Source organism: Enterobacter sp. ZOR0014, assembly GCF_000798855.1.
In the GTDB taxonomy this organism is placed as follows: Bacteria; Pseudomonadota; Gammaproteobacteria; order Enterobacterales; family Enterobacteriaceae; genus Enterobacter; species Enterobacter kobei.
The window spans coordinates 1-47,873 of sequence record NZ_JTLF01000107.1 but is presented as its reverse complement, the minus strand read 5'-3'; the positions used below and the strand labels follow the sequence as shown (position 1 = coordinate 47,873).

General features: G+C 54.4%; 44 protein-coding genes and 1 tRNA gene. 6 read left to right on the top strand and 39 right to left on the bottom strand.

Annotated elements, in window-relative coordinates; translation table 11 throughout:
• Positions 1 to 40 precede the first annotated feature (40 nt).
• The 15 genes from hisP to pdxB form a co-directional block, all read right to left on the bottom strand.
• Positions 41 to 814, bottom strand: a complete 774-nt coding sequence (gene hisP / locus L977_RS05260) for a histidine ABC transporter ATP-binding protein HisP (RefSeq protein ID WP_014884660.1) — start codon at positions 812 to 814, stop codon at positions 41 to 43.
• Positions 815 to 822: 8 nt separating this feature from the next.
• On the bottom strand, positions 823 to 1,539 hold the full coding sequence (locus tag L977_RS05255; RefSeq protein ID WP_008502590.1) for an ABC transporter permease: 717 nt from the start codon (positions 1,537 to 1,539) through the stop codon (positions 823 to 825).
• Positions 1,536 to 2,222 (bottom strand): histidine ABC transporter permease HisQ, encoded by a 687-nt coding sequence (locus tag L977_RS05250; protein ID WP_014884661.1) that lies wholly within the window; start codon positions 2,220 to 2,222, stop codon positions 1,536 to 1,538. Before L977_RS05250 ends, L977_RS05255 begins: the two co-directional genes overlap by 4 nt.
• Positions 2,223 to 2,310: 88 nt before the next feature.
• Positions 2,311 to 3,093, bottom strand: a complete 783-nt coding sequence (hisJ, locus tag L977_RS05245) for a histidine ABC transporter substrate-binding protein HisJ (protein WP_008502592.1) — start codon at positions 3,091 to 3,093, stop codon at positions 2,311 to 2,313.
• A gap of 226 nt (positions 3,094 to 3,319) precedes the next feature.
• Entirely contained in the window at positions 3,320 to 4,102 is a 783-nt protein-coding gene (gene argT / locus L977_RS05240; RefSeq protein ID WP_014884662.1) for a lysine/arginine/ornithine ABC transporter substrate-binding protein ArgT, read from the bottom strand.
• Positions 4,103 to 4,392: 290 nt separating this feature from the next.
• Positions 4,393 to 4,962 carry a UbiX family flavin prenyltransferase gene (locus tag L977_RS05235; RefSeq protein WP_014884663.1) on the bottom strand — a complete coding sequence of 190 codons (570 nt, stop codon included), beginning with the start codon at positions 4,960 to 4,962 and terminating at the stop codon, positions 4,393 to 4,395.
• Positions 4,963 to 5,051: 89 nt separating this feature from the next.
• Positions 5,052 to 6,569: an amidophosphoribosyltransferase gene (purF, locus tag L977_RS05230; RefSeq protein WP_014884664.1), complete on the bottom strand. Its 1,518-nt coding sequence runs from the start codon at positions 6,567 to 6,569 to the stop codon at positions 5,052 to 5,054.
• Between the two features lie 33 nt (positions 6,570 to 6,602).
• The gene (gene cvpA / locus L977_RS05225; protein WP_000262116.1) at positions 6,603 to 7,091 is read right to left on the bottom strand and encodes a colicin V production protein; all 489 of its coding nucleotides are present in this window, start codon (positions 7,089 to 7,091) and stop codon (positions 6,603 to 6,605) included.
• A 219-nt stretch (positions 7,092 to 7,310) separates the two neighbouring features.
• Positions 7,311 to 7,997, bottom strand: a complete 687-nt coding sequence (dedD, locus tag L977_RS05220) for a cell division protein DedD (RefSeq protein WP_014884665.1) — start codon at positions 7,995 to 7,997, stop codon at positions 7,311 to 7,313.
• Positions 7,987 to 9,255: a bifunctional tetrahydrofolate synthase/dihydrofolate synthase gene (gene folC, locus L977_RS05215; protein ID WP_047625130.1), complete on the bottom strand. Its 1,269-nt coding sequence runs from the start codon at positions 9,253 to 9,255 to the stop codon at positions 7,987 to 7,989. Before folC ends, dedD begins: the two co-directional genes overlap by 11 nt.
• 70 nt (positions 9,256 to 9,325) lie before the next feature.
• Positions 9,326 to 10,231, bottom strand: coding sequence for an acetyl-CoA carboxylase, carboxyltransferase subunit beta (gene accD / locus L977_RS05210; protein ID WP_014884667.1), 906 nt, complete (start codon positions 10,229 to 10,231; stop codon positions 9,326 to 9,328).
• 154 nt (positions 10,232 to 10,385) lie between these two features.
• Positions 10,386 to 11,045, bottom strand: coding sequence for a DedA family protein (locus L977_RS05205; RefSeq protein ID WP_014884668.1), 660 nt, complete (start codon positions 11,043 to 11,045; stop codon positions 10,386 to 10,388).
• A 27-nt stretch (positions 11,046 to 11,072) separates the two neighbouring features.
• The gene (truA, locus tag L977_RS05200; protein ID WP_014884669.1) at positions 11,073 to 11,885 is read right to left on the bottom strand and encodes a tRNA pseudouridine(38-40) synthase TruA; all 813 of its coding nucleotides are present in this window, start codon (positions 11,883 to 11,885) and stop codon (positions 11,073 to 11,075) included.
• Complete coding sequence (locus tag L977_RS05195) at positions 11,885 to 12,898, bottom strand: aspartate-semialdehyde dehydrogenase (RefSeq protein ID WP_023330985.1); 1,014 nt, start codon at positions 12,896 to 12,898, stop codon at positions 11,885 to 11,887. Before L977_RS05195 ends, truA begins: the two co-directional genes overlap by 1 nt.
• Before the next feature lie 67 nt (positions 12,899 to 12,965).
• Positions 12,966 to 14,102 carry a 4-phosphoerythronate dehydrogenase PdxB gene (gene pdxB, locus L977_RS05190; protein ID WP_023338578.1) on the bottom strand — a complete coding sequence of 379 codons (1,137 nt, stop codon included), beginning with the start codon at positions 14,100 to 14,102 and terminating at the stop codon, positions 12,966 to 12,968.
• A gap of 113 nt (positions 14,103 to 14,215) precedes the next feature.
• Here pdxB and flk point away from each other — a divergent pair, with 113 nt between their 5' ends.
• Positions 14,216 to 15,220: a flagella biosynthesis regulator Flk gene (gene flk, locus L977_RS05185; RefSeq protein WP_014884672.1), complete on the top strand. Its 1,005-nt coding sequence runs from the start codon at positions 14,216 to 14,218 to the stop codon at positions 15,218 to 15,220.
• Between the two features lie 84 nt (positions 15,221 to 15,304).
• Here the strand turns inward: flk and L977_RS05180 are convergent, their stop codons facing one another.
• Together L977_RS05180 and fabB are read right to left on the bottom strand one after the other, a co-directional pair.
• A complete protein-coding gene (locus L977_RS05180) occupies positions 15,305 to 16,483 on the bottom strand; it encodes an MFS transporter (RefSeq protein WP_047625123.1) in 1,179 nt (392 codons plus the stop codon).
• A 68-nt stretch (positions 16,484 to 16,551) separates the two neighbouring features.
• Entirely contained in the window at positions 16,552 to 17,769 is a 1,218-nt protein-coding gene (gene fabB, locus L977_RS05175; RefSeq protein WP_014884674.1) for a beta-ketoacyl-ACP synthase I, read from the bottom strand.
• 158 nt (positions 17,770 to 17,927) lie between these two features.
• Between fabB and mnmC the strand changes: the two genes are divergently transcribed.
• The gene (gene mnmC, locus L977_RS05170) at positions 17,928 to 19,925 is read left to right on the top strand and encodes a bifunctional tRNA (5-methylaminomethyl-2-thiouridine)(34)-methyltransferase MnmD/FAD-dependent 5-carboxymethylaminomethyl-2-thiouridine(34) oxidoreductase MnmC (RefSeq protein WP_047625120.1); all 1,998 of its coding nucleotides are present in this window, start codon (positions 17,928 to 17,930) and stop codon (positions 19,923 to 19,925) included.
• 90 nt (positions 19,926 to 20,015) lie between these two features.
• Here mnmC and L977_RS05165 read toward each other — a convergent pair whose 3' ends face one another.
• The 6 genes from L977_RS05165 to prmB are packed head-to-tail and all read right to left on the bottom strand — an operon-like array spanning position 20,016 to position 24,564.
• On the bottom strand, positions 20,016 to 20,291 hold the full coding sequence (locus L977_RS05165) for a YfcL family protein (RefSeq protein WP_047625117.1): 276 nt from the start codon (positions 20,289 to 20,291) through the stop codon (positions 20,016 to 20,018).
• Positions 20,292 to 20,304: 13 nt separating this feature from the next.
• Complete coding sequence (locus L977_RS05160) at positions 20,305 to 20,850, bottom strand: elongation factor P hydroxylase (RefSeq protein ID WP_014884677.1); 546 nt, start codon at positions 20,848 to 20,850, stop codon at positions 20,305 to 20,307.
• Positions 20,850 to 21,659: a sulfite exporter TauE/SafE family protein gene (locus tag L977_RS05155; RefSeq protein WP_047625114.1), complete on the bottom strand. Its 810-nt coding sequence runs from the start codon at positions 21,657 to 21,659 to the stop codon at positions 20,850 to 20,852. The genes L977_RS05160 and L977_RS05155 overlap by 1 nt, the downstream gene beginning before the upstream one ends.
• Positions 21,659 to 22,483 carry a penicillin-insensitive murein endopeptidase gene (gene mepA / locus L977_RS05150; RefSeq protein ID WP_014884679.1) on the bottom strand — a complete coding sequence of 275 codons (825 nt, stop codon included), beginning with the start codon at positions 22,481 to 22,483 and terminating at the stop codon, positions 21,659 to 21,661. Before mepA ends, L977_RS05155 begins: the two co-directional genes overlap by 1 nt.
• A 2-nt stretch (positions 22,484 to 22,485) precedes the next feature.
• Positions 22,486 to 23,571, bottom strand: a complete 1,086-nt coding sequence (aroC, locus tag L977_RS05145) for a chorismate synthase (protein WP_014884680.1) — start codon at positions 23,569 to 23,571, stop codon at positions 22,486 to 22,488.
• A gap of 60 nt (positions 23,572 to 23,631) precedes the next feature.
• Positions 23,632 to 24,564, bottom strand: a complete 933-nt coding sequence (gene prmB, locus L977_RS05140; RefSeq protein ID WP_014884681.1) for a 50S ribosomal protein L3 N(5)-glutamine methyltransferase — start codon at positions 24,562 to 24,564, stop codon at positions 23,632 to 23,634.
• Positions 24,565 to 24,709: 145 nt separating this feature from the next.
• Between prmB and smrB the strand changes: the two genes are divergently transcribed.
• The gene (smrB, locus tag L977_RS05135) at positions 24,710 to 25,261 is read left to right on the top strand and encodes an endonuclease SmrB (protein ID WP_014884682.1); all 552 of its coding nucleotides are present in this window, start codon (positions 24,710 to 24,712) and stop codon (positions 25,259 to 25,261) included.
• 47 nt (positions 25,262 to 25,308) lie between these two features.
• Here the strand turns inward: smrB and sixA are convergent, their stop codons facing one another.
• The 4 genes from sixA to L977_RS05115 all read right to left on the bottom strand — a co-directional run bounded on the left by sixA (position 25,309) and on the right by L977_RS05115 (position 29,982).
• Positions 25,309 to 25,794, bottom strand: coding sequence for a phosphohistidine phosphatase SixA (sixA, locus tag L977_RS05130; RefSeq protein WP_014884683.1), 486 nt, complete (start codon positions 25,792 to 25,794; stop codon positions 25,309 to 25,311).
• Positions 25,795 to 26,003: 209 nt separating this feature from the next.
• The gene (gene fadJ, locus L977_RS05125) at positions 26,004 to 28,151 is read right to left on the bottom strand and encodes a fatty acid oxidation complex subunit alpha FadJ (protein ID WP_047625111.1); all 2,148 of its coding nucleotides are present in this window, start codon (positions 28,149 to 28,151) and stop codon (positions 26,004 to 26,006) included.
• Positions 28,151 to 29,461, bottom strand: a complete 1,311-nt coding sequence (gene fadI / locus L977_RS05120) for an acetyl-CoA C-acyltransferase FadI (RefSeq protein WP_023330992.1) — start codon at positions 29,459 to 29,461, stop codon at positions 28,151 to 28,153. The genes fadJ and fadI overlap by 1 nt, the downstream gene beginning before the upstream one ends.
• 236 nt (positions 29,462 to 29,697) lie before the next feature.
• A complete protein-coding gene (locus L977_RS05115; RefSeq protein ID WP_014884686.1) occupies positions 29,698 to 29,982 on the bottom strand; it encodes a YfcZ/YiiS family protein in 285 nt (94 codons plus the stop codon).
• A 372-nt stretch (positions 29,983 to 30,354) separates the two neighbouring features.
• Between L977_RS05115 and fadL the strand changes: the two genes are divergently transcribed.
• Positions 30,355 to 31,638, top strand: coding sequence for a long-chain fatty acid transporter FadL (gene fadL / locus L977_RS05110; protein WP_014884687.1), 1,284 nt, complete (start codon positions 30,355 to 30,357; stop codon positions 31,636 to 31,638).
• Between the two features lie 44 nt (positions 31,639 to 31,682).
• Here the strand turns inward: fadL and mlaA are convergent, their stop codons facing one another.
• Positions 31,683 to 32,435 carry a phospholipid-binding lipoprotein MlaA gene (gene mlaA, locus L977_RS05105; RefSeq protein ID WP_023338584.1) on the bottom strand — a complete coding sequence of 251 codons (753 nt, stop codon included), beginning with the start codon at positions 32,433 to 32,435 and terminating at the stop codon, positions 31,683 to 31,685.
• Between the two features lie 315 nt (positions 32,436 to 32,750).
• Between mlaA and L977_RS05100 the strand changes: the two genes are divergently transcribed.
• Together L977_RS05100 and L977_RS05095 are read left to right on the top strand one after the other, a co-directional pair.
• Positions 32,751 to 33,686, top strand: a complete 936-nt coding sequence (locus L977_RS05100) for a formate/nitrite transporter family protein (RefSeq protein ID WP_047625108.1) — start codon at positions 32,751 to 32,753, stop codon at positions 33,684 to 33,686.
• 68 nt (positions 33,687 to 33,754) lie between these two features.
• Positions 33,755 to 33,826 (top strand) — tRNA-Arg (locus L977_RS05095).
• Between the two features lie 44 nt (positions 33,827 to 33,870).
• Here L977_RS05095 and L977_RS05090 read toward each other — a convergent pair.
• The 11 genes from L977_RS05090 to L977_RS05040 form a co-directional block, all read right to left on the bottom strand.
• Positions 33,871 to 35,190 carry a VasL domain-containing protein gene (locus tag L977_RS05090; RefSeq protein ID WP_047625105.1) on the bottom strand — a complete coding sequence of 440 codons (1,320 nt, stop codon included), beginning with the start codon at positions 35,188 to 35,190 and terminating at the stop codon, positions 33,871 to 33,873.
• 96 nt (positions 35,191 to 35,286) lie between these two features.
• Entirely contained in the window at positions 35,287 to 35,757 is a 471-nt protein-coding gene (locus tag L977_RS05085; protein WP_047625104.1) for a hypothetical protein, read from the bottom strand.
• Between the two features lie 14 nt (positions 35,758 to 35,771).
• Positions 35,772 to 36,227 carry a type VI secretion system baseplate subunit TssE gene (tssE, locus tag L977_RS05080; RefSeq protein ID WP_047625101.1) on the bottom strand — a complete coding sequence of 152 codons (456 nt, stop codon included), beginning with the start codon at positions 36,225 to 36,227 and terminating at the stop codon, positions 35,772 to 35,774.
• The gene (gene tssJ, locus L977_RS05075) at positions 36,227 to 36,772 is read right to left on the bottom strand and encodes a type VI secretion system lipoprotein TssJ (RefSeq protein ID WP_047625099.1); all 546 of its coding nucleotides are present in this window, start codon (positions 36,770 to 36,772) and stop codon (positions 36,227 to 36,229) included. The genes tssE and tssJ overlap by 1 nt, the downstream gene beginning before the upstream one ends.
• Positions 36,750 to 37,835, bottom strand: a complete 1,086-nt coding sequence (gene tssG, locus L977_RS05070; protein ID WP_047625096.1) for a type VI secretion system baseplate subunit TssG — start codon at positions 37,833 to 37,835, stop codon at positions 36,750 to 36,752. The genes tssJ and tssG overlap by 23 nt, the downstream gene beginning before the upstream one ends.
• Entirely contained in the window at positions 37,799 to 39,553 is a 1,755-nt protein-coding gene (gene tssF / locus L977_RS05065) for a type VI secretion system baseplate subunit TssF (protein ID WP_047625093.1), read from the bottom strand. Before tssF ends, tssG begins: the two co-directional genes overlap by 37 nt.
• A gap of 40 nt (positions 39,554 to 39,593) precedes the next feature.
• The gene (gene tssA / locus L977_RS05060) at positions 39,594 to 41,192 is read right to left on the bottom strand and encodes a type VI secretion system protein TssA (RefSeq protein WP_047625090.1); all 1,599 of its coding nucleotides are present in this window, start codon (positions 41,190 to 41,192) and stop codon (positions 39,594 to 39,596) included.
• Entirely contained in the window at positions 41,192 to 44,557 is a 3,366-nt protein-coding gene (locus L977_RS05055) for an ImcF-related family protein (protein WP_197061793.1), read from the bottom strand. Before L977_RS05055 ends, tssA begins: the two co-directional genes overlap by 1 nt.
• 61 nt (positions 44,558 to 44,618) lie before the next feature.
• Complete coding sequence (locus L977_RS05050; RefSeq protein WP_156118159.1) at positions 44,619 to 45,863, bottom strand: hypothetical protein; 1,245 nt, start codon at positions 45,861 to 45,863, stop codon at positions 44,619 to 44,621.
• Complete coding sequence (locus tag L977_RS05045; protein ID WP_047625082.1) at positions 45,847 to 46,752, bottom strand: DUF4123 domain-containing protein; 906 nt, start codon at positions 46,750 to 46,752, stop codon at positions 45,847 to 45,849. The genes L977_RS05050 and L977_RS05045 overlap by 17 nt, the downstream gene beginning before the upstream one ends.
• Positions 46,753 to 47,443: 691 nt before the next feature.
• On the bottom strand, positions 47,444 to 47,873 hold a 430-nt coding region (locus L977_RS05040), incomplete at its 5' end, for a hypothetical protein (protein ID WP_047625080.1).

Genomic DNA, 47,873 nt, shown 5'->3' with positions numbered 1-47,873 from the left:
TCACCCCAACCCTCTCCCACGGGGAGAGGGAAAAACCCCGTTATTTCAGGGAGCCTTTCAGGAACTGCTGCAGACGCGGGCTTTGCGGATTCGCTAAGACGTCGTCCGGATGGCCCTGCTCTTCAATTTTGCCCTGATGCAGGAAGATGACGTGGTTAGAAACGTTACGGGCAAAGCCCATCTCGTGCGTCACCACCACCATCGTTTTGCCCTCTTCGGCCAGCTTCTGCATGATGCGCAGCACTTCGCCAACGAGTTCAGGATCCAGCGCTGAAGTCGGTTCATCGAACAGCAGCACTTCGGGTTCCATCGCCAGCGCGCGGGCGATGGAGACACGTTGCTGCTGACCGCCGGAGAGGTGCACCGGGTATTTCATCTGCTGACGCTCGTCGATACCCACTTTCGCCAGGTATTTCACCGCGCGCTCGCGGGCTTCCTGTTTGCTCAGGCCCAGCACCTGAATCGGCGCTTCCATCACGTTCTCCAGCACCGTCATGTGGCTCCAGAGGTTGAAGTGCTGGAACACCATGGTCAGACGCGTGCGCAGCAGACGCAGCTGATTCTTATCCGCCACCTTCAGCTGGCCGTCTTTATCGCGTATCAGATTAATATTCTGCCCGCTCACCACAATCGAGCCTTCACTCGGTTTTTCGAGGAAGTTAATGCAGCGCAGGAAGGTACTTTTACCCGAGCCGGATGAGCCGATGATACTGATTACGTCGCCTGCATTCGCCTGCAGCGACACCCCTTTCAGCACTTCATGTTCGCCGTAGCGTTTGTGCAAATCAATAACGTTTAATTTGTTCTCAGCCATCATCTTTCTCAGTGCGTCGAAGAAGGTTTTATATGCTGCAACCAGCGTTTTTCAGCCTTGCGGAACAGGCTAATCAAGACATAAGAGATAATTAAATAGAGCACCGCCGCAATGCCAAACGCGGTAAACGGCTGATAGGTCGCGGAGTTAATATCGCGCGCGATTTTGAGCAGATCCGGCACCGTCGCGGTAAAGGCAAGCGCAGTGGAGTGCAGCATCAGAATCACTTCGTTGCTGTACGCAGGCAGCGCAATACGCAGCGCCGATGGCAGAATAATGCAGCGGTAAAGTTTTACTGACGAAAAGCCATACGCCCGCGCCGCTTCAATCTCACCATAAGGCACGGAACGAATAGCCCCGGCGAAGATCTCGGTGGTATAGGCACAGGTGTTGAGCGTCAACGCCAGCACCGTACAGTTCAGGCCGCTACGGAAGAACGCATTTAGCATTTCCGTGCCTTTTACGATTTCCAGCGTGTACATGCCTGAATAGAAGACCAGCAGCTGCACGTACAGCGGCGTACCGCGAAAGACATAGGTAAACAGCCAGATGGGGAACTGAATAAATTTATTGTTCGACACGCGGCCAATGGCGAGAAACACCGCCAGAATGCCGCCCATCACCACGGACGAAATCAGCAGCCACAGCGTGATCGCCACGCCGGTAAAGCGATAGCCATCTGTCCACAGCAGGGATTTCCAGTATTCCTGAATAATCTCAATCACAGGTCAGCCCTCTTCACACCCACGGAGTAGCGACGCTCAAGCAGAAGCAGCACACCATTGGAGACGGTCGTAAAGACCAGATAGATCACGCCACAAACCACCGCAAAGTAGAAGGGCTCCCAGGTGCTTTTACCCGCCAGCTGAGTGGCTTTGACCACATCTTCCAGACCGAGCAAAGAGACCAGCGCCGTCGCTTTGAGGATAACCTGCCAGTTGTTACCAATGCCCGGCAGCGCATAGCGCATCATGGCCGGGAACATGATCCGGCGAAACGTTTGTGAAGAGGTAAAACCAAATGCGGTTGCCGCCTCAATGTGACCTTTCGGCACGGCCATATAAGCACCGCGGAAGGTTTCGGTGAAGTAGGCACCGTAGATAAAACCGAGGGTAATAATACCGGCCACCATCGGGTCGATATCAATTTGTCCCAGTCCCATCGCATCCGTTACGCTGTTTAACGCAATCTGCAGACCATAAAAGATGAGCAGCATCAGCACCAGATCGGGTACGCCGCGAATGAGCGTGGTATAGCCTTCAAAAATGAGCGCCAGCGGTTTGTTAGCCGAAAGCTTCGCCCCTGCGCCCGCCAGACCTATCAGCACCGCCAGCACCACGGAGCTGATAGCCAGCTCAAGGGTGACAAGCGCGCCCTGTAAAATGACGCCAGAAAATCCGTACAGCATACCGCGAGCCCTGTCGTATCGTGAGTGGTGAAACCGTGTCTTTTCCCCTCCCGCATCGGGAGGGGCCGCACGTTATTTGACGGAGCGATTAGCCGCCGTACACATTGAAATCAAAGTACTTTTTCGCCAGCTTGTCATAGGTACCGTCAGCGCGCATTTCCGCAAACGCTTTGTTCAGCGCTTCGCGCAGTTCGTTGTCTTCTTTGCGCAGGCCCATACCGGTACCCACACCAAACAACTTCACATCCTTAATGGACGGACCGCCGAACTTGTAATCTTTGCCCACCGGCGTTTTCAGGAAGCCTTCGCTTGCCGCGACTTCATCCTGGAATGCCGCATCAATACGGCCGGCCGTCAGGTCTGCGTAAATATTTTCCTGGCCCTGATAGGAGACAATTTCGATCCCCTTCGGCGCCCAGTGTTCGTTACCGTAGGTTTCCTGGGTGGTGCCCTGCAGCACGCCCACGCGTTTGCCCTTCAGCGACTCAAGCGTTGGCTGAATATCAGAAGACTTCGCCACTACCAGACGTGAATCGGCCGCGTAGAGTTTGTCGGTGAAGGCAATCTCCTGCTGGCGTTTTTCAGTGATGGAGAGCGAGGACATAATTACGTCGATTTTTTTTGCTTTCAGGGATGGGATAAGCGCGTCCAGCGGGTTCTCAACGTAGGTACATTGCGCTTTGATGCGTTTGCACAGCTCATTGGCCAGATCGATGTCAAAACCCACCAGCTCACCCTTTGAATTCTTCGATTCAAACGGCGCATAGGTTGGATCGGTACCAATACGGATTTTCTGCGGAATGGCTGCGAATGCCGCGGTGGCGCTGGAAAAGGCCAGCACCAGAGATAGTGACAACACGAGTTTTTTCATATTTGTCCTCAACAAACTGTCTTCATACGGGATTTTTACGACGACGGGGTGGTGCTAATGTGCCATTAATCCCCACCTTCAGGCAAAGATTAATGCCTTCGGGCCGGGATATTTTGCATTATAAATGCGTAAGTATGCACAAAGCGATCCAATATAGTGCATTTAACGCACCATACTGGAACACCCCTTCGCCTGATGCCTCTTTTCAGTGCATCACCGTCAGGTCTCAGTCACCGTAGACGTTGAAGTCGAAGTATTTCTTCGCCAGTTTGTCGTAAGTACCGTCTTTACGCAGCTCTGTAAACGCTTTGTCAAAGGCGGCTTTCAGCTCGGTATCATCCTTACGCAGGCCAATACCGGTGCCGTCACCAAAGTATTTTTTGTCTTTCACGGACGGGCCTGCAAAAGCGTAGTCTTTCCCGGCTGGCTGCTTCAGGAAGCCTTCGCTCGCGGCGACTTCATCCTGGAATGCAGCATCCAGACGGCCCGCCGACAGGTCAGAGTAAATCAGATCCTGATTCTGATAGGCAACCACGTCGACACCCTTCTCGCGCCAGTTGGCATTGGCATAACCTTCCTGCGTTGACCCCTGGAGCACGCCAACATGCTTGCCTTTCAGCGAGTCGATGGTCGGCTGGATCGGGGAGCCTTTAGCAGCAATCAGACGTGAATCAGCGGCGTAGAGCTTGTCAGAGAAGGCAATCTCCTGCTGACGTTTTTCGGTGATAGAGAGAGAAGAGATAATGGCGTCGATTTTCTTGGCTTTCAGCGACGGAATTAATGCGTCAAAGTCGCTGCCCACCCATGTGCATTTTACCTGCATGCGTTTGCACATTTCATTTCCCAGATCGATATCAAACCCCACGAAATCGCCTTTCGCATCCTTGGAAGAGAATGGCGCGTAGGTTGCGTCTGTACCGATACGAACCGTCTGTGGAAGCGCCGCATAGCTACCTGCCGCCGCACTTAACCCCACCAGCAAAGACAGAGCCAGAACCGTCTTCTTCATACATTTACCCTCAAGTACCGTGATTTTATTATGTATTGTGTTGTGTGTTGTGTTGCAGGCTTCTCTTGCAGGTCTTATGCCACATTGCCGTCTGGTCAAAACTTCGACGTTAAATATGTTAATAAAACGTTGCGATATTGCCTTAATGGTGAAAGATAGCAGGTCTGCCGAACGAACCGGAGAGAGAAAAAGGGAAAAAACGAATTAAATGTCGAGGATATGATCGCCGTTGCATAATTGCCCTGAAACAGGGCAACGTCTCTTTTCATGCACAGCATGTGTGCACAGAATCAGGCTCCCTGCCAGCGGGTGAAGAGATCTTCCGGCAGGTCGATATCAAACTGATCCAGCACGCGGTTGACGGTCTGGTTGATCACATCATCCAGCGACTGCGGGCGATGATAAAACGCCGGTACCGGCGGCATGATCACGGCGCCCAGCTCGGCGGCCTGGGTCATCAGGCGCAAATGCCCCAGATGTAGCGGCGTTTCCCGCACGCAAAGCACCAGCGGGCGACGTTCCTTCAGCACGACATCCGCCGCGCGCGTCACCAGCGTGTCGGTATAGCTGTTCACAATGCCGGAGAGCGTTTTAATTGAACAGGGCAGGATCACCATGCCAGCGGTTTTAAACGAGCCTGAGGAGATGCTGGCGGCGATATCGCGCGCGTCGTGCACGACGTCGGCCAGTGCCTGAACATCACGCAGGGAGAGATCGGTTTCAAGGGAGAGGGTTTGTCGCGCCGCCTGGCTCATCACCAGATGGGTTTCGACTTCCGCTACGTCGCGCAAAACCTGCAGCAGACGTACGCCGTAAATGGCGCCACTGGCACCGCTGAGCCCAACAATGAGTCGTTTCATGATTTTCGCCCTTACTGATTTCAGGGCAGACTGTGCAGGATTTCGCGGGGAGTTGCAAGTGAGGGCGAGCGCCCTCACCTGCAGAGAGATTAACCTTCGTTGTGCATCTCTAAACTTTCGAGATCGTTTTGCAGCTGAACGGCTTTCGCATCGTCGTTGCGCAGCGAATCAAGATAGTCAAGGTACTGCTGGTCGACGTCTTTCGTCACATAGACGCCGTTAAACACGGAGCACTCGAACTGCTGAATCTCCGGGTTCTCGGCGCGCACCGCGTCGATAAGATCGTTCAGATCCTGGAAAATCAGGCCATCGGCGCCGATAATCTGACGAATTTCGTCCACTTCGCGACCGTGCGCAATCAGCTCATTGGCGGTTGGCATATCGATGCCGTACACGTTCGGGAAGCGAATTTCCGGTGCGGCAGACGCCAGATACACTTTCTTCGCCCCCGCTTCGCGCGCCATCTCAATAATTTGCTCAGAGGTGGTACCACGCACAATGGAGTCATCCACCAGCAGAACGTTCTTATCACGGAATTCGGCGCGGTTGGCGTTCAGTTTACGACGTACGGACTTACGGCGCAGGTGCTGGCCCGGCATGATGAAGGTGCGGCCAACGTAGCGGTTCTTCACGAAGCCCTGACGGTAAGGTTTATCCAGAATACGGGCAATTTCCAGAGCGATATCGCAGGAGGTTTCCGGGATAGGAATAACCACGTCGATGTCGAGATCGTCCCATTCGCGAGCAATCTTCTCGCCGAGCTTCGTGCCCATATTTACGCGCGCGCTGTAGACGGAAATCTTGTCGATGAAGGAGTCCGGGCGGGCGAAATAGACGTATTCAAACAGGCACGGGTTGCTGACCGGGTTGTCGGCACACTGACGGGTAAACAGCTGGCCCTTCTCGGTGATATACACCGCTTCGCCCGGCGCAACGTCACGCAGGAATTCGAAGCCCAGGGTATCCAGCGCCACGCTCTCAGAGGCAACCATATATTCGGTACGGCCATCGCCAAGGTCGCGCTTGCCCAGCACCAGCGGACGAATGCCGTTTGGATCGCGGAAGGCAACCATACCGTGACCGATAATCATCGCCACGCAGGCGTATGCACCGCGGATCTGGCGGTTGGTCGCAGCAATGGCAGCAAAGATATTGTCTGCTTCCAGCGGGTAGTGACGGAAGTTATCCAGCTCGCTGGCGAACACGTTGAGCAGGATTTCAGAATCAGAGGTGGTGTTAATGTGGCGACGTTTCTCTTCGAACAGCTTTTTACGCAGCTCATGGGCGTTGGTCAGGTTGCCGTTATGGGCAAGGGTGATGCCATACGGTGAGTTGACGTAGAAAGGCTGTGCCTCAGAGGCGCTGGAACTGCCAGCAGTAGGATAACGAACGTGACCGATCCCCATATTACCTTGCAGACGCTGCATATGGCGGGCTTCAAACACATCGTTTACCAGGCCATTCGCCTTACGTAAACGGAAGCAGTTGTTTGCATCAATGGTGATGATACCCGCAGCATCCTGCCCACGGTGCTGAAGCACCGTTAACGCGTCATAAATCGACTGGTTTACCGGCATGAAACCGGCGATACCGACAATACCGCACATTCGTCTTTTCCTCGTTAAGCCACATCTCAGGGTTTATGCCCTGGGCAAAAAACTCGACGAGCTTTGCAGATAGTCAAAGAACCATCTGATGATGAAGCTGAACTCAGGAATGAGCTGCGATTTCTGCCAGTCTTCACTTTTGGAGAACCCGGTGAAGGTATCCAGGAAGAACAGGATGGCGGCCACAATCAGCACACCTCGCAACGCCCCGAAACAGATCCCGAGTACCCTGTCCGTTCCTGACAGACCGGTTTTCTCGACCAGCTGACCTATCACGTAATTGACGATAGCACCAACAATCAGCGTCGCGATAAACAGCACCGCGATGGCGATTCCATTTCGGACCAGTTCATCTTCAAAGCCCGTGAACCAGACAGACAGGTAAGTGTAGTAATGACTGGCAACAAAGAAAGCACAACCCCAAGTCACCAGCGATAACGCTTCACGAACAAAGCCACGGATCAGGCTAACCAGACAGGAAAAACCAATCACCGCAATGATGGCGTAATCAATCCAGACCATATGTGTCCCACGATTTAACGCCCTGTCATCCAGTTCGGGGCGAATTCTAACAGAAAAAGAAAACGTTTGCGTAGGGATTTCCTTCCCGCGCGTAAATAAAAAAGGCGCTGAAAAAATAATCAACGCCACGGTCCTTTTGACATCTCTGTGGACGTCTTCTCCCCCTCACCCCGGCCCTCTCCCTTGAGGGGCGAGGGTTAGGGTGAGGGGGAGATCTTATCAGTTCGCGCTATAGTTCATCACCACACCGCTCAGACCGGAGATCTGCTTCAGCTCACCCAGCGAGCCTTTCAGCTTATCTTTAGACGCTTCCGGCCCCACAAGGATACGGGTAATTTTACCCTGCACCGGCGTGGAAGGTGAAGTGTAAACACGATAGCCCGCGCTGCGCAGTTTACCCACGACCTCGTTAACTTTATCGGCGTTTTTCAACGCGCCCAGTTGCACAACATAGGCTTTGCCGGTCGGGGCTGCGTCTTGCTTCGCTGGCGGAGGGGTTTCTGACGCAGCAGCCAGTTGCTCTGCCGCTTTATCACGCGGTGGCTTCGGCTGCGGTTTCTCTACCGGCTTCGGTTTTTCAACAGGCTTAGGCTTCTCTACCGGTACCGGATCAATCTCGATGTTGTTATTCGCCGCCAGACGCGACGGGTCGAGCGACGGCGCAGCGGCATCGCCCGCGCGAACTTCTTCAGCCGCCCCTTCCGGCGGCTGGGCAGGCAGCGCCTGTGTCGCCGCAGGCAGCATATCCGGTTCATCACGGTCGCCCGGTTTCGGCACCAGCGGAATGGCTGCAAACTCGTCCTGATAATGCTTTTTCTGCCCGTCGAGCAGCCCGGGAAGAATAATCACCCCGAGCGCGACCAGCACAATGGTTCCTGTTAAACGGTTCTGAAACTTACTCGCCACCGGTTCTCCCCGCGTCCATCACTTCCATGACATGTGCCACCGTGTGGAAAGAGCCACACACCAGCACGGTATCTTCTGGTTTAGCATCCGCCATCGCGGCATGCCAGGCCTGAGCCACGCTACTATAGATTGCGCCTTTGCCGAGATGTTCCATCAACTGCTCGGCCGTCGCACCACGCGGCCCCTCAAGAGGAGCACAATACCAGCTATCGACCACACTCTCCATGCAGGCCAGCGTGCCACCGATATCTTTATCATGAAGCATACCGATAACCGCCAGCACGCGCCCGGTTTTTGGTAACGATTTGAGACGTCCTGCGAGGTACGCCGCTGCGTGTGGGTTGTGCGCCACGTCCAGGATCAGGCGCGGTGACTCACTCACAATCTGAAAACGTCCCGGCAGCAGCGCATTCTGAATGCCGTCGCGGATCGCCTGATCGCTGACCGCTAATCCGCTGGCGCGCAATGCCGCCAGCGCGGTTGCCGCGTTAGGCTGTGGCACCTGCGGCAGCGGCAGGTTGTCCAGCATTCCCTGCGCATCGCTAAAGCGCCAGCCGTTATCCTGAACCTCATATTGCCAGTCAACGCCACGGCGCAGCAACAGAGCGCCCTTCTCCTGGGCCACGTCAGCAATAGTGTGCGGCATATCCGGCTCACCGACCACGGCGGGTTTATTCGCCCGGAAAATTCCGGCCTTCTCGCGACCAATGCTTTCCCGATCCGGCCCCAGCCAGTCGATATGGTCCAGCGCGATACTGGTGACCACCGCCACGTCCGCATCCACCATATTGGTGGCATCAAGCCGCCCGCCAAGACCCACTTCCAGAATCACCACATCCAGCAGCGCCTGTTTGAACAGCCACAATGCCGAAAGCGTGCCGTACTCGAAATAGGTTAACGAGATATCACCTCGCGCGGCTTCGATTTCCGCGAACGACGCCGTATGCGCCGATTCCGGCAGCTCGCTGTTCTGCACGCGAACCCGCTCAGTGTAACGTACCAGGTGTGGTGAGCTGTAAACGCCAACCTTGTAACCCGCCGCCATCAGGACGGATTCCAGCGTACGGCAGGTAGTGCCTTTACCGTTGGTGCCTGCGACGGTGAAAACGAAAGGCGCAGGTTTCAGCACGCCCAGACGCGCGGCAACCTGGCTTACGCGCTCAAGCCCCATATCAATGGTTTTACTGTGCAGGTTTTCCAGATAAGAAAGCCACGCGGCCAGGGGCGACGTGGCTTGAGGAATGCTTTTATTTTCCATGATGCCCGGTTGTCATTAGCAGGTTATAAAGCAAAAGGGCAGCGCCATCTGGCCCTGCCCTTTTCAGTTATCAGGCCTCGGGTTCCTGATCCGGTACCACCACGCCTTCGCGCGGCTCATCCGGGTTTGGCGCGGGCAGATTCATCAGCTTCGCCAGAACGCTTGCCAGTTTCAGGCGCATTTCCGGACGGCGGACGATCATATCGATGGCGCCTTTCTCAATGAGGAACTCACTGCGCTGGAAGCCCGGCGGCAGTTTTTCACGAACGGTTTGCTCAATGACGCGAGGACCAGCGAAACCGATCAGTGCTTTTGGCTCAGCAATGTTCAGATCGCCAAGCATCGCGAAGCTTGCAGAGACGCCACCCATGGTTGGGTCGGTCAGCACGGAAATGTAAGGCAGACCGCGTTCCTGCATTTTCGCGAGCGCCGCAGAGGTTTTCGCCATCTGCATCAGAGACATCAGCGCTTCCTGCATACGTGCTCCGCCAGAGGCAGAGAAGCAGATCAGCGGGCAGTTATCTTCCAGCGCTTGCTCAACGGCACGCACAAAACGTGCGCCCACGACAGAGCCCATTGAGCCACCCATAAAGGAGAACTCAAACGCCGCGGCGACAACCGGCATTTCATGTAGGGTGCCTTTCATGACGATCAGCGCGTCTTTCTCGCCAGTCTCTTTCTGTGCAGAGGCCAGACGATCTTTGTATTTTTTGGAATCGCGGAACTTCAGCACATCTTTTGGCTCAAGCTCGCTGCCCAGTTCTACCAGTGAACCTTCGTCCAGCAGGCTATGCAGGCGGTTACGCGCCGACATACGCATATGGTGGTCACACTTCGGACACACTTCAAGATTGCGTTCCAGCTCTGCACGGTACAGAACCTGGCCGCAGCTATCACACTTCGTCCATACCCCTTCAGGAATGCTCGCTTTGCGCGTTGGGGTAATGTTGCTTTTAATTCGTTCAATCCAGCTCATTGATAACCTTTCTGCCTGAACCTGGTCGTATGCCAGTTTTGCTATAAGAGGCGAATAATGCCATTTTTGCCTCCAACAGACCATGAATGTTGCACATTAAAACATAACAGCCCGAAACTTTGGATAAAAAAGTGGTCGAACCGCCAGCGTGCATTTACTTCGCTTGCTTTGCCGCCGCGCGTTTGTGACGAATAATCTCAATAACGCCAGGCAGTACGGAAAGCACAATAATCGCTACAATCAGTAACTTAAGGTTTTCCTGAACCACCGGCAAGTCGCCAAACAGGTAGCCTGCATAGGTAAACAACAGCACCCACAGCAGCGCGCCCACGACGTTATACATCGCAAAATGACGATAGGACATATGCCCCATTCCCGCCACAAACGGTGCAAATGTGCGCACAATAGGCACAAAACGCGCAAGGATAATGGTTTTTCCGCCATGACGTTCATAAAACGCATGGGTTTTATCTAAATAGCTGCGACGGAAAATTTTCGAATCAGGATTGCTGAACAAGCGCTCACCGAACACCCGGCCAATGGTATAGTTGACGGCATCCCCGATAATTGCGGCAATCACCATCAACACCACCATCAGATGCACGTTCAAGTCATTGGTCGGTAGGGCCGATAACGCACCCGCAACAAACAGCAGGGAGTCCCCCGGCAGGAAGGGGGTAACGACCAGACCGGTTTCACAGAACAGAATGAGGAACAGGATGGCATAAACCCAGACGCCATACTGCGCGACCAGTTCCGCCAGGTGAACATCAATATGCAGAATGAAATCAATCAGAAAACGTATTACGTCCATATTGTCTAAGCCTTAATTGCACCTTGTTTAGTCCGCTAAAAACAGCGGGCCCATTGGCGGTTTTGGCAGGTCAAACCGATCCGGATAGTCTACCGCAACCAGATACAGTCCTTCTGCTTTCGCCGTGGCTGCCGCAAGCGTTCTGTCCTTCGCTGCCAGCAGGTCTGCAATCCAGCTCTCCGGCTGGTGTCCGGCACCCACTTCCATCAGGCTGCCTACAATATTCCGCACCATATGATGTACAAAGGCATTGGCTTTGATATCCACCACCACATACGCGCCAAAACGGCTGACGTTTATGTGCATAACGTTACGCCACGGCGTACGGGACTGACATTGCACCGCACGAAACGACGTAAAGTCATTTTCACCAATCAGACACTGCGCCGCACGATGCATGCGTTCAGCATCGAGCGGTTCATAAAAATGCGTTACGCCCTGGCTTAGCACCGCCGGACGCAGACGCTGGTTGTAGATGACATAGCGGTAGCGACGCGCCGTCGCGCTGAAGCGCGCGTGAAAATCATCCGGCACAGCTTTCACCCAACGCACCGCAATGTCACCAGGTAAATTCGCATTTACACCCAGCGTCCAGGCGGCATCTTTGCGCACGGCAGTGGTTTCAAAGTGGACCACCTGCCCGGTACCGTGAACACCCGCATCCGTACGGCCTGCGCACAGAACGTTAATCGGCTCGTTTGCCACCTGAGAGAGCGCTTTCTCCAGCTTTTCCTGGACGCTACGCACCTCATTCTGACGCTGCCAGCCATAATATTTACTGCCATCGTACTCGATACCGAGGGCAATTTTATGAACCGGCTTTTGTTCCACTTCTGACATCAGTACAGGTACTCCTGCACCAGTTTCTCAGCAATTTTGACCGCCATCAGCGCGCCGCCAAAACGAACGTTGTCCGCAACGGACCAGAATTGAACCTGCTCCGGCATACCGTAATCGTTCCGCACGCAACCGACTGAAAGATGGGCGCTACCGGTGGCGTCACCGACCTGCGTCGGAAACTCGCTCTCTTCGGAAAGTACGATATCTTCACCGCGGCCAAACGCATCGCGCGCTTCTTCCGCCGCCAGCGGGCGCAGGGCTTCAAAACCTACCATCTGCGCGTGACCGTAGAATACCGGCGACTGCACGACGTTTGCGGAGATCATCAGCCCCTCATCCTGCAGAATTTTGCGCGCTTCGTCGACGATACGGCGCTCTTCGCGCACGGAACCTTCACGATCCGGCAGCAGTGGCAGCATGTTGAACGCCAGTTGGCGACCGAAGAAATCATCCTCATCAATCGGGATACCGTTCAGCAGCTTCGCGCTCTGCCCGGCCAGCGCATCGACGGCCTTTTTGCCATTTGCGGAGGCAGACAGCAGGCTGGTGACGGTGATACGCGACAGGCCACCGTCGTCAATCAGCGGTTTCAGCGCGGTCAGCAGCTGGCTGGTCAGACTGTTCGGTACCGCGATGATATTACGGTTACGGTAGTCAGCCAGGACATACGGGTTGACGTCCGGCACCACCAGCGGCACGTCCGGCTCCATGGCGAACAGACCGCTTAGGTCGATCACCAGGCAACCTGAATTGGTCGCCTCTTCGATGTAAGACGCCGTGGCTTCAGCACCTGCGGCGAAAAATGCCAGCTGCGCCTGGGTCCAGTCAAACGCAGCCGCATCCTGGACCATGACGGATTTACCGTTAAAGCGCAGATGCTCACCCGCGCTATCGGTACGCGCCAGCGCATAGATATCGCCCACCGGGAACTGACGCTCAGCAAGGGTTTCGAGCAGGGCTTCGCCCACGGCACCGGTGGCACCTAAAATGGCAATGTTCCAGCCTTCAGACATGGTGGTTTACTCCAGAAATAAAAAAGCGTCCCTGCCGGAGTATCCGACAGGGAGCATTAAGAAGACATTAATGCGCCGGGTGATGAACGGCGTTAAAACCCAGTTTTTTCAGCAGCGTCGCGGCCGTTGCGTCGTCGCACATCACATACAGGGACGACCACTCGCGGCGCTCAACATAGTTCTTACGCAGCTTGTCAAATTCACCCGGGATCCCCGCCACTTTACGCAGCAGCGCATCATCGCGGCGCACATCATACACCAAATGCACCAGCCTTTTCAGCGTTGCCTGATCGAGCGGGCCGTGCAGGGTAATGCGGCCAAATTCAGGTGCGGGAAGTAAGGTATCCAGCGCCACCTGCTGCGGATGGCCAATAAACGTGCTGTAGGCTTCAAACACCTGCGTTGTGCCGCGGGCTTTGCCTTCAAGCGTATAGCCCGCGATATGCGCAGTGGCTACGTCCACCTTGTTAAGCAGTTCAACGTTAAGATCCGGCTCCGGCTCCCAGACGTCCAGCACAACGCGGAGGTCTTGTCCTTCATTCAGACATTTCAGCAGCGCGGCGTTGTCCACCACCGGGCCACGGCAGGCATTTATCAGAATAGTGCCAGCCTTCAGACGACGGATCAGTGCTTCATCGGCAAGATGCAGGGACGTATAGGGGCCCTCTTTAAACAGCGGCGTGTGAAACGTCAGCACATCACACTGTTCAACCAGCTCATCCAGCGAGCGGAAATCCCCTTCGTCACCGTTGTCTTTACGCGGTGGGTCGCACAGCAGCGTGCGAATACCTAACGCCTCCAGGCGCTTTTGCAGGCGTCCACCCACGTTACCCACCCCGACGATCCCCACGGTGCGGTCTTTCAGCACAAAACCGTCGCGCTCGGCCAGCATCAGCAAAGAGGAGAAGACATATTCCACGACGGCAATAGCATTACAGCCGGGCGCGGCGGAAAAGCCGATCCCCGCCTGCTTCAGCCATTGGTCATCCACATGATCGGTCCCTGCCGTTGCGGTTCCGACAAACTTAATCGCTTTTCCGGCGAGCAACGACGCATTTACTTTGGTCACCGAGCGCACCATCAGCGCGTCTGCGTCATCCAGTTCGTTGACCGGGATCGGGCGACCAGGGACAGCCTTAACGTTACCCAGGCGGCTAAACAGCTCACGGGCATAAGGCATATTTTCATCAACGAGGATTTTCACGTCTGAGTACCTGTTTGAGAGGAAGTAAACCTGCCAAGTGTGCCATAATCTGGCCGCCAGGCATATACGTCTGCCAGGTTTACGCTGAGTTTTGACTTTAAGGATTTTTGACGATGCAGCCCATTTCAGGTACGCCGCCACGCCCTCCGGGTGAAGGCCCTGTCACGCCAAACGTTGCCGGTGAACAACCGCTATCCACGCAACAGCGCACCGTGCTGGAGCGACTGATCACGCGCCTGATTGCGCTGACTTCACAGCAAAACGCGGAAGTCTGGGCCGGAGTAAAGCATGATTTAGGCGTAAGGAATGACGCACCGCTGCAGTCGCGACATTTCCCTGCTGCCGAGCAAAATCTCAACCAGCGTATTACGACCGCACAGCAGAACCACACCACGCGGCAGATTGTCACGCAACTGACCGAGCTGCTCGGCCAGGGAAATAACCGTCAGGCGGTCAGCGACTTTATCCGCCAGCAGTATGGCCAGACGGCCCTGAGCCAGCTGACGCCAGACCAGCTTAAAACCGTGCTGACGCTGTTGCAGAACAATCAGCTGTCGATCCCACAGCCGCAGCTGCGGCCAGCGACCGAGCGTTCGCTGCTGCCTGCTGAGCACAACACGCTGAATCAAATGGTGACCAAACTGGCCGCCGCCACCGGCGAGTCAACAAAGCTTATCTGGCAATCCATGCTCGAACTGTCCGGCGTAAAGGCGGGCGAGTTGATCCCGGCCAAACAGTTTCCCCATCTGGTGACCTGGCTACAGGCGCGCCAGACGCTCAGCACCCAGAGCGCCCCTACCCTGCATACCGTTCAGGCTGCGCTTAAACAGCCGCTGGAACCGCACGAATTCGAGGCGATTCGGGATTACGCCCAGCAGAACTGGCAGGCGACACCGCAAACGGTACTGACCACCGCGCAGGTGCAGGATGTGCTCAATCAGATCTTCGTGCGCCGCGCCGAGCGGGAAGGCGGCGTACCGGAGGCAAGAAACATTCAGCCGATCTACAGCCCGCTTTTTGCGCCCGTTGTGGAGACGTTCAGAACGCTTTCTGCCCGTCCGGGATTGTTGTTTATTGCGTTACTGATTGCACTGGCGATTTTCTGGCTGGTTGCTTAACACTGCCGGGTGGCGGCTTCGCCTTACCCGGCCTAAGGCCAGTGCGGTTGTAGGCCCGGTAAGCGAAGCGCCACCGGGCAAAAACTACGACCGGCGAAACGCCACCAGCGTCACCACGATCCCCACGACCGCAGAAATGGCACCGGCCAGGAAGACGGACGGGTAGCCAAACGAGGTGGCCAGCAGTCCGGCCAGCGGTCCGGTTACTCCGTATGAGATATCCTGAAACGCCGCATAGCCACCGAGTGCTGTGCCACGCACCTGCGGGGCCACACGCTTCACGACTTCCACACCCAGCGCCGGGAAAATCAACGAGCAACCGCAGCCGGTGAGTGCTGCGCCAATCAGCGCGACAGAGGCGACCGGTGCGTACCACAGCAGCAGCAGGCCAACGGTCTCAATCATCAGCGACGCCACCGCCACCTTCACGCCACCAAAGCGATCCGGCATCCAGCCGAAGAACACGCGCATCAGCACAAACGCCCCGCCAAACGCGGTGAGCGTAAATCCGGCCATCGCCCAGCCGCGGCTCATAAAGTAGAGCGAGACGAACGTGCCAATCACCGCAAAACCTACGCCCTGCAGCGCCAGGCCCAGACCCGGCTGCCAGATTTGGCCGATCACGCTCCACAGGGAAGGGCGCTCCCCTTTGTGAGCGGGCACCTTACGTACCGAGCCGTTAAAAGCCCACGCCAGCAGCGGCAACACCATGGTGGTGGCTGCCAGCGCCGCAAAGCCAAACTGGCTATTGATCAGCAGTCCCAGCGGTGCGCCAGCGGCCAGCGCGCCATAGATAGCCATGCCGTTCCAGGACATCACTTTGCCCGAACGAGCAGGCCCCACCAGACCCATTCCCCAGGTCAGGGTGCCGGTCAGCAGCTGGCTTTCACCAAAGCCAAGGATTAAACGTCCCAGCACCAGCAGCGCAAATTTATACCCTGCGTCTACCGGCAAAAGCGCGGCTAACAGCCATGCCCCGCCCGCCAGACCACAGGCAAACATCCCCTGTAACGCCGAGCGTTTTGCACCGTGCTGATCTGCCAGCCGTCCGGCGTACCCGCGGGTTAACACCGTGGCTAAAAACTGAATGCCCACGGCAATGCCGACCATAGTGTTGCCATAGCCGAGTTCCTGATGAACGAACAGTGGGATCACCGGCAGCGGCAGGCCAACGGTCATGTAGGTCAGAAATACCGCAAAGGCGATTCGGAAAAGGGAAAGGTTACCGGAAGGGGCGCTCTTCTCTGGGATAACAGCCTTCATGCATAACTCCGTGTTGAGGCATAAAAAAAGGGAACCTTCCGGTTCCCTTCTACTATACATTCAAACGCTTATGCTTTGTACTTACGCATTACCAGCGTCGCGTTCGTGCCGCCGAAACCGAAGCTGTTAGACATGACGGTGGTCAGTGTCGCTTCCGTTGGTTTCGTCACGATGTTCAGGCCAGCAGCCTGCTCGTCCATCTCATCAATGTTGATGCTTGGGGCGATAAAGCCGTTTTCCAGCATCAGCAGAGAGTAGATCGCTTCCTGCACGCCCGCAGCACCCAGAGAGTGACCGGTCATAGCTTTGGTGGCAGAAATTGCCGGGCTGTTGTCGCCGAAGACTTCGCGGATTGCACCCAGCTCTTTCACGTCGCCTACCGGAGTAGAGGTACCGTGAGAGTTCAGGTAGTCGATTGGCGTATCAACGCCGTGCATCGCCATCTTCATGCAGCGCACCGCACCTTCACCGGATGGCGCAACCATGTCGGCGCCATCAGACGTTGCGCCGTAGCCCACGATCTCAGCGTAGATATGCGCACCACGTGCCAGCGCGTGCTCCAGCTCTTCAACCACAACCATACCGCCGCCGCCTGCGATGATGAAGCCATCACGGTGCGCGTCGTAAGTACGGGACGCTTTTTCCGGGGTTTCGTTGTACTTGGTGGACAGAGCGCCCATCGCGTCGAACTCACAGGCCATTTCCCAGCCCAGCTCTTCGCCGCCGCCAGCAAAGACGATGTCCTGTTTACCCAGCTGGATCTGCTCAACCGCGTTACCGATGCAGTGTGCGGACGTCGCACACGCGGAACTGATGGAGTAGTTCACACCGTGGATTTTGAACGGAGTGGCCAGGCATGCGGAAACCGCAGAGCCCATGGCTTTGGTGACCACGTACGGACCTACCGCTTTCAGACCACGCGGGCTACGCATTGCGTCAGCACCGAATACCTGCGCTTTAGATGAGCCGCCGGAACCAGCGATAAGACCTACGCGGGGATTGTTCTGGTAAACTTCCGCGCTCAGACCTGCATCTGCAATCGCTTCCTGCATGGAGAGATAAGCATAAATAGAGGCATCGTTCATGAAACGAACCACTTTGCGGTCAATCAAACCGGTGGTGTCCAGTTTGACGTTACCCCATACGTGGCTACGCATACCTGAATCTTTAAACTCTTCAGAGAAAGTGATCCCGGAGCGTCCTTCACGCAGAGATGCCAGGACTTCCTGCTGGTTATTACCGATGCTGGAAACAATGCCCAGGCCAGTAATCACTGCACGTTTCATTCAATACCTCTGTAAGTCGCACTATAGTAAGTTTCGAGTCGCACAATAGCGTACACTTGTACGCCGAACAAGTCCGATCAGACATTTTCTGCGGAAATTTGCACCGATGGACTCACATCGTTAAGATCGTGCCACTGCCTGTCAGACGAGTAACTTACGTGAAACAAAACGCTATACAACCCGCCAACCTCGAATTCAACGCTGAGGGTACACCTGTTTCCCGAGATTTTGATGACGTCTATTTTTCTAATGATAACGGACTCGAAGAAACTCGCTATGTTTTCCTCGACGGAAACCAGCTCAGCACCCGCTTCCCGGAGCATCCGCGGAGCCTGTTTGTGGTCGCGGAAAGCGGATTCGGCACCGGGCTCAATTTTCTGACCCTCTGGCAGGCGTTTGACCAGTTTCACGCTGCCCACCCTGAGGCTACGCTACAAAGATTACATTTCATCAGTTTCGAAAAATTCCCGCTTACCGCGCCCGATCTGCGCCTGGCCCATCAACGCTGGCCGGAGCTGGCAACCTGGGCTGAACAGCTTCAGGCACAATGGCCGCCTCACATTGGGGGATGCCACCGTCTGATTCTGGACGGCGGACGCGTGACGCTGGATTTGTGGCTGGGCGACATCAACGACCTTACCGATAAGCTTGATGATGCGATGAATCAGACGGTGGACGCGTGGTTCCTGGACGGTTTTGCGCCTGCCAAAAACCCGGATATGTGGAGCCAGCATCTGTTTACCGCGATGGCGCGACTGGCGCGTCCGGGCGCAACGCTCGCCACCTTCACCTCAGCAGGCTTTGTTCGCCGCGGCTTGCAGGAAGCGGGCTTTACTATGCAGAAAACCAAAGGTTTTGGCCGCAAGCGCGACATGCTGGTCGGCAGGATGGAGCAGACGCTGGACATCCCCGCCAGTGCCCCCTGGTTTGCGCGCAGCGCCGGCGCGTCACGGGAAGTGGCGATAGCAGGCGGAGGGATCGCCAGCGCCCTGCTGTCTCTTGCGCTTATCCACCGTGGCTGGCAGGTGACGCTTTATTGTGCTGACGATGCGCCAGCAGGTGGGGCCTCCGGCAACCGCCAGGGGGCGCTCTATCCCCTTTTAAGCGCGCACGATCCGGCACTGTTCCAGTTTTTCCCGGCGGCCTTTACCTTCGCCCGTCGCCTGTATGATGCCCTGCCGGTGACGTTCGATCATGAATGGTGCGGCGTGACGCAGCTCGGCTGGGATGAGAGAAGTCAGCAAAAAATCGCGCAGATGCTGTCCCTGGGACTGCCGGAAGACATTGCGCGGGCGGTAAGCGCGCAAGAGGCCGCCGACACCACCGGCGTTGAAACCGGCTGCGAGGGCATTCAGTATCCGCTCGGCGGCTGGCTGTGCCCGGCTGAACTGACCGCTGCAGCGATTGACCTTGCGCAGTCACGCGGGCTGACGGTCTACTATGCCCGCAAGGTTGAATCGCTGTCCCGAACAGAACGCTGGAATTTGCGTTTTGCTGATGGCAAAGAGGCAAGCCATGCCAGCGTTGTGCTGGCGAACGGACATAGCATCAACCAGTTTCTCCAGACAGAATCCGTGCCGGTTTATCCGGTCGGCGGCCAGGTGAGTCATATCCCTACTACGTCCGAACTGGGCAAACTGCGTCAGGTACTGTGCTATGACGGCTATCTGACGCCACAAAATCCGTCTAATGGTCATCACTGCATCGGGGCGAGCTATCATCGTGGCGAAGCGGATATGCGCTACAGCGAGGCGGATCAGCAGCAAAACCGCCAGCGCCTGATTGACTGCTTCCCGGATGCAGCGTGGGCGAAAGAGGTTGACGTCAGCGAAGGCGCTGCCCGCTGTGGCGTGCGCTGCGCAACGCGCGATCATCTGCCGATGATGGGGAATGTGCCGAACTATGAGGCAACGCTTGAAGCCTATCACGACCTTGCAAACCACCAGGAAACGGCGGTAGCTGCACCGGTTTATCCCGAACTGTTTATGCTGGGTGGGCTGGGTTCGCGTGGATTGTGTTCTGCACCTCTACTGGCTGAAGCCTTAGCCGCACAAATGAGCAACGAGCCGCTACCGCTGGACAGAACAACGCTTGCAGGGCTGAACCCGAATCGGTTGTGGGTGCGGAAACTGCTGAAGGGGAAGAAGGTTAAGTAGGGTGCAGTCTGATCCCCTAGCCCTCTCCCTCTGGGGAGGGGATATTCGTAGGCCCGGTAAGCGCAGCGCCACCGGGCGAAATACGATGACTTAGCGTTTAGCCTGCTGGAACAAAGTGTCCCACATGCCCAGCACCAGAGACTGGTCGCGCGGGGACAGTTCACCCGCCTGAATCGCCTTTTCCAGGCTGCGGGAGACTTCATCATGCACTGCTTCGGCAGAATGATCGTCTCCTGCCTCCAGCTCGGCAACAGCCAGCGTCAGGTGACCACGCAGATAACCGCTGGCGAACAGCTCATCATCACTGGCGTGTTCCACCATGTCATCAATTAACGCCAGAATGCGTGATTCAAATTCTGCGATCATCTTTTTTCCTCAGTTAAAGATCTTCCGGCCAGGGGAAGCATTCCGCCGTGATCACCGGCGTGTGGTAATAATTCTGTAAAGCCTCGATCAGGCGGGCCGGACGTTCCGGGATGCCTTTCTCAAGATATTCCATCACCTGTGCATGCACGCGGCGCTGGAAGACGATACGGTCTGGCTCGAAGTCGCCTTCGAGGTTGTCACAGCTGACGTTGAACGGGAAACCCGCCGCGACACAGAATAGCCATTCCAGCGCCTGCGGTTTCACTTCCACATCTTCAAACTGGCCCTGGGTTGCGGCGTCGCGTCCGTCCGGACAGTACCAGTAGCCGAAGTCCACCAGCTCGCGACGCGCTTTCCCCGCAATGCACCAGTGCGAAATTTCATGCAGCGCACTGGCGTAAAAGCCGTGCGCAAAGACGATCCGGTTGTACGGCACTTCGGCATCAGCAGGAAGATAGATCGGTTCGTCGTCGCCTTTAATCAGACGGGTATTAAAATCATCAGCAAAGCAGCCGTTAAAAATCTCAATCAGCTGTTCGTAGTTATGCGTACTGTTCATTAGTTCATCCCCAACCAGTGGAGGATCTCCTGTCCATGGCTGTCATAAAGAAGCTTTGCGCTCATGACCGCCGAAACGATGACGATCATCGGGCGAATCAGCTTCTGTCCTTTGCTTAATACCAGGCGCGAGCCCACGCGCGCGCCCAGGAACTGCCCTGCCATCATGACAAAACCGGTTGCCCAGATGACCTTGCCGCCAATGATAAACAGCAACAGGCCACCAAGGTTAGAGGTCGCATTAAGCACTTTGGCATGGGCGGTAGATTTAGCGAGGTTAAACCCGGCCAGCGTCACAAACGCCAGCGCGTAAAACGAGCCTGCGCCCGGACCAAAGAAGCCGTCGTAAAAACCGACGCAGCCCCCGGCTATCAGGGCAAACGGCAAGCCATGCAAGCGACGCTGACGGTCTTCTTCACCGAGCTTTGGCATCAGCAGGAAGTAGAGACCGATGCAGATAACCAGAATCGGCAGGATCTGGCGCAAAATATCGGACTGTACGTGCTGCACCAGCAGCGCGCCCGACGTCGAGCCGATAAAGGTCATCAGAATATTGAGCTTCTGATCGGCGAGGCTCACCACCTTGCGGCGGATAAAATAGAGCGATGCCGAAAGCGAGCCGCCGCAGGCCTGAAGTTTGTTGGTGGCCAGTGCCTGAGCGGGGCTCATGCCCGCCGCCAGCAGTGCGGGTACCGTTAACAACCCGCCGCCGCCAGCAAGCGCATCAATAAACCCGGCTAACATGGCAACAAAAAACAGCACCAGCAGCAGCAGCGGGGACACCATAAACAGATCGACGAAATTATCCATTAAAGTACATGCTCATCCAGTAGCGCCTGGCAGGAAGGCGGCAACGGAGGCGGTGTCTTCTTCTCAGGCTTAGAGGTTCCAGGTTTTGCCGGTTCAAACCAGCTCTGCAGCTCCGCACCGCAGCCATCGCCTGGCGGAGGTAACGGCTGATCTTCACATTCCAGGCTGTTTGCCGGGCAACGCAAACGAACGTGCATGTGCGCACGATGCTGGAACCACGGGCGCACTTTGCGCAGCCAGTCGCGGTCAGTTCCGGCATCCAGGCAGAGCTGTTGTTTGATGGCCGGATTCACAAAGATCCGCGTGACGTCATTATCTTCTGCTGCCAGCTTGATCATGCTGGACACATCCCGCGTCCACAGGGAGGGCACCACGCGCTTACCGTCACTCGCCACCAGATCCAGCGCCTGCGGTTTCAGCAGTTGCGCGGACGTCCAGCGTGTTTTCGGTAGCTGCAGGAAGATATCGACATCCAGTCCGGTCTGGTGGCTGGCGTGCCCGCCGTTAAAGCGCCCGCCCGCAGGCATGCCCATATCGCCAATCAGCATCGTCCCCAGCCCCAGGTTATGTACCTGGTTTCCCAGTCGCTGAATAAACAGCACCAGGTCAGGGTGACCGAAGTAACGGCGCTGGTCGGTACGCATCACCTGATAAGTATCCGATTGCAGCGGAAGTGCCTGCGCGCCGACGATACAGCCGTTCGAAAAGGCGCCGATAGACTGCGCGCTGCCCGCCACCGGATGGGTGATCTTTTGCCACGGCGTGGCGGCCAGACTGGCTCCACTGGCGAGCAGCGCCAGCAGAGCAATTGCGGTTTTTTTCATGGTTACCAGCGTGGAATGGTGGTCGTTACATCCGCATTCTGCGCGCGCTGACGCAGGAAGTGATCCATCAGCACGATCGCCAGCATCGCTTCTGCGATCGGCACCGCACGGATCCCCACGCAAGGATCGTGACGTCCTTTGGTGATCATCTCAACTTCTTCGCCAGAGCGGTTAATCGTGTGGCCCGGCACGGTAATGCTGGAGGTTGGCTTCAGGGCAATATTCGCAACAATCTGCTGCCCGCTGCTGATCCCGCCGAGGATGCCACCCGCATGGTTGCTCTGGAAGCCCGCTTTCGTGATTTCGTCGCGGTTCTGGCTGCCGCGAAGCTGAACCACGTCAAACCCGTCGCCAATCTCTACGCCCTTCACCGCGTTGATGCTCATCAGCGCGTGCGCAATGTCAGCGTCGAGACGGTCAAACACCGGCTCGCCCCAGCCTGGCGGCACGCCGTCGGCCACCACGGTGACCTTCGCCCCAATGGAGTCACCCTCTTTTTTCAGGCCACGCATCAGCTCGTCCAGCGCATCCAGCTTGTCGGCATCGGCGCAGAAGAACGGGTTTTGCTCAACCTGGTCCCAGTCTTTAATGGCCAGCGGAATATCGCCCATCTGGGTCAGACAGCCGCGAATGACGATGCCAAATTTCTGCTGCAGGTATTTTTTGGCAATGGCACCCGCCGCCACGCGCATCGCGGTTTCACGCGCGGAAGAGCGTCCGCCGCCGCGATAGTCGCGGAAACCGTACTTTTGCTCGTAGGTATAGTCAGCGTGGCCCGGACGGAATACGTCTTTAATAGCGCCGTAGTCCTGAGAACGCTGGTCGGTGTTTTCGATCAGCAGACCAATGCTGGTCCCGGTGGTGCGGCCTTCAAAGACGCCAGAGAGAATTTTGACCTGATCCGGCTCGCGACGCTGCGTGGTGTAGCGAGAGGTGCCCGGACGACGGCGGTCAAGGTCGTGCTGCAAATCAGCTTCAGTCAGTTCGATGCCGGGCGGTACGCCGTCAACGATACAACCTAAAGCCAGCCCGTGCGACTCACCAAAGGTGGTCACGCGGAATATCTGTCCAATACTGTTTCCTGCCATCACGGCTCCGATGTTGTTGTTTGTGTTTGAGCGTTGTGAAACGGGCCGAAGCCCGCTGGATTAATCTTTATAGATACTGAAGTATTCGCGCGCATCGAGCAGCTGCGCTTTGGTCAGCATAAAGACGCCGTCACCGCCGTTATCGAACTCAAGCCAGGTGAACGGCACATCCGGGTACTGCTCTATCAGATGTACCATGCTGTTGCCCACTTCACAAATCAGAACACCGTCGTCGGTCAGGTAATCCGGCGCGCAGGCCAGAATGCGACGAGTCAGCTTCAGGCCGTCAGTGCCTGACGCCAGACCCAGCTCCGGCTCATGACGGTATTCATTTGGCAGATCGGACATGTCTTCCGCGTCGACGTACGGCGGGTTAGTGACGATCAGGTCGTACTGCAGCGTCGGCAGGTCGCGGAACAGATCCGAGCGGATTGGCGTAACGTGATGGATCAGGCCGTGCTCTTCAATGTTGTGCTCGGTGACGGCCAGCGCGTCGGTAGAGATATCGACGGCGTCCACTTCCGCTTCCGGGAAGGCATAGGCGCAGGCAATCGCGATGCAGCCGCTGCCGGTGCACATATCCAGAATGTGCTGCGGCTGATGGTGAATCAGGCCTTCAAAGTGGTTGTTGATCAGCTCACCAATCGGTGAACGCGGCACCAGCACGCGCTCATCAACATAGAATTCGTGGCCGCAGAACCAGGCTTTGTTGGTCAGGTAGGCGACCGGAATGCGTTCGTTGACGCGGCGGATCACCCGCTCAACAATGCGGTGTTTTTCACTGGAGGTCAGGCGCGCGGTGCGCATGTCTTCCGGAATATCCAGCGGCAGATAAAGAGACGGCAGCACCAGCTGAACGGCCTCATCCCACGGGTTATCGGTACCATGACCGTACCAGATGTTGGCGGCGCTGAAGCGGCTAACCGACCAGCGCAACATGTCCTGTATGGTATGCAGCTCGTTTACTGCTTCATCGACAAATATTTTATCCACTCTTTCCTCCAGGGCATGCTCGCATAATTTTCGGCGGCTAGTTTGCCATGAAGACGGCGATAAATCAGCAATGACGCGTCGCGCTTGAGGTTAAAAAATGCGTTTAGTCGGGTACACTATCGGAAATACGAGATGAGAATGACGAATGAAAAAGAAAACATCGCTCAGCGAGGAGGATCAGGCTCTCTTCCGCCAGCTGATGACCGGGACGCGTAAAATCACGCAGGACACCATTGTCCATCGCCCGCAGCGTAAAAAAATCAGCGACGTTCCGGTCAAACGACTGCTGCAGGAGCAGGCGGATAACAGCCACTATTTTTCAGATGAGTTTCAACCGCTGCTGAATACGCAGGGCGCGGTGAAATACGTGCGCGAGGACGTCAGCCACTTTGAACTGAAAAAATTACGTCGCGGAGATTATTCACCGGAGCTGTTTCTCGATCTGCACGGGTTAACGCAGATGCAGGCGAAACAGGAGCTGGGGGCACTGATCGCCGCCTGTCGCCGCGAACACGTGTTTTGCGCCTGCGTGATGCACGGCCATGGGAAACATATACTTAAGCAGCAAACGCCGCTGTGGCTGGCTCAGCATCCACATGTGATGGCGTTTCATCAGGCACCCAAAGAGTACGGCGGAGATGCCGCATTGCTGGTGTTGATAGAAGTTGAGGAGTGGCAACCGCCTGAGTTGCCCTGACAGCATGGCGGGAAGCACATTTGCACCCCGCCCTGTCGCACGTCACGTCAGATAGCTTTTGCCATCTTCAGGTTGCACGGACTCATTTGCCAGTTAAAGACCCCTTTGCCGGTTTCGTCGAGGGTGACGTTGGCAATGGCGGATGTGGTGAACATTGGCGGCGTTTCGCCCGGGCACAACTCAGATACCAGATAGCCAACCAGTGGCAGGTGGGAAATGACCAGTGCGGAAGCGACACCTTCATTGCACAGTGCCTGAAGGTAGGCGCTGACAAGGCCGACATCACCGCATGGCGTCAGTTCAGGAAGAACATCGACACTGGATGGCAGGTTCATACACTCCCCTACCACGTCCAGCGTCTGTTCTGCACGCAGGAACGGACTCACCAGAACGCGTTCGATATCCACTTTTTGGCCTTTAAGCCAGGTTGCCATCAGACGAGATTCGTCGCAACCACAGACTGTTAAAGGACGTACTGAGTCACTGGCGGCATCGAGTGCCGCGTCGCCGTGACGCATGATAAAAACTTGCATATTGCACCGCTTTTGTTAACCAGAATCACCGGCGTTGACTACCCGCGATAAATGCTCTGAGGTAGAAAACCCGATGGCCGGGCATTGTGCCTGATCCATTCGGTGAATGAAACGCTGTTTTTTACCTCAATGGCGTAAGTATAGTCAATCTCTGTTTACAAAATCGCCAGAACAGGTTCATTCACGTCGGGATTTACCCTTCTTTGACCTCAGCTTACGAGGACAGTTTCCCTTGCAGGCCAAAATGTCTGGCCCCGTTCCGCCATCTGCAATAATTCGTCACACGGTGTAAACCGCGGGCCATATTGCGTTGCCAGACGTTGCAAAATAGCCACCACTTCACCCGCGCCGAGTGTATCCATGTAACGGAACGGGCCGCCAAGGAACGGCGGGAAACCAATACCAAATACGGCGCCGATGTCGCCATCCCGTGCGCTCTTGATCACCTGCTCACCAAAGCAGCGTGCCGCTTCATTGAGCATCATCATCACACAACGTTCAGCACACTGAACGGCGGAGAGTCTCCCCTGACCTGAGGTCGGGATAAGCCCATAAACAGAAGGGTCGACCTGTTTCTTGCTTTTACGCCCTTTCGCGCCGTAAAGATAGAAACCGCGTTCATTTTTTCTGCCTTTGCGATCGTCCTTCAAAATTGCAGAAACAATATTTGCAGGCGGCGCAAAACGATCGCCATAAGCGGCTTCCAGTACAGGTATAATTTTAGTGCCGGTGTCTATTCCCACCTCATCCAAAAGTTGGATAGGACCAACGGGGAAGCCAAACTTTACCAGTGCCTCATCGACGTGCTCAATCTTCTCCCCTTCCGTCAGCAGCCGCATCGCTTCGTTGATGTACGGCGCCAGAATACGGTTGACGTAGAAGCCGGCTTTGTCCGCAACCACGATGGGGGTTTTGCCCTGTTTTTTCGCCAGCTTCACCACGGTAGCGATAGTTTGCGGGCTGGTTGTACCGTGAGGGATCACCTCCACCAGCGGCATTTTTTCTACCGGGCTGAAAAAGTGCAGACCAATCACCTGCTCAGGACGCGCGGCTTTCGCTGCGATATCGCCGATGGGTAATGACGACGTATTCGAGGCAAAAATGGTATGCGGCGCGCAATGCTGTTCAACGTCCGCCACCATCTGCTGCTTGAGCGCCAGATCTTCAAATACGGCTTCAATCACCAGATCGCGGTGCGCAAAACCGCTGTAGTCCGTCGTGCCGGAGATCATCGCCAGGGTTTTATCACGCTCGCTTGCCTTGATATGGCGGCGCTTGACCTTTTGATCAAGGTTCTGCCAGCTGTACTGCAGCGCGTGGTTGATTCCCTTAGGGTTAATGTCTTTGATGCGTACCGGCAGTTTCCCTTTACTTGCGGTAACGAAAGAAATGCCGCCGCCCATCAGTCCCCCCCCGAGCACGCCAATTGCACGCAGCGGAGCAGGCTCGGCCTCACTGCCCGGATCTTTTTTCACCTCTGTGCTGGCGAAGAAGATGCTGCGCAGCGCCCGTGACTGCGGCGTCATCGCCAGCTCGCCAAAGGCTTTGGCTTCAGCGGCATAGCCGCTACTGCTTCCCTGAGATAACCCGGTTTCAATCACCTCCAGGATTCGTTTCGCCGCCGGGTAGTTGCCTTTGGTTTTTTGTTCGGTCTTTTTGCCCACCATGTTGAACAGGATCGTCCTTCCCAGAGGACCCGCCAGCACACGCTCTCGCACCGGAAGAGGACGTTTTGGCTGGCGACCTTTCAGCGCCAGTTCTACAGCAGCTTCCAGTAAAATCGCGTGGGGAACGACATCGTCAACCAGACCGGCTTTCAGCGCCTGACGGGCGCGCAGCTGCTTGCCGGTGAGAATCATTTCCAGCGCGGTGCTAACCCCTACCAGGCGCGGCAGACGCTGCGTGCCACCTGAACCAGGAAGGAGACCTAATTGCACTTCCGGCAGGCCCAGAACGGTTTTCGCATCGTCAGTACAAATGCGGCTGTGGCAGGCCAGCGCCAGCTCCAGTCCCCCCCCCAAACAAGCACCGTGGATCGCGGCAATCACCGGGATCGGCAGCGCGTTGATCTCGGCCATCACCTGCTGCCCCTGACGCGCAAGATCTTCCGCTTCCTGCGCGCTTTGCGCCCGGGCGATCATGTTAATGTCGGCCCCGGCAATAAAGTTGTCCGGCTTGGCCGAGATAAACACCAGACCGCGAATGGCCTTGTTTTCGCGGATCTGCCTGAGCATCGCGCGAACCTGAGTGCCAAACTCCGCCTTTAGGGTATTCATTTTTTCGTCAGGCACATCAATGGCGATCACGGCGACGTTATCGAGGCGAACCGTCAGGTTAAATGCAGATGTCATTTCCATTATTCAGCCTCCAGAACCATTGCAGCACCCAGGCCACCCGCCGCACAGGCGGTCACCAAGCCAAACCCGCCACCGCGGCGACGTAGCTCGTGTAATGTCTGAGTAATCATCCTCGCCCCTGTCGCCGCAAACGGATGACCATAGGCAATCGAACCACCCAGCACGTTGAATTTGCTTTGATCCACTTCACCCGTGGCATGGGCGCGCCCCAGCACATCACGTGCAAAACGCTCGCTTGCCAGCAGCTGTACGTTTGCCAGGGTTTGTGCGGCGAAGGCTTCGTGCATATCAATCAGGGTTAAATCAGCCAGCGACAGCCCTGCGCGATCCAGCGCCAGCGGCGTGGACCAGGCCGGACCTAACAACATGTCCTGCCAGACATCAATGGCGGTGAAGGCATAGCTGCGCAAATAGCCCAGAGGGGTGATGCCCAGCTCTTTCGCGCGGGATTCGGTCATCAGGATCACGGCGGCTGCCCCATCCGTCAACGGTGTACTGTTGGCCGCAGTCACGGTGCCATGTTTACGGTCGAACGCCGGACGCAGTTTGGCGTAATCCGCCAGCGTCGAGGTACCGCGGATATTGTTGTCTTCAACCAGTGGTTCCCGATAAGGAGGCGTATAGGCGGTCATCACCTCGTCGGTGAGCTTGCCCTCTGACCAGGCTTTCGCCGCCAGCTGATGTGAACGATGCGCCAGCGCGTCCTGCTGCTCACGGGTAATGCCATAGGTTTTCGCCATCTGTTCCGCGGTATCGCCCATGCGCAGGCCGGTAGAATATTCAGCGACAGCAGGGGGTACAGGCATCAGGTCGCGCAGACGTAAACGCGAGAAGAGTTTGAGCTTCTGGCCGGTCGTGCGGGCTTTGTTTGCATCCACCAGAATACGGGCCAGCTTTTTACTGACGCCAATAGGCAGTACCGAAGAGGAATCAGCGCCTCCGGCGATCCCGGCGCGAATGGTGCCCGCCATGAGGCTTTCCGCCACGTTAGCCACCGCCTGGAAACTGGTCGCGCAGGCGCGGCTGACGCTATAGGCATCCGTATGAACGCTCATCCCGGTGCCGAGGACAATTTCTCGCGCAATATTGGGAGCTTCAGGCATCTGAACCACCTGGCCGAAAACCAGCTGTTCAATGACCTCAGGCGGAATTTCGCTGCGAGCCAGCATCTCCCCCACCACCATTTTCCCCAGATCGACAGCCGGTATGCCATGAAACGCCGTTGCCTGACGCGCAAACGGCGTACGCAAACCACTGACAATGGCAATGCGATCGCCCTGACGGGTAATAAGCGGTAATGCCTGACTCATAACACTCCCCTGTAAAAAATTGACGCAAACGTTAAGTGGTCTGACCTGATAATAGTCTTAACCATTTTTTTACATTCAGCCAATTGGGGAAACGAAAAAGTGCGAGGTAAGACACAGAGAAGAAAAAGAAAATGCCCCGAGGTAAAAGCAAAACGGTAACCCGTAGGTTACCGTTTTTAGTGTTTGCACCCTCTCCCGTGGGAGAGGGTCGGGGTGAGGGCACCAGCCCGCAGGAATTAACGCAGGCCCAGCTGGAAAATCAGCGTTTCTGCTTCGCACGCAAACACGAAGTCAATATCCAGCTTCACGCCGCCGTCCACCTCGGTGAAGGTAGATTTGATTTCGCACGGATCGGATTCAACATCACGCGCACGCTTGCTCAGCGCGGACAGGGTTTCTTCCGCTTCAGCGCGGTTGGTGAACACACGGCTGTAAGACGCTGTGCAATCGGAGTTGTCCATGATGGTGCCAACATCCATACAGCAGCAAACCGGGGTTTCATCAGCACTGCATTTACTCATAGCTCAATTTCCTCTGTATTCGCGCAGCGCGCGAGATAAACACGATGCTGCTATTTTACGCCCCGGCGCAGGCTCTCTCCAGCCGTTAATGGCGCAAAATCGGATAAGTGACCAATATCACACTAAAAAATGATCTAAAACAAAAACCACCCTTTTGACTGAGTCGCGATGGTCACATTTTTGCCAACCAGATCTCGTTTCATGAAACATGTTTGAAAATATTAATAAACAAACTTGCAACATCCCAGCTGGTCAGACCTATACTCTGGCCACTGGTCTGATTTGTCTGTCAAACCTCAGACCCTACACTTCGCGCTCCTGTTACGGTATGTAACAATTATTGAATAAAAATAACTCAATGAGGTTATGGTCATGAGCCAGAAAACCCTGTTCAACAAGACTGCGCTGGCAGTCGCAGTGGCAATCGTCTCCACTTCCGCCTGGTCAGCGGGCTTTCAGTTAAACGAATTTTCTTCCTCTGGCCTTGGCCGCGCGTATTCTGGGGAAGGTGCAATTGCTGATGATGCAGGTAACGCCAGCCGTAACCCTGCACTGATCATGATGTTCGATCGCCCGACCTTCTCTGCGGGTGCGGTATATATCGATCCTGATGTCAACATTTCTGGCAAGTCGCCTTACACAGGTGCGAGCCTGAAAGCGGACAATATTGCCCCGACCGCATGGGTACCCAACCTGCACTTCGTTGCACCTATTAATGAGCAATTTGGCTGGGGGGCGTCCGTCACGTCCAACTACGGCCTTGCAACTGAATTCAATAACAACTATCCGGCAGGTGAATACGGCGGTAAAACCGATCTGACGACGCTGAACCTGAACCTGAGCGGTGCTTATCGTCTGAACGACAGCTGGAGCTTTGGTCTGGGCTTTGATGCCGTCTACGCTGATGCAAAAATTGAGCGTTACTCCGGCGAGCAGACTGCCAGCCTGCCGAAAAACAGCAATAAAATTGCCAGCCTGAAAGGTGATGAGTGGGGCTATGGCTGGAACGCCGGTATCCTGTATGAGCTGGACAAAAACAACCGTTGGGGCCTGACCTATCGTTCCGAAGTGAAAATTGACTTCGACGGCGATTACAAGAGCGGCATCCTGGCGCCAGTCAACAACCTGGTTCCAGGCGCGGGTACCACCATTCCATGGGGCACCTCAAACCAGACAGTTCCAGGTTCACTGTCGCTGCATTTACCAGAAATGTGGGAAGTCTCCGGTTACAACCGCGTGGCACCACAATGGGCTATTCACTATAGCCTGGCCTACACCAGCTGGAGCCAGTTCCAGGAGCTGAAAGCAACCGGCAACAATGGTCAAACGCTGTTCTATAAGGATGAAAGCTTCCACGACGCCTATCGTATTGCGTTGGGTACCACCTACTACTACGATAAAAACTGGACTTTCCGCTCCGGTATCGCATTTGACGACAGCCCGGTTCCGGCAGACAAACGTTCCATTTCCATTCCGGATCAGGACCGCTTCTGGTTAAGTGCTGGTGCGACATATGCGTTCAACGAGAATGCGTCCATCGATGCGGGCGTATCTTATATGCACGGTCAGAAAGTGACGTTCCAGGAAGGTCCGTACGAGTTTACCTCTGAAGGTAAAGCCTGGCTGTTCGGTACGAACTTTAACTACGCGTTCTAAGCGCACTGAAATCGAAAAAGGTGAGCATCGCTCACCTTTTTTATTTATTCCGAATCGATATCTTTGAGTTCGTTTTCGATAGCCTTCGCGTTTGGATTCTCCTCCGGCTTCAGCTTGCCACCGTTGGCAATAAAATCGTGATTCTGGAAGTATGCTTCGCGCACCATAATGTAAGGATCGGAAGACTGGCGCAGCAGACCGTCTGAGTCGAGCAATTGCGCACGGGTTTCAATCCCTTCCACCGTCCATTTACCAATCGACAGCGGCCAGGTCAGCCACGACAGGACTGGATACAGCGTATCGACCATATCGCCACCATCATCACGCACGGTGAAGCTGCCATAGAACGGCAGGTGGACATACGGACCATAACCTACGCCATAATGCCCCAGGGTGCTGCCGAAGCGGTGCGGTTGTTCACGCTGCAGTTTCGGGTTCGCCATGCCAGCGACATCAATAAAGCCGCCCATCCCCAGCAGGGAGTTCAGGAAGAAGCGAGTAAAGTGCACCATCCCCTGATACGGGTCGCCCTGCAGGAAGTAGTTCACCATAACCGCGGGCTCTTCGAGGTTGCTGGTAAAGTTGCTTAGCCCGTTACGCGCAGGCTGTGGAACATAATCGCGCCATGCCACTGCCACCGGCCGAACCACATACGGATCCAGCACGTTGTAGTTGAAGCTATACATTGAGCGGTTAAATCCTTCGAGAGGATCGGAGCGTCCCGTTTGCTCCCCGGAGCTGGCGCAGCCCACAAGCATCGTCATGCCCAGCGCAAGCGCCGACAGCCGAAGTTTCATAAATATCTCCCTGTTCAGTATGGCTATCGTTGATTGCCATCCGTAACGAAGCATCTGGCGCTCCGTCTGTAAACGTGCAAGTGATTGTAACAGCACGTTTACCGATGTCTATGAGCACAAGCACGGGCAATAAACACCGTGGCTCTGATCTCAGCATAGCCTGGCTTTTGGAATTCGTTTCGCTGGCAATTTTATAATGCCTTTGAAAGAGATGTCTCACCTTTGTTGTCATTGCCGCCAATTTAAGAGCATCCCCACAGGCATCCTGATAAAAGCCGCTACGCTTAAAAGAAAGATCAACCTCCGGGAGCCGTTATGAAAGAAGTGGGTGAAGACAAAATTGCAGAGAGCAAAGAGGATATTGAAATTGAGAGCGAGGAGAAAGCGCGCGGCGAGAAGATAGAAGTTGATGAAGATCGCCTCCCCTCCCGCGCGATGGCAATTCACGAACATATACGCCAGGATGGCGAAAAGGAGATGGAGCGCGATGCCATGGCCCTCTTCTGGTCAGCCATCGCTGCGGGACTGTCAATGGGCGCGTCACTGCTCGCAAAAGGGATATTTCATGTTCAACTTGAGGGTGTCCCCGGCGGTTTTTTACTGGAGAACCTCGGCTATACCTTCGGCTTTATTATTGTCATCATGGCCCGCCAGCAGCTGTTTACTGAAAACACGGTGACTGCCGTTCTGCCAGTGATGCAAAATCCAACCCTCGGCAATTTCGGTTTATTGTTGCGTTTGTGGGGCGTGGTCCTGCTGGGTAACATTATCGGCACGGGTATCGCCGCCTGGGCGTTTGAATATATGCCGATCTTTGATGAACCTACCCGGGATGCGTTTGTGAAAATTGGCATGGACGTGATGAAAAACACGCCGGCCGAAATGTTTGCAAACGCCATCATCTCCGGCTGGATTATCGCCACGATGGTGTGGATGTTTCCTTCCGCAGGCAGCGCCAAAATTGTGGTGATCATACTGATGACCTGGCTGATTGCCCTGGCGGACACCACGCATATTGTGGTCGGTACCGTTGAAATACTTTATCTGGTCTTTAATGGTACGCTTCACTGGACTGATTTTTTCTGGCCGTTCGCCCTTCCGACGCTGGCCGGGAATATCTGCGGCGGAACGTTTATCTTCGCGCTGTTAAGCCATGCCCAAATTCGTAACGACATGTCTAACAAACGCAAAGCTGAGCTAAAGGCGCAGGAGAATGAGGGCAATTCGGCAAAAAAACGGGCTGAATGGTGACTCTTTGAGCAGTCAGGCGGCGATGCGCTTAACGCAAAGTGTAAATAACGCTATACTCGTGCCGCCTCGTCCCCTTAGTTAAATGGATATAACGAGCCCCTCCTAAGGGCTAGTTGCAGGTTCGATTCCTGCAGGGGACACTTTGACCTTTCTCTCTTTTTTCAGCCAATTTCGCCCCATCAACTCATTGAGCAGAGGCGTCCTGTTTTATTTGAGCATAACGCGTTGCCAGTTGTTTTAAATGCAGCTCAAGTTGAGTCTTCTCCCCTTCAGGAAGTACATTTCCAGCAGGATACTGCGACAGTCGTCGGAGCTGTTCTTCAGCCGGTATCGATTGATTAAATGACTGCATAGCTGAAAAAACCACTGACTTCAGCTCACTGACGGTCATGTATTTCCCCTTCTGCTCATCCAGACCGTTCAGGCGGTGACTCAACTTCTCCAGCGTCGCCATTCCCTGATGCCAGCCGTTCAGTTGTTCTGTTGGTAACGCCGCGGCATTCCGTTGCTGCTGCCACTGTTGAACCAGAGGCTTAGCCTGCTCCGGCCACAACATCTCAGCCTGTTCCGTGAGTTTTCGGCTGTAAGTCATACTCCAGTCAGGAGGCAATTTATCCAGCAGGGCAAGTTGCTGCTGCGTTTGCGCGATCGCCGTTTTCGGTAACGAAGATTGCTGGCGCAACGTTTTAAGCTGTTCAGATGACAGAGGTGCAGGTAAAGGTGACAATGAGGCTGCAAGCTGAGCCTGTAGCGGGTCAGGACGGTGAAGATACTGCCAACTCCATAATGCAAGTGCGCTTATCACCAGCATGGTCCCCATTCCGGCGACGAAAGATTTCCACTTTTTCATCGGACCGGGGATTGCCGTCTGAACGTCAACATTCGCCGGGTACTCCGACTGTGCGACATACACCCATTTTACTGCTTCGTTCCGGGCGTTATCTTCTTCAACAGGACCACTGGCAGAGACGGTTGCTCCCTCGCTGTTTTCCAGCCGGACAGCACTGTTGTGCATCAGGGTACGCAACGTATCGAGCTGACTCAGATGTTTAAGCTCCAGACGCTGCAGTACCTCTCCCAGTCCGGTAAGCAGTTGCTCCGCCCGGTACAGCTGGCTAAGGTCGCTGTAATTCAGCGGAAGCGAGCGCATCCGTTGCTGCAGGCGCTGACTCAGACTGCTGAGGATTTCCATGCGGGCATGAACCGGCTGTGGCCACATCGCCCCCCACTTATGACTAATCAGCGCCTCCAGTATCGCCAGGCCTTCATTGAGCCCGAATAATCCGGCCAGCTGCGTCCGAGCCAGCGTGTACCAGGCCAGCGTCTGAAGCTCCACGCCGTTCTGCTCAAACAGTGAAAGACAAAGTTTTTCGACATGCCGCCAGTTAACGTCTGGACGCGCCGGATGGGTGAGCTTACTCAGTTCATCACGCAGGGCGGTATAGTCCGGTAGCGTGCGCGGGTCGCCGCCGGTTTTGATTTTACGTGGGATAATGTCATTCATGGCCAGTCGTCCATTTGGCGTATCAGGAGTGAGTGAAGGTCGTCGTTTATGCGGCTTCGCGTGCTGCATATTCAGAGGGGGCTGCAGTACCCGCAGCTATGGCAGAAGCGCCAGAATCAGACCAAAAAATGTGCTCTCATCAAAACGCTGTCCAGAACGTGATAATGCACCCGCCGGAGTATAGGTCCAGTCGCTCACCGTACCTGAACGCATAAATAAACGCCCCAGTGACGATATGCTTCCTTTATTGTGAAAGACCGCTTCCACACATCCGGTCACGCCCTGACCGTACAAAAATACCGGCGTAAACGTTACAGACCGGTCGTCGTAATGCAGGACGATCCCGGGAATGTCAAAAGCCCCGCCCTCCACCAGCAGGTCCGTGACCGATGCAGTGAACAGCTCCATATTCAGTCCGGTACCTGTCAGCCACGCGTCCATTTGCTCCTGAAGCTGTGCCATTCGCTGGCGGAACGCTGCAATATCGGCCTGAGTTTTGCTGGTAAACGAAACCGGAACTGGCTGTCTGGCCTGTAGTTTTTTGAGGAACTGTGATTTTACTGACATGGTGTTTTCTGGCCTTACAGACGAGTTTTCGTATCGAGATATTGCTGTTGCTTAAGATGCCGCAGGAGAACCCGCCCTTCCGGCATAAACTCGGTGCCGTAGCGCACCAGGCCGATACCTTTGAGCTCAGCATCAATGGCATAACGCAGCTCGCCAGGTACGTTTTGCTCCAGCAGTACTACACATATCCTTTTCAGGCGGGGTTCATATTTGAGCAGGACAGCCGACAGGGTGCCCATCAGTTCATGGGCGGTACCTGGCATACCCTGGAGGATTTTGGTCATATCCGGCAGGCCATAGTCGGGCAGATGCGCCAGCGTGCCGGCGCGGCAGTTGAGAACGCGCTGCATGTTATCCAGTACCGACAGAATGACCTGATTTTCCTCGCTGACCTGGCAGAGGTTGAGGCCACCGGTGAAATTTCCGGTTAGCATTTCATACAGCGACGGCGTGTTATGTCCCTGGGGCATTAGTCGTCCTTAAGTGGTTGCAGTGTCAGAGAGTTATCGCCAGCCTCCAGAATGCGGGGTTTGTCCGGATCCAGTTCGCTGCGGTTGATTACCTGCTTCCAGGTATTGTTGGTCATATCCGGATGGCGAAACAGCCCCACCACAGCAACAAACTGTGCCGCTTCTTCCATGGGCATATCGAGGTTTGCATCACCGCCCGGTTTCACTACGACATCACGACTCGCCAGCAGGTCCTCTTTCAGAAGGGTGTCATCATCCTGAAGCAGTTGCTGATAGACCGTCTTATCAAAGGTTTTGCGGTCTTTGAGCTGGTAAATCCGGACCACCACAGGTTCAGACAACGAATGATTTTCCCGGGAGTCGGTGTTCAGCGCCTCGCGTGCGGTGAAGTCCAGATGCAGTACTTTAATTTTTTTATAGAACACGGCATTAAACGCTGACCTGGTACCGTCAGTAACGCTTTGCGTCACTCCGCAGCCCGTCAGAGAGAGTGCCATCAGGGGCAACAGCCAGCGCGTGGTCTTAGTTAAACTTGTACGTAACACGTCGGTTTCCTTGTTGTGGTTTCGCAGGCTCCAGCCCGCGGTAATAACCCAGCTCTGTCGTAAAGGTCTCAGGAATATCATCAGGAAGGCTGTCAGCTTCAGCTCCCAGCACGCCGTTCATTCCCAGCCAGAAAGGATTTTCGCCTAAAGGAGGGGCGGCCAGCAGTCGGACAGGCGTGGTCAGGGTGATCCTGGCCTTAAACCGCCATCCCAGGTACACCCGCAGCATCACCAGAAAATCCTGATAAAGCAGACCATCCGGTTTCCAGCCCTGCGCTTCCTGTTCGTTATCGGTCTTGAGCGCGACCAGCAGCTGGCTGCCCGCATCCATTGCTTCGTCCCCTAAAGGCGTATTGCCATCAAGCAGGAAATCGTCATCACCGTAAAAACCCAGCGGCTTACCGATCTCCACCGGTCGAAGGCAGTACGGGCTGACCTTTACGCGGGTATCCGGAGCAAGCAGGCTCACCAGCGCCTGCATCCCTTCCTGGGTTTTGCCTGGCTGCTGCAGAACGCCCAGCAGCGCCAGAAAGCGCGACACTGGCGTGGCAATATGGTTTGCCGTACCCGGTATACCCAGCCCCACCAGGCCCAGCAGCGACTGTGAAATGCTGTCGCTACCGCCCGGTTCAAACGTGGCAGGATAGGAGTATTTACGCCAGATGCGGTAAAACTGCGTCAGGATGCGGTGACTGAAGATATCCAGAAAGCCCTGCAGCGCGTCATGCCCTTCCCGTCGCTGCGTAATGTCATCGAGATAGGCCGTCGGTAACGGTGAGTCGACGCCGTACATCCCCATAAACGTGGTGCGAATAACCGGCGGCTTGCCGCTATCATCCTCGTCGTATTCAACCGCTTTCAGCTCGCTGGCCGGGAACCCCATCCCCGGATGCGGCGCAAAGCGTACCGGGTCATCCGCCGGATGGCTGGTCGATCCCAACAGCGGTCTGCCAGGATAACGTTTCTCCAGCAGCTGGCATAAACGGTAAAAGTTGATGCGGTGAAGTTCGGCTTCCAGCCGCGGGGTCAGCCGGGAATGCGCCGGTTGTGCTTCTCTTCCCATTCCAGGCGTTCTCCGATCGGTTGCAGAATAATAATCAGGCGGTTAAACAGATAGATATCGGTATAGAGCGCAAAGAAGCGGCTCAGCATCTCGCCGAACAGACAGATGTCGCCGCGCCCGGCAAAACCATGGCTATCGAGCGTGACTTCAATCTGCACGCCGCGAACAAGGTAACCCTGCTCGAAGCGCTCGGTTTCGCTGTGCTTCACATCAATGATCGCTTCCAGGCGACGGCGATTCATCTCGCTGTCGGTCCACTCATAGAGCGCCAGAGTGCCGCGCAGCACGTCGGCGTTGTCCATCATCGACAGGAAACCGCTGCCAAGGTGGCTCAGCACGCGCCAGTGGAAACGATCCTGGGCCGGGGGATAACAGGGAAGCGTTGGCGCACAGAGGTTACGTACGGCGATGCTGGCTGACGTGGTTTTCATCACCGTATCGAGCACGGTGCTTTGCAGCGCCCGTCGCGGAAGCTGGCCGTTGGTGCCGGTGAGCGTCAGGGACAGGCTCTCGTCTGCCGGTACCGTGTGGTTATCAAACGCTTCACCGCCAAGAATAAGCCAGGTATTGTGCAGACCCGACGGGCCGCGACGCACGCGGGTGTGGTAATAATATTCCGGCGCTTCATGGCGCATCATGCCGCCTTTGTGGCGGAAGCTGGAAAACGGCACGTAGGTATGCTGACTCGATGACATCACTGAATCGACCGCGTAAATCTCTGTATGACCGTCCTGCACGCGCATCGGCCGCAGCAGGTATTCAGTTTGCAATGAGTTGAGCGTAAGCGGGTCAGATTCCAGCGGGAACAGGTTTATCACCGGCACGCAGTTCAGGCGCAGATGCTTTTCGGTAAAGCTGAAGTCATACTCCCAGCGTTCCGCCAGCACCACGTCGATTTCAAACCAGGGAAGTTCAGCCGGAAAGACCACGCTTTCCAGACCACGCAGGCCGGTGAACATGAATTTCTCGCGGAAGGTGAAGTACTCCAGCAACAGCTGATATCCGCTAAAGCTGCTGCTGCCCTTCGGCCACAGGTCGTCGTCATCGCCAAATCCCAGCGCGGTGAAATACCCGTCGAGCGGTTTTCTGTCCATGCCGCCTGGCATCCGTAGCCACAGGCGAGCAACATTCATGGTAAAAGCTTCATGCATGGCGCAGGCGAGTGGTGCATCAGCGTTAAAGTAAAGCGGGATCAGGCTGAGATCGACACGGCTCCAGTCGGCAAGAGGGCTGCAGTTGAAGCGCAGGCTGATAACTGAACGCCCATCAGGATCGGTCGACAGGCGGGCGTGCTCCAGCGACAAGGGCTGAAGGGTAATCTCTTTGGTGGTGGTGTACCGGCAGCGCGTGCCCTTCTCGCCGATTGGCCGTGAATTAACCTCGAAGCCTTTGACAATACGCATCTGCTCTTTCATTTCACGCCAGTCAGGGGTGAATTCCACCACCGACATCGACGGAATCGTACGCAGGTAATGCGGCCATAACAGGCTGACCAGCCCTTCGGTCAGTTCGGGCAGATCATCGTCGAGTTTCTCACGCAGCCGACCCATCATGAAGGCAAAGCCTTCAAACAGGCGCTCCACGTACGGGTCCCGCGCGCCCGCTTTATCGAGGTTGAGCATTGCCGCCTGCTCGGGATGAGCACGGGCAAACTCTTCGCCGGCTTCCAGCAGATAGCGCATTTCGGCGTCGTAATAACGCAGGGTTAAATCGTCCATAAGAACCTGAATAATTATGTTTTAAATGTAAGCCAGCGTTTTACCCGCAAAGCACCGCACTGCTTGCCGGATCGAGCGCAATCAGACCGGACAGAAGCAAATCCATCTCAGGCTGAAGCCGTGATTTATCGGTTTCGCTGCGCGAGGCTTTCATGCGCAGCAGTCTGAGTCGGCGGGATTTGACTTCAAACAACAGCGCCGGTGTCCACTGCGTGAGGGTGATTGACTGTGCTGTACTGTCCAGCTCGCCCAGAAGATGGAGGGCAAGTTCATTTTTGCCCTTCTGCTCGGCTATACGCGCCATCAGCAGGCGCAGCAGCCATTTGTCTTTTGTGGCGTCGGTGCCCGGGCGGGTCTGCAGCCAATGGAGTGCCGCGTCCAGACCGTCCGTGTCCGCTTTCTCCAGCGCTTCAGGCTCGAGGGTCAGGATATCGTTATCCTCTCCACTGCCGGCACTGACCGGCTCATCCCGCCAGCCGGACATATCGTCCAGTACGCTCTGATTAATCCAGTTCAGCGTGAGCTCATCGGCAAATGGCGTCCCGTCATTAAAAGCCAGGGTTTCCAGTCCGGTAAGGCGGCGCAGCAGCCCTTTCAGGTCGGCGGTGATGATGTCGGCCAGCACATCCTGCCCCAACTTCACCAGCGCCTGATGGATATACCATTGCAGATCCAGCCAGAGGTGATTAGCGCCACGCGAGAAGGTGCTGTCCGCCTGCTCCAGTATCTCCAGCCAGCTCTGCTGCAGGTACAGGCGTTTCAGCATCGCCCGCTGGTCTGCCCGGGGTGGTTCAATGCGTGTTTTCCCTTCGGCATCCGGTGCAGGAATAGCGCTCAGGGTGTCGTGCCTCAGGCTCTTCATCAGCCGGTGAGCGGCAAGCCAGCCATCGGGTTGTTCACGCAGATACCCGGTCAACGTGCGTGCCTGCGCCAGCAGATCCTGACCGGACGTGATGCGGCTCATAACGGGTGCGTCAGACTCCGTCGAGTACGAAGCCGGGAGTTGGGGCTGATTACCGGCATTCTGAGGTACCACGGCATCCACGCCCCCCGCCTTCATCAGGCGGGATTCCAGCGCGCTGTACAGGGCATTCAGCTCGGGTCGTGACGTTTCCGGCTCTGTTTGCAGAGCGTCATGGATGAGCAACAGCGCGCCTGCCGTGCGAAGGGCATCATCGCGGACCACTTCTGGCCAGAGTGACAGGCTGTCAAGCAGACGAGAACCTGCAAGCCACTCAAGCGCGGGCTTACGGCTTCGCTCCCGCTGCGGATGAAGTTGCGTTCCGTAGCGCTGCAGCAATCCCGCCATTAACTCAAGCCCTTCGGCAAAGCCTGTTTCACCATCCTGGTGCAATCGCGCCCAGCAGTAATAGGTCGCAATGCGGATATCTTTGGCGGTAGTCGTCAGCAGTTTTTCGGCAAGCGTACAAATCAGTCCCGTATCGATACCGGAGAGTTTATTCACCTCCTCTCTTATACGCTGGAAATCATCGTCATACCCGGGGTCTTCTCCTGTTGCACGGGTCTCATTTACCGGGGCAAGCCAGGGGTGCCAGCTTTCCGTGCGTGCCTGAGCCTGCTTTCGCAGTTGGGTTTCGTCCGCCTGACAGGCGGCAATCAGATTCTGCAGAGTGTCCATTATTCGCTTTCGTCCATGTCATTGTCTTCGGTATTCGCCATCAGCGCCTGAGCCGTGGCCGCGCTGTCAACGCTGAAGATCTCATCCGGCAGCGTGAAGCCGCGCAAAGCCAGTAGCGCCAGCGGCCCACTGCCAAGCTGTGAACGCAATACCCATTGCAGGGTGCGACCATCCGGGGCGGTGAAATTCATCATCCACTGACTGCGGTCGAGCTGCTGGCGCTTGCTCTGATCCAGCCAGCGAATAAAGCCCCAGGTTCCGCTGTAGTCGCCGAAGAGACGCGCCCCTGCGTTAACCGTGGTCCAGGTCACCATGGTTCCCGGCTTATAAGTCTCTCCCGGCCAGCGGAAGGACTGCCAGTCAGCCATCTGGTTAAAGTAATGCAGCTTTTGTCCATCAATCGTCAGTTGCGTTTCCACAACCTGTGGTACCGGACGTGCCTGCAGTTCAAAGCTGATGCCCTGACTGCCATCGGTAAACAGAATGTCCGACAGCTGGGTCAGCTGATTAATGGCGCGCAGAAACGCCGGGTTAAAGTTTAACCCCTGACTGTTGACCTTATCCGGCACCCACTGGCTGCCTTCTTTGTGCAGCACACCGCTAAGTTCCGTATTCAGAAAGCGTTCAATACGCCCGCTGTCCTTACGTATAAACTCGGCAAGCATCGGCAAGGAAACATCACTCTTACTCGCCACAAACGGGAAGCGTCCGTCAAATGCCGTGTGCCAGTTCGCCACGACTGAACGGCTCCACTTATCATTCAGGCTGGCCGCAGACGGCTGAAGCACGGTCTCCCAGGCCTGAGTCAGCGGCTGCACAAACATCGTGCTGCCAAACCCGCTCCACTCTTCGCCAAGGCTTGCCGAAATCAGGCTGCCATACTGCTGAGTGTCAGTCAGATCCACGCTTTTGCCCTGGAACACGGTCTGCGCCAGGGTTTGCATCATCTCCTGCGGATCCGAGGCGTTTGCAACCTGCTGCAGACGCAGGCGTACTCGGGTGATGCGGGTCAGGTACGTCTGCAGGCTCAGCGAGTTGTCAGCCGACATGACGTTGCTGCCTTTATTTTTACCCAGCAGCTGAAGCAGCGGTCCGAAGGTTTCATCCAGCGGCCCCTGCGGTCCTGACGCAGACTGGTCAATCGCAGGCTTGTCTTTTCCGCCTACCAGATCCTTAGCCGATTTGAGGATCGAATCCGAAAGACCTTCGCTTTGCTGGCCGGTCTGTCCCTGCCAGGCGAGGGTATTCATCAGGGCAATCATCGGAGACTGGCGGACATCACTCATCAGGGTCAGCTGGTCCGTCACATCGGCAATATTGTTTGTCGGGTTGAGTTGCAGGCTGTTGAGGAAGCTCAACCAGCTGCCAGCAAAGTCGGTAAAGTAACGTTCTGTCAGACGGGCTTTGAGCGCTTCCGGCGACAGGTCAGCCGATACAGCCTTGTGTGAATCACTGAGTACCCAGTCGATTTCATCCCGACGTGAACGGGCTGCTTTCTCTATGGCCTGCTGAACGCCACCTTCCCATGCCTGACGAGAGAACATGCCCGGCACCACCTCCTCGGTGGTGAACAGTCGTCGCGCATCGGTACCGCTGGTCATGTCTTCCAGAGAGATATCTGCAAAGTTACGACGCACGGATTTGAGCATGTTCTCATACAGCGTACTTTCTGCATTGCGGCGGCCAATCTGCTGGAGCAGCACCTGACGACTCTGGCTGACCAGCTGCGCATCCGGCGTGATTTTCCACTGTGGCTGCTCAGGCAGTTCGGTGATGTAAAAGGCCCACAAGTCCGGCGACAGGCTTTGCCACAGGCCGGTTGAAATGCCCATGCGCGTAGGCTGCACGCTTTTCATCGTCTGGGCGTAATACGCGCCGTCGGCTTTATCCGGGCGAGCCATCATCAGCCAGGCTTTCAGCTGGTCATACCCCGGCTTCGCCAATTGCGCCCGCTGATCGCTGCCGGGCGCTGAGCCTACCAGCGCAGTGAGCTTCTGTGCCAGGGCGGCATTTGCCGGGTCGCGAATCAGGCGGTTGTTCGCCACGCCGTACCAGGGCAGCAACGCATCGAGCAACTGCTGGTTATGGTCAAGGCCAAAGCGCTGATACCACGGACTCCCCTCCTGAACATTGTGCAGCAGGCGGCCTGCGTCATTTCGCAGATCATGGAGTCCCGTCAGCTGATAGTCGGATACAGAAGGATGTTCAACCAGGTTGCGGGCTTTTCCTGCAACAGAGGAGATTTGTCCGTAGTTCATAGCAAAGGAGAGCAACAGACCAATGCCCCAGAGACCCACGGCCGTCATGATGCTCCATGCCAATGTGCGTTCCCAGGCAATACCAACGCGATGACCGCGGACGCGCATGCACCCTTCAGTAATCCCAATCCATGTTGCTGGCAAAGTTAGCGCATGTTTGTGTAATGACTGCACATGCTCGTGATCCAGATCCCTTCCAGTGTCCTCATTAAAAAGTTCAGGCTTATTTATCTGACTGAACATCAGCCCCCGCAATGGAACACGTTGCTGAGAACTGTGCAGCCACGGCGTCAGACGAGTTGCCCATAACTCACTTCCCCCTTGTTCAAGCTCCCGGGCAAGACGCAGCAGGAAATCATTTTGACGATTTTCAGCAATCTGCGAAAGTCCCTGTTCCCGTAGTTGTGGCAGTAACTTTCTGAGTTGTGTTGCTACAGTGTCTGGCATCGCCCGTGACGGCAGAGTGATACCAACCGGTTGCTGATCACGTCCTACCTGAGACCACTCACTACTACATAACCGCCACAACCAGACTGGAGCAGAATAACGCAGCACTTCGCTGATTTTCTCCAGCCCACGTAAATCGTTGTCGCTCGTCTGGACCGTAAGATTCAGCTCTTCATTAACCACACAGATAATTCCGTCCAGCGGACGGCCACGTCGCAATTTGCGAAGTGCGGTGTATTTTTCAACATCAACGTCCGAGGACAGGCTCCCACCATAAATCAATACCGTACGGTCACCTTCCTGCCAATGGCTGCTTTGTAGGCCGGGAATCAGTTTTTCGATGGCTGCTTCATCACCAGTAACTAACAGTAGACGGACTTTATTTTGCCACAAGTAGCCATAGCGTCGGCATAGATGAGCTTTTATAGGATCCTTTTTACTGGTTTTTTTATACTTATTTTGAAAATTAACTGCGAGAGACTTCCTACTCCTGATAGATTGAAACCAAGGCTCCCTGTGATAGAACCATACACCGAAATTCATCAACATAAGAAATACGGAAAATAAAAACATGCATAAGAACCAAAGGCTCACCTTTTCCTTAGATGATACCCACCCAAATTTTTCTCCATAATAGTAAGTCCCTATAGCAGTCAACATACCAAAGATAAAAAGACATGAAATAAGGCCAATAACCCTCCATTTCGCTGGGATGCTCAATTTAACGCTCCTTGTTATTATCAAACTGTTTTATAACATTAAAGACATAGTCATCACCAACGCTGGCGACCATTAAAACCGGCTCATCGTTTGTTTCTGATATCAATAATGATAAAACAAACGCCAACCAAAAATGGGCATCACCAAACTTACCCAGCATCAAATTTAAATGTTTTACCTCATAATTCCATTCGACATTCATAGATGCAGATGAAGCTCTGAATATTTCTAAAACATCCAAAGCATTCTCTTCGCTCATATTACTAAAAACTAACTTTGTCGTTCTTAGAACATCTGGCTGATAAGCTATCATATTTACGAAATTTTGTTTGGCTTGATTTTTATTGCATGCCATAGTTCGCAAAGCCACATTATTATTTTCTTTTTCTGGCATTTGCTTTTGATGAGTCACTATAAATATTGAGGCGAATTCTGATGAGTCAGGGCAATATCCCTCAACACCTTCAATGTTTGCAGATATAATTATTACTCCTCGATTCAACGCGATATCAGATAAAGTCTCAAATTCTTGCTCTAATGCTTTACTACAATAATAAATATCACCCAAACAATCATCATTAAAACCAACTGCTGCCCAACATTCTTTAAAAATCGAGAAAGTAATATAACTATTGCCATATGTAAACATGACATCAAAGATACAGAGTTCTTTCAATCCTAACAGCCTTGCTCTGACTGATGACAATAACTCATAAATCAATTGTTCTTCAGAGTATCTCGTTCCATTATGACCACGTATTTTCAATTGCTGATCTTTATATATCTCAACAGGATTGGACAATGCTATATCGGTCGGTATTACTGCAGATGGAAGAAATAAATTATAAGCGGACACATAAAACTTTTGATTGGCCCATTCAGTCCAGTTTTTCCTGGTTAATTCTGCTTCATGCTCTCTTGCTTCAGCCACTGACAAACACAATCCATAGTAATATGTTCGAACTGAAATGATTAAAAAAAAGGCAAATATTCCCCAAAAAAACAGAAATGCAGATAATTTTAATAGCTCACCACTTTCAACAGGAGCAATAACTCTAGCCCCCACCCAAAATACTGCCATAGACAATAAAAAACATAAAAGAGATAAAAACCACTTATTCCATTTCATTCCATGAACTTTATCGCACGGAGGAATTATTTGCACAGGCCAACTCATATTGCACCCCACAATTGTTAATGGCACCTTTCCAGCTTTTATTGTATTTTTCTTAATAGATTTGACCATCAGTTTTTAATTTAACATCTATATATGTCGGAGGTTCTTTGCCACGTATGTTAAGCATATATTTACAAAATAACCCATCCTGATAAAATAATTTCTGTGCGCTCAGTACATCAAGCCCAAACTCAACAACATCATTTCCCGATGGGGAGAACGATGAATAATAATAACCCAGTGCAGGACGCAATAATTTCACTGCTTCACACTCACTGAGTTTGTGGGCAACATCAGCATTTCGATACACACGCAAAATTTTGTTCACAACCAATATAAGCTTGATCTCACATACATTTGAATCAGTTAACCCAAGTGAGTGGCTTAATCTTTTTCTGCATTCACCATCGCCATTCACTGTATGAACCACCCCGTCTCCGTTAATATAAGACCACGTATTGATATTGCTTAATAACTGCTCCTTTTGCCATTTATCCAGAGCAGGAATCAATAGACCAAATACTGAGGGATCAAAATAACGAAGTAATATATCACCGAGTGATTTAATTGACTGTACAGCGGACAAAGCTATTTGTTCAGCAAGCTGTTCCCCTGTTAAATTCGTCGAAATCCACGCACAGACACTGCGACCCTCCCCCGCCTCAAGCTTCTCGTTTTTTATCTCGCTCAAAGAATGGTAAATACTACTATTATACAATTGATCATCCTTTTCGCTTAACTTACTAAGAGGAAACAGGTAAAGAGGTAAAGTGCCTTGAAGTTCTTTGTGCTGGAATATTATAGGGTAAGATTTATAAAATTTTAGGGTATCGTGTAAAAAAGATCCTGTTTGATATTCTTTCAAGGATGCATCTATCAGTAGAAAGCAACATCCATTTGTACCAAAAGCAGCACGTGTGATTTTTTCTTTTATATCTTTAAAAGAGTCACCATCCATAATTTACCCTTGCAGACTAATATTAAAAATAAACATAAGGTCATTAGCATCCATTTCACGCCAAAACCAACCCCCTCTTGAGTAAACCAACCCAGCACCAGGGCAAGAGGGTTTATTTTCGTTATCGGGATTGCACTATTTCCCCTCCCCCATGAAACATCACGAATATTACTCTGCTATTTTATTAAGATCACCTTTTTGATATACCCTACATTTCAAAGATATTCTCTAAATCTCTCAGAGCGAAAAGACCCCAGAGCCCCAGATATTTTCTCCAGAGGAGGCCATAAGGCGGCAAGGCAGGCGGAGGGGAAAGCTCATGCGTCCTGCCGTTCATCAACTCAATTTCCTTTTTTGTACACAGGTCGGCTAATTTCTCTGGCTCAACAAAACGGGAGCATACCTGCTAATTTTCAACTGAATTCATGAAATATACTTTATCGTTGCTTCGGGCTTTATTCTGGTCTGTCACGCTGCGGTTGAAGGGGGTGTTCCAATACACATTTCTCACATCATATCTGAAGGTCATCGTCTGAAATCCAGGTTACAACCACTTGCAGCAAAGTTATTGCCACCATGGCTTCCCGGATCAGTAAAATCTCCAGAACTTTGACTCCAAGTATCAGCAAACCTTCCCATTAAATATTTATGTTAGTTTACTTATAATAAAAAATACCATTCATTTTCTTAATTAATAGTAATACCAGTGTTCAAACAAGTAGCCAAATTTACGCGTTGGCCGTGGAGCATGAGAGTGGCTTGATGGTTCATACCATTTTCCTTTTTTTCTCTGAAGCCTCTCTCTTTTCTTAGTGACTTTTTTCAGGTTCACATGGGTAATTCCCTTCATCCCCAGCAAGTGAAAAATTTCCTCAGCCAGTTTACAACATGCAGGAGCATAGGCTTTGTAAGCAAAGAATGCAATTAAACCTGAGAATCCTCCGCCTCCCAATAACATCATCACAAACAACCAAAAATATGTAGTGACAAATGACACAAGCCCCTCCCAGGTTCCATCAATCACCTCATTAAGAACTCCCGCAAAAAGTACCATAAAAAAAATAATCCCCGTGAGAATAAACATATTTTTTATCCGCCAAAGCATATGCGCAATATGTCCC

What these genes read in the sequence shown, in the direction of transcription:
- hisP (WP_014884660.1), bottom strand. Translation starts at nt 814, where the DNA reads ATGGCTGAGAACAAATTAAACGTTATTGATTTGCACAAACGCTACGGC.
- L977_RS05250 (WP_014884661.1), bottom strand. Translation starts at nt 2,222, where the DNA reads ATGCTGTACGGATTTTCTGGCGTCATTTTACAGGGCGCGCTTGTCACC.
- hisJ (WP_008502592.1), bottom strand. Translation starts at nt 3,093, where the DNA reads ATGAAAAAACTCGTGTTGTCACTATCTCTGGTGCTGGCCTTTTCCAGC.
- argT (WP_014884662.1), bottom strand. Translation starts at nt 4,102, where the DNA reads ATGAAGAAGACGGTTCTGGCTCTGTCTTTGCTGGTGGGGTTAAGTGCG.
- L977_RS05235 (WP_014884663.1), bottom strand. Translation starts at nt 4,962, where the DNA reads ATGAAACGACTCATTGTTGGGCTCAGCGGTGCCAGTGGCGCCATTTAC.
- purF (WP_014884664.1), bottom strand. Translation starts at nt 6,569, where the DNA reads ATGTGCGGTATTGTCGGTATCGCCGGTTTCATGCCGGTAAACCAGTCG.
- cvpA (WP_000262116.1), bottom strand. Translation starts at nt 7,091, where the DNA reads ATGGTCTGGATTGATTACGCCATCATTGCGGTGATTGGTTTTTCCTGT.
- folC (WP_047625130.1), bottom strand. Translation starts at nt 9,255, where the DNA reads ATGGAAAATAAAAGCATTCCTCAAGCCACGTCGCCCCTGGCCGCGTGG.
- accD (WP_014884667.1), bottom strand. Translation starts at nt 10,231, where the DNA reads ATGAGCTGGATTGAACGAATTAAAAGCAACATTACCCCAACGCGCAAA.
- L977_RS05205 (WP_014884668.1), bottom strand. Translation starts at nt 11,045, where the DNA reads ATGGACGTAATACGTTTTCTGATTGATTTCATTCTGCATATTGATGTT.
- truA (WP_014884669.1), bottom strand. Translation starts at nt 11,885, where the DNA reads ATGTCAGAAGTGGAACAAAAGCCGGTTCATAAAATTGCCCTCGGTATC.
- L977_RS05195 (WP_023330985.1), bottom strand. Translation starts at nt 12,898, where the DNA reads ATGTCTGAAGGCTGGAACATTGCCATTTTAGGTGCCACCGGTGCCGTG.
- flk (WP_014884672.1), top strand. Translation starts at nt 14,216, where the DNA reads ATGCAGCCCATTTCAGGTACGCCGCCACGCCCTCCGGGTGAAGGCCCT.
- L977_RS05180 (WP_047625123.1), bottom strand. Translation starts at nt 16,483, where the DNA reads ATGAAGGCTGTTATCCCAGAGAAGAGCGCCCCTTCCGGTAACCTTTCC.
- fabB (WP_014884674.1), bottom strand. Translation starts at nt 17,769, where the DNA reads ATGAAACGTGCAGTGATTACTGGCCTGGGCATTGTTTCCAGCATCGGT.
- L977_RS05165 (WP_047625117.1), bottom strand. Translation starts at nt 20,291, where the DNA reads ATGATCGCAGAATTTGAATCACGCATTCTGGCGTTAATTGATGACATG.
- L977_RS05160 (WP_014884677.1), bottom strand. Translation starts at nt 20,850, where the DNA reads ATGAACAGTACGCATAACTACGAACAGCTGATTGAGATTTTTAACGGC.
- L977_RS05155 (WP_047625114.1), bottom strand. Translation starts at nt 21,659, where the DNA reads ATGGATAATTTCGTCGATCTGTTTATGGTGTCCCCGCTGCTGCTGCTG.
- mepA (WP_014884679.1), bottom strand. Translation starts at nt 22,483, where the DNA reads ATGAAAAAAACCGCAATTGCTCTGCTGGCGCTGCTCGCCAGTGGAGCC.
- aroC (WP_014884680.1), bottom strand. Translation starts at nt 23,571, where the DNA reads ATGGCAGGAAACAGTATTGGACAGATATTCCGCGTGACCACCTTTGGT.
- smrB (WP_014884682.1), top strand. Translation starts at nt 24,710, where the DNA reads ATGAAAAAGAAAACATCGCTCAGCGAGGAGGATCAGGCTCTCTTCCGC.
- sixA (WP_014884683.1), bottom strand. Translation starts at nt 25,794, where the DNA reads ATGCAAGTTTTTATCATGCGTCACGGCGACGCGGCACTCGATGCCGCC.
- fadJ (WP_047625111.1), bottom strand. Translation starts at nt 28,151, where the DNA reads ATGGAAATGACATCTGCATTTAACCTGACGGTTCGCCTCGATAACGTC.
- fadI (WP_023330992.1), bottom strand. Translation starts at nt 29,461, where the DNA reads ATGAGTCAGGCATTACCGCTTATTACCCGTCAGGGCGATCGCATTGCC.
- L977_RS05115 (WP_014884686.1), bottom strand. Translation starts at nt 29,982, where the DNA reads ATGAGTAAATGCAGTGCTGATGAAACCCCGGTTTGCTGCTGTATGGAT.
- fadL (WP_014884687.1), top strand. Translation starts at nt 30,355, where the DNA reads ATGAGCCAGAAAACCCTGTTCAACAAGACTGCGCTGGCAGTCGCAGTG.
- mlaA (WP_023338584.1), bottom strand. Translation starts at nt 32,435, where the DNA reads ATGAAACTTCGGCTGTCGGCGCTTGCGCTGGGCATGACGATGCTTGTG.
- L977_RS05100 (WP_047625108.1), top strand. Translation starts at nt 32,751, where the DNA reads ATGAAAGAAGTGGGTGAAGACAAAATTGCAGAGAGCAAAGAGGATATT.
- L977_RS05090 (WP_047625105.1), bottom strand. Translation starts at nt 35,190, where the DNA reads ATGAATGACATTATCCCACGTAAAATCAAAACCGGCGGCGACCCGCGC.
- L977_RS05085 (WP_047625104.1), bottom strand. Translation starts at nt 35,757, where the DNA reads ATGTCAGTAAAATCACAGTTCCTCAAAAAACTACAGGCCAGACAGCCA.
- tssE (WP_047625101.1), bottom strand. Translation starts at nt 36,227, where the DNA reads ATGCCCCAGGGACATAACACGCCGTCGCTGTATGAAATGCTAACCGGA.
- tssG (WP_047625096.1), bottom strand. Translation starts at nt 37,835, where the DNA reads ATGGGAAGAGAAGCACAACCGGCGCATTCCCGGCTGACCCCGCGGCTG.
- tssF (WP_047625093.1), bottom strand. Translation starts at nt 39,553, where the DNA reads ATGGACGATTTAACCCTGCGTTATTACGACGCCGAAATGCGCTATCTG.
- tssA (WP_047625090.1), bottom strand. Translation starts at nt 41,192, where the DNA reads ATGGACACTCTGCAGAATCTGATTGCCGCCTGTCAGGCGGACGAAACC.
- L977_RS05055 (WP_197061793.1), bottom strand. Translation starts at nt 44,557, where the DNA reads ATGTTGACTGCTATAGGGACTTACTATTATGGAGAAAAATTTGGGTGG.
- L977_RS05050 (WP_156118159.1), bottom strand. Translation starts at nt 45,863, where the DNA reads ATGGTCAAATCTATTAAGAAAAATACAATAAAAGCTGGAAAGGTGCCA.
- L977_RS05045 (WP_047625082.1), bottom strand. Translation starts at nt 46,752, where the DNA reads ATGGATGGTGACTCTTTTAAAGATATAAAAGAAAAAATCACACGTGCT.